47 protein-coding genes, 1 tRNA gene, 2 pseudogenes and 1 riboswitch (2 of these 51 cut by a window edge) are annotated in these 57,302 nt (G+C 63.0%); of the genes and pseudogenes, 22 read left to right on the forward strand and 28 right to left on the reverse strand.

Going from position 1 to position 57,302, the window contains the following annotated elements; genetic code table 11:
* On the forward strand, nucleotides 1-660 hold the final stretch of the coding sequence (locus tag C9427_RS27985) for a PAS domain-containing hybrid sensor histidine kinase/response regulator (protein WP_107652275.1). 2,829 nt of this gene lie to the left of the window's left edge; 660 of the gene's 3,489 nt are visible here — the last part of the coding sequence; its start codon lies beyond the left edge, outside the window; its stop codon occupies nucleotides 658-660.
* An 11-nt stretch (nucleotides 661-671) separates the two neighbouring features.
* Here the strand turns inward: C9427_RS27985 and C9427_RS27990 are convergent, their stop codons facing one another.
* Nucleotides 672-1,331, reverse strand: coding sequence for a response regulator transcription factor (locus tag C9427_RS27990; RefSeq protein WP_097572930.1), 660 nt, complete (start codon nucleotides 1,329-1,331; stop codon nucleotides 672-674).
* Nucleotides 1,332-1,458: 127 nt separating this feature from the next.
* Nucleotides 1,459-1,896 carry a hypothetical protein gene (locus C9427_RS27995; RefSeq protein ID WP_107652328.1) on the reverse strand — a complete coding sequence of 146 codons (438 nt, stop codon included), beginning with the start codon at nucleotides 1,894-1,896 and terminating at the stop codon, nucleotides 1,459-1,461.
* A 103-nt stretch (nucleotides 1,897-1,999) separates the two neighbouring features.
* Here C9427_RS27995 and C9427_RS28000 point away from each other — a divergent pair, with 103 nt between their 5' ends.
* Nucleotides 2,000-2,350: a DUF952 domain-containing protein gene (locus tag C9427_RS28000; RefSeq protein WP_107652276.1), complete on the forward strand. Its 351-nt coding sequence runs from the start codon at nucleotides 2,000-2,002 to the stop codon at nucleotides 2,348-2,350.
* A complete protein-coding gene (locus tag C9427_RS28005; protein WP_107652277.1) occupies nucleotides 2,347-3,423 on the forward strand; it encodes a quinone-dependent dihydroorotate dehydrogenase in 1,077 nt (358 codons plus the stop codon). The genes C9427_RS28000 and C9427_RS28005 overlap by 4 nt, the downstream gene beginning before the upstream one ends.
* A 281-nt stretch (nucleotides 3,424-3,704) precedes the next feature.
* Here the strand turns inward: C9427_RS28005 and C9427_RS28010 are convergent.
* Nucleotides 3,705-5,041 (reverse strand): annotated as a pseudogene (locus C9427_RS28010) (MATE family efflux transporter).
* Between the two features lie 125 nt (nucleotides 5,042-5,166).
* Here C9427_RS28010 and C9427_RS28015 point away from each other — a divergent pair.
* A complete protein-coding gene (locus C9427_RS28015) occupies nucleotides 5,167-6,069 on the forward strand; it encodes a histone deacetylase family protein (protein ID WP_107652278.1) in 903 nt (300 codons plus the stop codon).
* Between the two features lie 97 nt (nucleotides 6,070-6,166).
* Here C9427_RS28015 and C9427_RS28020 read toward each other — a convergent pair whose 3' ends face one another.
* Nucleotides 6,167-6,430: a DUF6460 domain-containing protein gene (locus C9427_RS28020; protein WP_107652279.1), complete on the reverse strand. Its 264-nt coding sequence runs from the start codon at nucleotides 6,428-6,430 to the stop codon at nucleotides 6,167-6,169.
* A 281-nt stretch (nucleotides 6,431-6,711) separates the two neighbouring features.
* Here C9427_RS28020 and C9427_RS28030 point away from each other — a divergent pair, with 281 nt between their 5' ends.
* The 3 genes from C9427_RS28030 (at nucleotide 6,712) to C9427_RS28040 (ending at nucleotide 9,731) form a co-directional block, all read left to right on the forward strand.
* Nucleotides 6,712-8,583 carry an acyltransferase family protein gene (locus C9427_RS28030; protein ID WP_107652281.1) on the forward strand — a complete coding sequence of 624 codons (1,872 nt, stop codon included), beginning with the start codon at nucleotides 6,712-6,714 and terminating at the stop codon, nucleotides 8,581-8,583.
* 77 nt (nucleotides 8,584-8,660) lie between these two features.
* A tRNA-Gly gene (locus C9427_RS28035) sits at nucleotides 8,661-8,734 on the forward strand.
* Between the two features lie 169 nt (nucleotides 8,735-8,903).
* Nucleotides 8,904-9,731 (forward strand): MBL fold metallo-hydrolase, encoded by an 828-nt coding sequence (locus tag C9427_RS28040; RefSeq protein ID WP_107652282.1) that lies wholly within the window; start codon nucleotides 8,904-8,906, stop codon nucleotides 9,729-9,731.
* Nucleotides 9,732-9,829: 98 nt separating this feature from the next.
* Here the strand turns inward: C9427_RS28040 and C9427_RS28045 are convergent, their stop codons facing one another.
* The gene (locus C9427_RS28045) at nucleotides 9,830-10,819 is read right to left on the reverse strand and encodes a LysR family transcriptional regulator (protein WP_107652283.1); all 990 of its coding nucleotides are present in this window, start codon (nucleotides 10,817-10,819) and stop codon (nucleotides 9,830-9,832) included.
* Nucleotides 10,820-11,110: 291 nt separating this feature from the next.
* Here C9427_RS28045 and chvE point away from each other — a divergent pair, with 291 nt between their 5' ends.
* From chvE to araD1, 4 genes are all read left to right on the forward strand, one after another.
* On the forward strand, nucleotides 11,111-12,175 hold the full coding sequence (chvE, locus tag C9427_RS28050; protein WP_107652284.1) for a multiple monosaccharide ABC transporter substrate-binding protein: 1,065 nt from the start codon (nucleotides 11,111-11,113) through the stop codon (nucleotides 12,173-12,175).
* Nucleotides 12,176-12,274: 99 nt separating this feature from the next.
* On the forward strand, nucleotides 12,275-13,807 hold the full coding sequence (mmsA, locus tag C9427_RS28055) for a multiple monosaccharide ABC transporter ATP-binding protein (RefSeq protein WP_107652285.1): 1,533 nt from the start codon (nucleotides 12,275-12,277) through the stop codon (nucleotides 13,805-13,807).
* Nucleotides 13,804-15,096, forward strand: coding sequence for a multiple monosaccharide ABC transporter permease (gene mmsB, locus C9427_RS28060; RefSeq protein WP_107652286.1), 1,293 nt, complete (start codon nucleotides 13,804-13,806; stop codon nucleotides 15,094-15,096). Before mmsA ends, mmsB begins: the two co-directional genes overlap by 4 nt.
* Before the next feature lie 211 nt (nucleotides 15,097-15,307).
* Nucleotides 15,308-16,300 carry an AraD1 family protein gene (araD1, locus tag C9427_RS28065; protein ID WP_107652287.1) on the forward strand — a complete coding sequence of 331 codons (993 nt, stop codon included), beginning with the start codon at nucleotides 15,308-15,310 and terminating at the stop codon, nucleotides 16,298-16,300.
* 44 nt (nucleotides 16,301-16,344) lie between these two features.
* Here araD1 and C9427_RS28070 read toward each other — a convergent pair whose 3' ends face one another.
* Entirely contained in the window at nucleotides 16,345-17,118 is a 774-nt protein-coding gene (locus C9427_RS28070) for an ABC transporter substrate-binding protein (protein WP_107652329.1), read from the reverse strand.
* 109 nt (nucleotides 17,119-17,227) lie between these two features.
* Entirely contained in the window at nucleotides 17,228-18,319 is a 1,092-nt protein-coding gene (locus tag C9427_RS28075) for a 2'-deoxycytidine 5'-triphosphate deaminase (RefSeq protein ID WP_097572924.1), read from the reverse strand.
* A 79-nt stretch (nucleotides 18,320-18,398) separates the two neighbouring features.
* Nucleotides 18,399-18,476, forward strand: a riboswitch (SAM riboswitch).
* Between the two features lie 57 nt (nucleotides 18,477-18,533).
* On the opposite strand from C9427_RS28075, the gene C9427_RS28080 reads away from it, so the two are divergent.
* Nucleotides 18,534-19,724, forward strand: a complete 1,191-nt coding sequence (locus C9427_RS28080; protein WP_107652288.1) for an O-succinylhomoserine sulfhydrylase — start codon at nucleotides 18,534-18,536, stop codon at nucleotides 19,722-19,724.
* A gap of 26 nt (nucleotides 19,725-19,750) precedes the next feature.
* Here C9427_RS28080 and C9427_RS28085 read toward each other — a convergent pair.
* Nucleotides 19,751-20,904: pseudogene (locus C9427_RS28085) on the reverse strand (ceramide glucosyltransferase).
* Between the two features lie 182 nt (nucleotides 20,905-21,086).
* Here C9427_RS28085 and apaG point away from each other — a divergent pair.
* Nucleotides 21,087-21,479, forward strand: coding sequence for a Co2+/Mg2+ efflux protein ApaG (gene apaG, locus C9427_RS28090; RefSeq protein ID WP_107652289.1), 393 nt, complete (start codon nucleotides 21,087-21,089; stop codon nucleotides 21,477-21,479).
* A 5-nt stretch (nucleotides 21,480-21,484) separates the two neighbouring features.
* On the opposite strand, the gene C9427_RS28095 is transcribed toward apaG, so the two are convergent.
* The 3 genes from C9427_RS28095 to C9427_RS28105 form a co-directional block, all read right to left on the reverse strand.
* Nucleotides 21,485-22,519, reverse strand: a complete 1,035-nt coding sequence (locus C9427_RS28095) for an Hsp33 family molecular chaperone (protein WP_107652290.1) — start codon at nucleotides 22,517-22,519, stop codon at nucleotides 21,485-21,487.
* A 138-nt stretch (nucleotides 22,520-22,657) separates the two neighbouring features.
* A complete protein-coding gene (argF, locus tag C9427_RS28100) occupies nucleotides 22,658-23,569 on the reverse strand; it encodes an ornithine carbamoyltransferase (protein ID WP_107652291.1) in 912 nt (303 codons plus the stop codon).
* A gap of 17 nt (nucleotides 23,570-23,586) precedes the next feature.
* Nucleotides 23,587-24,786 carry an aspartate aminotransferase family protein gene (locus C9427_RS28105; RefSeq protein ID WP_107652330.1) on the reverse strand — a complete coding sequence of 400 codons (1,200 nt, stop codon included), beginning with the start codon at nucleotides 24,784-24,786 and terminating at the stop codon, nucleotides 23,587-23,589.
* A 357-nt stretch (nucleotides 24,787-25,143) separates the two neighbouring features.
* Here C9427_RS28105 and C9427_RS28110 point away from each other — a divergent pair, with 357 nt between their 5' ends.
* Nucleotides 25,144-25,662 carry a GcrA family cell cycle regulator gene (locus C9427_RS28110; protein WP_107652292.1) on the forward strand — a complete coding sequence of 173 codons (519 nt, stop codon included), beginning with the start codon at nucleotides 25,144-25,146 and terminating at the stop codon, nucleotides 25,660-25,662.
* 63 nt (nucleotides 25,663-25,725) lie between these two features.
* Here the strand turns inward: C9427_RS28110 and C9427_RS28115 are convergent, their stop codons facing one another.
* From C9427_RS28115 to C9427_RS28125, 3 genes are all read right to left on the reverse strand, one after another.
* Nucleotides 25,726-26,736: a magnesium and cobalt transport protein CorA gene (locus C9427_RS28115; protein WP_107652293.1), complete on the reverse strand. Its 1,011-nt coding sequence runs from the start codon at nucleotides 26,734-26,736 to the stop codon at nucleotides 25,726-25,728.
* A 193-nt stretch (nucleotides 26,737-26,929) separates the two neighbouring features.
* Nucleotides 26,930-27,655, reverse strand: a complete 726-nt coding sequence (gene phoU, locus C9427_RS28120) for a phosphate signaling complex protein PhoU (RefSeq protein ID WP_107652331.1) — start codon at nucleotides 27,653-27,655, stop codon at nucleotides 26,930-26,932.
* A gap of 209 nt (nucleotides 27,656-27,864) precedes the next feature.
* Nucleotides 27,865-29,130, reverse strand: a complete 1,266-nt coding sequence (locus C9427_RS28125; RefSeq protein ID WP_107652294.1) for an ATP-binding protein — start codon at nucleotides 29,128-29,130, stop codon at nucleotides 27,865-27,867.
* Nucleotides 29,131-29,359: 229 nt separating this feature from the next.
* Between C9427_RS28125 and ppk2 the strand changes: the two genes are divergently transcribed.
* Nucleotides 29,360-30,268, forward strand: a complete 909-nt coding sequence (gene ppk2, locus C9427_RS28130; RefSeq protein ID WP_107652295.1) for a polyphosphate kinase 2 — start codon at nucleotides 29,360-29,362, stop codon at nucleotides 30,266-30,268.
* Between the two features lie 70 nt (nucleotides 30,269-30,338).
* Here the strand turns inward: ppk2 and C9427_RS28135 are convergent, their stop codons facing one another.
* The 3 genes from C9427_RS28135 to C9427_RS28145 all read right to left on the reverse strand — a co-directional run bounded on the left by C9427_RS28135 (nucleotide 30,339) and on the right by C9427_RS28145 (nucleotide 32,569).
* Nucleotides 30,339-31,100: an enoyl-CoA hydratase-related protein gene (locus C9427_RS28135; RefSeq protein ID WP_107652296.1), complete on the reverse strand. Its 762-nt coding sequence runs from the start codon at nucleotides 31,098-31,100 to the stop codon at nucleotides 30,339-30,341.
* Between the two features lies 1 nt (nucleotide 31,101).
* A complete protein-coding gene (locus C9427_RS28140; RefSeq protein WP_097572863.1) occupies nucleotides 31,102-31,740 on the reverse strand; it encodes an acyl-homoserine-lactone synthase in 639 nt (212 codons plus the stop codon).
* A 97-nt stretch (nucleotides 31,741-31,837) separates the two neighbouring features.
* Nucleotides 31,838-32,569 (reverse strand): helix-turn-helix transcriptional regulator, encoded by a 732-nt coding sequence (locus tag C9427_RS28145; protein ID WP_097572862.1) that lies wholly within the window; start codon nucleotides 32,567-32,569, stop codon nucleotides 31,838-31,840.
* A gap of 241 nt (nucleotides 32,570-32,810) precedes the next feature.
* On the opposite strand from C9427_RS28145, the gene C9427_RS28150 reads away from it, so the two are divergent.
* Nucleotides 32,811-33,656, forward strand: coding sequence for an ABC transporter substrate-binding protein (locus tag C9427_RS28150; protein WP_107652297.1), 846 nt, complete (start codon nucleotides 32,811-32,813; stop codon nucleotides 33,654-33,656).
* Between the two features lie 34 nt (nucleotides 33,657-33,690).
* On the opposite strand, the gene C9427_RS28155 is transcribed toward C9427_RS28150, so the two are convergent.
* Nucleotides 33,691-34,104: a tellurite resistance TerB family protein gene (locus tag C9427_RS28155; protein WP_167434512.1), complete on the reverse strand. Its 414-nt coding sequence runs from the start codon at nucleotides 34,102-34,104 to the stop codon at nucleotides 33,691-33,693.
* Nucleotides 34,105-34,257: 153 nt separating this feature from the next.
* Here C9427_RS28155 and C9427_RS28160 point away from each other — a divergent pair, with 153 nt between their 5' ends.
* The gene (locus tag C9427_RS28160) at nucleotides 34,258-35,907 is read left to right on the forward strand and encodes a lysine--tRNA ligase (RefSeq protein WP_107652298.1); all 1,650 of its coding nucleotides are present in this window, start codon (nucleotides 34,258-34,260) and stop codon (nucleotides 35,905-35,907) included.
* Here the strand turns inward: C9427_RS28160 and C9427_RS28165 are convergent.
* The 9 genes from C9427_RS28165 to C9427_RS28200 form a co-directional block, all read right to left on the reverse strand.
* Nucleotides 35,870-36,730 carry a thermonuclease family protein gene (locus C9427_RS28165; RefSeq protein ID WP_107652333.1) on the reverse strand — a complete coding sequence of 287 codons (861 nt, stop codon included), beginning with the start codon at nucleotides 36,728-36,730 and terminating at the stop codon, nucleotides 35,870-35,872. The two genes, C9427_RS28160 and C9427_RS28165, sit on opposite strands and share 38 nt — an antisense overlap.
* A gap of 10 nt (nucleotides 36,731-36,740) precedes the next feature.
* The gene (locus C9427_RS28170; RefSeq protein WP_107652334.1) at nucleotides 36,741-37,391 is read right to left on the reverse strand and encodes a S24 family peptidase; all 651 of its coding nucleotides are present in this window, start codon (nucleotides 37,389-37,391) and stop codon (nucleotides 36,741-36,743) included.
* Between the two features lie 142 nt (nucleotides 37,392-37,533).
* Entirely contained in the window at nucleotides 37,534-37,722 is a 189-nt protein-coding gene (locus C9427_RS34970; protein ID WP_245437193.1) for a methyltransferase family protein, read from the reverse strand.
* Nucleotides 37,716-38,204 carry a hypothetical protein gene (locus tag C9427_RS34975; RefSeq protein ID WP_245437194.1) on the reverse strand — a complete coding sequence of 163 codons (489 nt, stop codon included), beginning with the start codon at nucleotides 38,202-38,204 and terminating at the stop codon, nucleotides 37,716-37,718. The genes C9427_RS34970 and C9427_RS34975 overlap by 7 nt, the downstream gene beginning before the upstream one ends.
* 73 nt (nucleotides 38,205-38,277) lie before the next feature.
* Nucleotides 38,278-40,497, reverse strand: a complete 2,220-nt coding sequence (locus C9427_RS28180; RefSeq protein ID WP_107652299.1) for a 3-hydroxyacyl-CoA dehydrogenase NAD-binding domain-containing protein — start codon at nucleotides 40,495-40,497, stop codon at nucleotides 38,278-38,280.
* A 14-nt stretch (nucleotides 40,498-40,511) separates the two neighbouring features.
* Entirely contained in the window at nucleotides 40,512-41,720 is a 1,209-nt protein-coding gene (locus tag C9427_RS28185) for an acetyl-CoA C-acetyltransferase (protein WP_107652300.1), read from the reverse strand.
* A gap of 30 nt (nucleotides 41,721-41,750) precedes the next feature.
* The gene (locus C9427_RS28190) at nucleotides 41,751-42,923 is read right to left on the reverse strand and encodes an acyl-CoA dehydrogenase family protein (RefSeq protein ID WP_107652301.1); all 1,173 of its coding nucleotides are present in this window, start codon (nucleotides 42,921-42,923) and stop codon (nucleotides 41,751-41,753) included.
* A gap of 52 nt (nucleotides 42,924-42,975) precedes the next feature.
* The gene (locus C9427_RS28195) at nucleotides 42,976-44,772 is read right to left on the reverse strand and encodes an acyl-CoA dehydrogenase (RefSeq protein ID WP_107652302.1); all 1,797 of its coding nucleotides are present in this window, start codon (nucleotides 44,770-44,772) and stop codon (nucleotides 42,976-42,978) included.
* Between the two features lie 296 nt (nucleotides 44,773-45,068).
* A complete protein-coding gene (locus C9427_RS28200; RefSeq protein ID WP_097572854.1) occupies nucleotides 45,069-45,530 on the reverse strand; it encodes a MerR family transcriptional regulator in 462 nt (153 codons plus the stop codon).
* Between the two features lie 475 nt (nucleotides 45,531-46,005).
* On the opposite strand from C9427_RS28200, the gene C9427_RS28205 reads away from it, so the two are divergent.
* The 4 genes from C9427_RS28205 (at nucleotide 46,006) to C9427_RS28220 (ending at nucleotide 53,330) form a co-directional block, all read left to right on the forward strand.
* A complete protein-coding gene (locus C9427_RS28205; protein ID WP_107652303.1) occupies nucleotides 46,006-49,968 on the forward strand; it encodes a peptidoglycan-binding protein in 3,963 nt (1,320 codons plus the stop codon).
* Between the two features lie 192 nt (nucleotides 49,969-50,160).
* The gene (locus C9427_RS28210; RefSeq protein WP_107652304.1) at nucleotides 50,161-51,084 is read left to right on the forward strand and encodes a sulfite exporter TauE/SafE family protein; all 924 of its coding nucleotides are present in this window, start codon (nucleotides 50,161-50,163) and stop codon (nucleotides 51,082-51,084) included.
* The gene (locus C9427_RS28215; protein ID WP_107652305.1) at nucleotides 51,084-51,878 is read left to right on the forward strand and encodes a TIGR02186 family protein; all 795 of its coding nucleotides are present in this window, start codon (nucleotides 51,084-51,086) and stop codon (nucleotides 51,876-51,878) included. Before C9427_RS28210 ends, C9427_RS28215 begins: the two co-directional genes overlap by 1 nt.
* A gap of 195 nt (nucleotides 51,879-52,073) precedes the next feature.
* Entirely contained in the window at nucleotides 52,074-53,330 is a 1,257-nt protein-coding gene (locus C9427_RS28220) for an Hsp70 family protein (protein WP_107652306.1), read from the forward strand.
* 5 nt (nucleotides 53,331-53,335) lie between these two features.
* Here C9427_RS28220 and C9427_RS28225 read toward each other — a convergent pair whose 3' ends face one another.
* Nucleotides 53,336-54,226: a LysR family transcriptional regulator gene (locus C9427_RS28225; RefSeq protein WP_107652307.1), complete on the reverse strand. Its 891-nt coding sequence runs from the start codon at nucleotides 54,224-54,226 to the stop codon at nucleotides 53,336-53,338.
* A 275-nt stretch (nucleotides 54,227-54,501) separates the two neighbouring features.
* Here C9427_RS28225 and C9427_RS28230 point away from each other — a divergent pair, with 275 nt between their 5' ends.
* Nucleotides 54,502-57,302: the 5' portion of a molybdopterin oxidoreductase family protein gene (locus C9427_RS28230; protein ID WP_107652308.1), read on the forward strand. The gene runs 130 nt beyond the window's last position; the window shows 2,801 of its 2,931 coding nt (coding positions 1-2,801); the start codon lies at nucleotides 54,502-54,504; its stop codon lies beyond the right edge, outside the window.

The raw sequence follows: 57,302 nt of genomic DNA on the forward strand, positions 1-57,302 counted from the left end.
GCCGAGATCCAGGTGATCGATACCGGCATCGGCATCGCCGGCGACAAATTGAACACGGTCTTCCATGAATTCACCCGGCTCGACGAAGGCATGCGCGAGGCCGAAGGCCTGGGTCTCGGCCTCTCGATCGTCGACCGCATCGCCCGCGTTCTGCGCCTTGAAATCCGGATCTTCTCCAATCCGGGCAAGGGCACGCGCTTTTCCGTCATCCTGCCGGTCGCGGAGGTCGAGGCGCCGCGCCCAGCCGTCGAGGCCAAGGCGCCAGTCCGGGCCGCGGCTTCCCTTGCCGGGCTCCATGTGTTCTGCATCGACAATGACGCCCGCATTCTCGATGGCATGCGGCTGCTGCTCGAAGGCTGGGGCTGCGACGTCGACCTTTTTTCCGGCTCGGAGGATTTCGAGGGATCGGGGCTGCGACGGCCCGACATCGTGCTTGCCGACTACCATCTCGACGGCGGGACCGGCCTCGATGTGGTCGCAAGATTGCGCGCGATCCATGGCGCGGACATGCCCGCTGTGCTGGTCACCGCCGACCGCTCCAGCGAGGTTCGCGCCGCCGCCGCCAGGCTGGACGTGCCGGTGGTCAACAAGCCGCTGAAACCGGCGGTGCTGCGTTCGATGATGGCCAGGGTCAGGCCGCTGGCGCCAGCGGCGGAGTAAGAGTTAGCCGGTCAATCAGCCGCCTGCAGCGGGTCGCTGCCGATCTTGGAGAGCTGGATCACCGCCTGGGTGCGGCTGTCGACGCCAAGCTTCTGCAGGATCGCCGAGACATGCGCCTTGATCGTTGCTTCCGAGACGCCGAGTACGTAGGCGATCTGCTTGTTGAGCAGCCCTTCGGCCAGCATACCGAGCACGCGCGTCTGCTGCGGAGTCAGCGCCTGCAGGCGCTTGATCAGGTCAGAGATCTCGGGATCGCGCTCGACGCCGAGATCGATGCCGACGGGAGCCGCGATATCGCCGGCCAACACCGACTGCACGGCGCCGCGGATCTCCTCCATGCTGGCCGATTTGGAGATGAAGCCCGAGGCGCCGAGATCGAGCGCACGGCGGATCGTCACCGGGTCGTCATGCGCCGACACCACCACCAACGGCACCGCCGGATGAATGCCGCGCAGCGAGATCAGGCCGGAAAGGCCGCTGGCACCCGGCATCGACAGGTCGAGCAGCACCAGATCGACGTCCTCATTGGCCACGACCAGCGCCTTGGCGCTTTCGAAATCGCCGGCCTCGTGAATGGCCGCGACATTGCCGATGCCGGCCAGCGCCTCCCGAAGGGCGCCGCGGAACAGCGGATGATCGTCGGCGATGACGAACGTGTAGCCCGACGGCAAATGTTCCTCCCCGAATCCCATCGATGATTTTGCGCTTTTTCGGGACCAGTCGAACAATTATGCGGTGATGTCAGCTGTTTTCAAGCGGCAAAGACCCCGCGCTGACTTTTCCCCGAACTAACTGCGTTCAGGTCTTTTGCGAATTGAGCTTGGCGCCGTCGTCGCCATTGTCCTTGTCCATATCCTTGACGATGCCCATGAAGCCGCGCAGGAAACGCTCCATATAGCTCATCGTCTTGTTGAAATCCTCCTCGCTGGGCAGTTGCGATTCGAGGCGGGCTGACAACGAATTCTCGAGCTTGGCCACGCGCTCGTCCAGCGCCTTCACCGAGCCTTGCAGCCGGTCGATCTCGTCCTCGAAGGCGGCGCGTTCGTCGGCCGCCACCTTGCAGACGAGTTGGCCGGTGCGTTCCTCGCAGATCGACATCGCGCCGGTCTGTGTGTCCATACGGACATAGCCATTGGCCGACTTTTCCAGCTTGTAGCGATCGGTTTCCTCGGAAAAGGCCGATGCCGCGACGAGCGAGACGAGAGCTGCCGGGATCAAGACGTGTTGCAGACGCATGTTGTCCTCCATGGGCCAATCGGCGCAACCTATCACATGTTTGCGCCGGAAATGGGGAAGATGCGCCCTTCCCCGCCTGGTCTGTTCGGACTATAGCGCAACCATGTCTCAGATTATCTACAAGATAGTGCCTGAAGCGCTTTGGCGCGAGGCCGAAGGAAACCGAAGCTTCACCGGCGCGCCGGTCGATCTCGCCGACGGCTTCATACATTTTTCCACCGCCGGGCAGGCCAGGGAAACGGCGGCAAAGCACTTTGCCGGCCAGACCGGGCTGCTGCTGATTGCCATCGACGCGTCGCGCCTGGGTGAAGCGCTGAGATACGAGGTCTCGCGCGGTGGCGCGCTGTTCCCGCATCTCTACGGTCCGCTCGACCTCAAGGCCGTGCTTTGGGTGCGGCCCCTGCCGCTCGGCGCCGACGGCCTGCACCAGTTCCCGGCGCTGGAGGGCGAATGAGCCTGTTCGACCGCGTCGGCCAGAAGCTGCTGTTCGGATTCGATCCGGAAGCCGCGCATGGGCTTTCGATAGCGGCGCTGAAATGCGGCCTGCCGGTTGGCGGCCGCCCTGTGCGCGACGACAGGCTGAAGATCAGCCTTTGCGGCATCGATTTTCCCAATCCGCTCGGCATGGCCGCCGGCTATGACAAGAATGCCGAGGTGCCGGACGCGCTGCTTGGCCTCGGTTTCGGCTTCGCCGAGGTCGGTACCGTCACGCCGCTGCCGCAGGCGGGCAATCCGAAGCCGCGCATTTTCCGGCTGACAGCGGACGAAGCGGTGATCAATCGGCTGGGCTTCAACAATGAGGGACATGCGGCAGCCGAAAAACGCCTTGCCGCCCGCAGGGGTCGCGCCGGCATCGTCGGCGTCAACATCGGCGCCAACAAGGACAGCGCCGACCGCGTCAGCGATTATGAGCGCGGCGTCACCAGGTTTGCGCCTTACGCCAGCTATCTGACGGTCAACATCTCCTCGCCGAACACACCTGGCCTGCGCAATATGCAAGCGCGCGAGCAGCTCGGCGAGCTTTTGTCCCGCGTCATCGCAGCGCGCTCGGCAGCAGCAGTGCGGCCGCCCGTCTTCCTCAAGATAGCGCCTGATCTGGTCGAGGCCGAGCTGGAGGACGTTGCCGCCGAGGTCATCGAAAAGGCAGTTGACGGCGTCATCGTCTCCAACACCACGATTTCGCGGCCGGCGCTGCGCAGCGCCGGTGTTGCCGGAGAGACCGGCGGGCTCTCGGGAAAGCCCTTGTTCGAGCGCTCGACCATCGTGCTGGCAAGGATGCGCAAACTGCTTGGCCCGGACCGCGCCATCATCGGTGTCGGCGGTGTCTCTGCCGCTGAGACGGCACTGGAAAAGATCCGCGCCGGCGCCGATCTCGTCCAGCTCTACACCGGCATGATCTATGCCGGGCCTGCGCTGCCGGGCCGCATTCTTTCGGGAATGATCCGTTTCGTGGAAAAAGAGCGGCTCAAATCCATCCGCGACCTACGTGACAGCCGGCTCGACTTCTGGGCGTCGAAGCAACTCTAAACTGCGCTAAAAAGCCTAGTGTCAATTGCGACTGACGGTCCGCTCGCAGATGGCGCCGCCGATGGCAGGCAACAAACCAAAAAGAAGCAACTGGGGCGTCCCGCCGACGCTAAGAATTGCGGAAACAATGAACGCAACGAGCAGTCCCAGCGCCGCGCCCAGCACATATGGCAGGTAACCTCGCACAAGCTTCCCCAGAACAATTGGTCGATCAGGCTGCTGGAAAACCTAACCAAATCGACCCGAAGTGCAAGCGCATCCGATGATGCCGAGGACACCGCCTAAAACGCAGTCCGCACCCGCAGCCGCAGAATGGCGAGCAGGCTGAAGCCGCGTACCAGCAGGAAGACATGCAGCGCCGCCCACAAGCCGTGATTGCCGAAGGCCGGCGCCAAGGTGAGCAGCGCGGCGCTGAAGACGAGGAAGGACAAGAGCATCATGTTGCGCATGTCGCGCGACCAGGTCGCTCCTATGAAGACGCCGTCCATCTGGAACGCCAGCACGCCGCTTAGCGCGGTGAAGGCGGCCCAGGGCAGATAGATGTCGGCAACGGCGCGAACGTCCTCCGACGTCGTGATCAGCGCGACCAGATCGGCGCCGCCCAGCAACAGCACGAGCGTCGCCGCCCCGGCCAGCCCAAAACCCCAGAACAGGGTCAGCCGCACCGCTTGCCGGAAGGGCGTCGCGGCACCAGCGCCGATGGCGCGGCCGGCAAGCTGCTCGGCGGCAGTGGCGAAACCATCGAGGAAATAGCCGGCGATAAGGAAGAAATTCATCAGCACGGCGTTGGCGGCCAGCATCACCGTGCCGAATTGCGCGCCCTGGCGGGTGAACAGCGCGAAAGCGGCGAGCAGCGAGAACGAGCGGATCATGATGTCGCGGTTGAGCGACAGCATGCGCAGGAAGGCAGACATGTCGAGCAGACGATGACGCGGCAAAGCCGGGGCTGCGCGGAAGCGCCTGATGACGATCGCGAGACCAAGCAGCATGGCGACGAATTCGCCGGTGACGGTCGCCCAGGCAACGCCTGCGACGCCCCAGCCTAGCTCCAGGCCAAGCAGAATGCAGAGCGCGATGTTGATGCCGTTGAGCACCAGTTGCAGCATCAGTCCAAGCCCGCCCTCGCCGCGGCCCACACATAGCCGAGGATGGCGTAGTTGATCAGCGAGAAGGGCGCGGCGAGCAATCTGATCCTGATGTAGAGGCCCATCGCCTCGCTGACGCGCGGGTCGGCGGCCATGAACCATTGCCCGGCAATGGCAACCAATGGCGCGAGCGCGGCAAACACGATACCGGCGACGATCGCAATCAGCACGGCGCGCCAGAACACTGCCTGCTCTTCCAGTTCATCACCGCGCCCGAAAGCCTGGGCGACGAGGCCTGTGGTGCCGGAGCGCAGGAAATTGAAGGTGGTGAAGACGACATCGAAGATCAGCGCACCCGCCGCGAGGCCACCGAGAAGGGCGGCGTCACCGAACTGGCCAATCACCGCTGTGTCGACGATGCCGAGCAGCGGCGTCGTCAGATAGGCAAGCGTCATCGGCACCGCGATGGCGAGCACCGAGCGATTGGTGACGACGAAGGTTCTGACGGTGGCTTGGTTGGCACCCTTGTCCAAGGATTGCTGCCTTGCTGATTGCGGCTTGATCAAACAGCCGATGTGCCCCAGTTTCGCGATGCCGCGCAATCGCCAACCAATGGCGGCCAACCGAATTCCAGAGCTGGCGCAGGCTGCCTTACATCATGCCGCTGCAGATCGTCCATCACCCCGACTATGACGCCGGCTTCGCCGTCAACCACCGGTTCCCGATGAGCAAGTATCCGCTGCTGATGGAAGCCCTGAGCGCGCGTGGATTGGCCGAGCCTGCCGCGCTCAACGTGCCGGACGCAGCGCCGGGGTCATGGCTGAAGCTTGCCCATGCCGCCTCCTATGTCGACCAGGTGCTGGCCTGCGAAGTGCCTGCAAAAATCGAGCGCGAGATCGGCTTTCCGGTCGGACCGCGCGTTTCGCTGAGGGCACAGCTCGCAACCGGCGGCACGGTGCTGGCGGCGCGGCTGGCATTGCTGAACGGCATCGCCTGCAACACCGCCGGCGGCAGCCATCACGCGCGGCGCGCGCAAGGCGCCGGCTTCTGCACCTTCAACGATGTCGCCGTCGCCTCGCTGGTGCTGCTTGCCGAAGGTGCCGCCCAAAACATCCTGATCGTCGATCTCGACGTGCATCAAGGCGACGGCACGGCTGACATTCTGGGCGACGAGCCAGGCGCATTCACCTTTTCCATGCATGGCGAGCGCAACTACCCGGTGCGCAAGATCGCCTCCCACCTCGATGTCGCCCTGCCCGACGGCACTGGCGATGCGGCCTATCTCGAACGGCTGAACAGCCTCCTGCCGGAATTGTCCGCCAGGGCGCGCTGGGACATCGTCTTCTACAATGCCGGAGTCGATGTCCATGCCGAGGACCGGCTGGGCAGGCTGTCGCTGTCGAACGAGGGCCTACGCGCCCGCGACGACATGGTGATCCGCCATTTCCGGGCGCTCGATATCCCGGTGTGCGGCGTCATTGGCGGTGGCTATGCGACGGACGTGGCGGCACTCGCCGCGCGCCACGCCATCCTGTTCGAGGTAGCTTCAGGCTACGCCTGACTGCCTTGTCGTTGCATGATCATTTCCGAACCGCAGGTCAGCGAAGCAAAACCGGTTTCCACTTTCGCTGCGCGGACCTTCGATTCGGGATCATGCTCTATTTCTTATAGTTGGCGATCCTGAGCAGGATGAAGGCCGGAACGACGATCGCCGCGCCCAGCAGGATATAGCCGAGGAAACGGTCGACGGCGTGGAAACCCAGGTTCCACAGATCGAGGAAGAATTTCCGGATGCCGTAGAGCACATCCATCGGCGACCAGCCGAAGGCGTTCATGACGAGGCCAACGAGAAACGACACCACCAGCAGCTTCAGGAGCACCCGGAGCGGCGTATCGCCGAGAAAACGGTTCAATGCGGACAAGGCCCGGCTCCACAATAGGTTGCGCCGATTCGGTGCAAGCCCAGAAATACGCACTTGTCGACCCTCTATCAAGCCAGTCGCGGAATCCAGGCCGCTTACGATTGCCCGAACGGGGGCTTGCACGATTGCCTGCTCGCCAGCCTTGACACCTATGTTGCAGTGCAGCAAAATCAGGTGACAGAGGGTACCCAGTTGATGTCGATCAGCCAGACTCACTCGTATCGCCCGGTTATGGACGGACTGCGCTGTCTCGCCGTGGTCAGCCAACACAGCGAGTGCACATGAAGTACAGGCGCGATATCGATGGCCTCCGGGCTGTTGCGGTCCTGCCGGTCGTACTCTTCCACTTCGGAATCACGGCAATTCCCGGCGGCTTTACCGGCGTCGATATCTTCTTCGTCATTTCCGGCTACCTGATCAGCGGAAGCCTCCTGGACGACCTCGAACGCGGTCAGTTTTCGATCGTCAGCTTCTACTGGCGCCGCGCCCGTCGCATTCTGCCGGCTCTGGTCTTTGTCACGCTTCTCACATGCATAGCGGCGCTGTTCATTCTCCTGCCGTCGGACCTGCATGAATTCAGTCTCAGCGTGATAGCGGCATCGACGTTCTGGTCGAACATCTATTTCTGGAAAACGACGAATTACTTCTCCATCGATGCCCAACTGCGACCGATGTTGCATACATGGTCGCTTTCGGTCGAGGAGCAATACTATATCTTCGCTCCGATCCTTATGTTCCTGATCTATCGCTATTTCGGGAAGCGCTGGCTGACGATACTCCTGCCGATCATTCTTGGCAGCTTCGTGCTGGCGATCATGGCGACATCGATGGCGCCGACCGCGGGCTTCTACCTGTTGCCGACACGTATCTGGGAACTTATGCTGGGCGCCGTGCTCATGCTGAAACGGCCCCCGGCCCTGGGCAACCGGCTTGTCATGGAACTGGCCGGCCTGGCAGGGGTTGGCCTTCTCGCCATCGGATTCCTGACGATTTCGGAGAGTGATCCGTTCCCGGGTTACAACGCCTTGTATCCGTGCCTTGGAACAGCGCTGCTTATCTACGCTGGCCAGGGTACCCCATCGACGATCGTTACCCGCATACTCGAAACCCGGCCGCTGGTCTGGATCGGTCTCATCTCGTATTCGCTGTATCTCGTTCACTGGCCAATCAATTCGTTCGCTCACTATCTTTCACTGCAAAAACTCGACCCGTCGATGATCGTTGTGATGACGGTTGCAAGCTTCGCTCTGGCTGCATTCTCCTGGAAATATGTCGAGCAGCCGTTTCGGCAGAAAAGGACTTTTACCGCCCCATTGCCCATCTTCGCCTTTTCAGCGGGCGCGATCGCTCTGCTTTGTGTTGGCGGCGCGGCCGGGGCACTGGGCAACGGTTTTCCGCAACGGTTTCCGGACTATGCCCAACAGCGGATTCCTGTCGGCGACTGGCGCAATGGCACCTGTTTCAACGAGGGCTCCAGCCAGATAGAGAACTGGAATCTCGGGGATTGCACACGCACCCACGGTTTCAAGACGAATGTCTTGTTGTGGGGAGACTCGTTCGCCGCCCACTATGTTTCAGGCCTGGACGCCAACGCAAATCAGATTCAAGCCAATGTCGTGGAATACACTTATGCGGGCTGTCCGCCGATTCTCTCCTATTTCTCCTATGCACGTCCAAATTGCACGCGATTCAATCAGCAAGCCCTGAAAATCATTGGGGATGCCGGTATCCGGACGGTCATACTCAGCGGCCGGTGGACCGACTACGCGGCGAGAAGTTTCGACGGTCTCCAGCAAACGATCGATACGCTTCATGGCCTGGGCGTGCGGGTGTTCGTCATCGGCCAGTCTCCGGAGTTCATAGCCGACGTCCGGAAAATCGCGTTCTTCGCAAAGCGCAGAAATCTGGATGATACATCCTGGCCAATGGCCATGGATCCCGGCATCAACGACCGTGTGCGCGCATTCACCAAAGGCGCCACTTTCATCGATCCGCTGAAATTCCTGTGCAGCGCGGGACGCTGTTCCTTCGCCGACGCAGGCCAGTTTCTCTATTTCGATTATGGGCATTTCTCGACAATTGGGGCCACGCTGGCAATTTCGAAATACTGGCCGAACTTTGCCGCCAACAACGCCCTCGCCACGGCGAAGTAACAGTCGGCGGCTGGCAAGGCACAAGCGTGCGCATAACGATTGCCCGAATGCCGGCTTGCATGGTAACGAGGGCTCGTGCGGGTATGATGTAATGGTAGCTTGTCAGCTTCCCAAGCTGAACGCGCGGGTTCGATTCCCGCTACCCGCTCCAGCTATGCCATAGGCGCCGGCCAGGCGGTACTCCGATCCGCCGCGCCTTAGCGATAATTGACAGTCAGCCCCTCCGGCGCTCGCGAAAACGTGACTGTCGCGCCGATAGCCATCATAATCGCTGGCGTTATCGTGGCATGAGCGCGCCAGTCCTGCCACGGGAGACAGCCATGCTCCGCCTATCCGCAGCCGCCCTGCTGACCCTGGCTTTGTGGCCGCTCGCCGCTTCGGCCCAGGAAGAGCCGACGCCATCGCGATGCGTTGCGATCGCGCAAGCGCTGCCGTCAGCCACCTATGCCAGCTTCACGGCGCCGAAGGGGCAGACGCCCCTGCTGGCCCAGGCCTTCGTCGACGGCGACGTCACGATCACCTATGCCGGCCATTCGACCTACATCATCGAGACGCCCGCCGGCGTCAGGATCGCCACCGACTTTTCCGGCGTCTACGGCGCTGACCCGCTGCCGCGCGTGGTGACCATGAACAAGGCCCACCGCACCCATTATTCGGACCATCCGGACCCCGCCATCGAATATGTGCTGCGCGGCTGGAATCCGGACGGCGGTCCGGCGCGCCACGCCCTTGTCGTGGACGATGTCTACATTCGCAACGTGCCAACGGATATCCGCAATGGCGGCGATCTCGGCAAGGACGGCAATTCCATCTTCATCTTCGAAGTGGCGGGGCTCTGCATCGGCCATCTCGGCCATCTGCACCACCGGCTGGAGGACGCGCATTACGGCGCTATCGGCCGGCTCGACATCCTGATGGTGCCTATCGACGGCGGCATGACGCTGTCGCTCGACCGGATGACCGAAATCACCACGCGGCTCTATTCCTCGATGATCCTGCCGATGCATCGCCATGCGACTCCGATCGGCGAATTCACAGGCAGGATGGGAGGCGATTTCGCCGTGGAATTCCGCTCCGGCCGGTCGCTGTCGGTTTCGCTGAAGTCCCTGCCTGACCGGCCGACGATCGTCATCCTCGAAGGAGTTTGACGCCTTCAGCCGGTTTTGCAGCCAAGTCATTGGACTTAAATCGAAAGGACCAGCTTCCCAAGCTGAAGGCGCGGATTCGCTCCGATTTAATTTGCGCTTCAGCCCACCTCCCGCAAAATGAAATCGTGCAGCATCTTGGCGGCCGGCGACAGCACGCGGTTCTTCACGGTGATCAGGCTGTAGGGCCTGACCTCGATGTCGAACTCGGTCTGGACGACGTCGATGGCGCCGGAGAGCCCCTCGGGGTTCTGGATGAATTTCGCCACCTGGATCGACACCGGCGCGATAGCGTCGGACTGGGCGACCATGACCAGGGTGAGCAACAGCGAGCTGGTGTTGAGGATGCGGTCCGGCAGGGCGATGTTGCGGTTCAGGAAATTGCTCTCCATCGCCTGGCGCAGCGGCGAGCCGCCCGACTGGAAAACCCAATCATAGGCGGCGGTCTCTTCAAGGCGCACCGCCTTGCCCTTGCTTAGCGGATGGCCGCGGCGCACGATCAGGCAGGCCTTTTCGACGCCGATGACGCGCGATTCGAACAGCCGCGGATTGAGGTCGTCGGGGATGCGCGCGATGATGAAATCGTGACGCGTGGCGATCAGCTCGCGCGCCAGCACATTGGAGGTCTCGACCTGCATGTTGATCTCGATGCGCGGATAGATGCGGCGGATTTCGCGGATCGCCGGCACGGCCAGTTCGATCGCCGGCGCCGTCACCGCGCCGAGGAACACAGAGCCGCCCTTGCCGGCCTTGAGTTCTGAAATTTCGCGGTCGACCTCGCGCATTTCGAGCAGGATCGAGCGAGCGCGCCTCGCCAATGCCTTGCCGTAGGGCGTCAGCGTGATGCCGCGCGGCAGCCTTTCGCACAGCTTGACGTTGAGCACCGCCTCCATCTCGGCGATCATGCGCGAGGCGGCGGGTTGCGAGATGTTCAACACCTGCGCCGCGGCACTCACCCGGCCGTGATCGTCGAGCGCGGCGATCATGCGCATGTGGCGCAGGCTCAAGCCGCTGCGCAACAAGGTTTCGCCGGCGCCCGGAACGTCGTCGTAACCGCTTGAAATTCCCTGGGGATTCCGCAATGCCGCCATGATCTTCGCCAGCTCCCGCCTATGTTTCGGACTGCTTCATTGATATACCAGTTTCGATATAGCAACCATCAGAGATCGCATTTGACAGTTATGTCAAAGGGACACACCCTCCGCGCGTCCCGAGACGTGTCAGTCGATGACGAGAAAAATCGTATCGATTGAAACAAGCGTACCGGGGCCGATTGGGAGGATACCGGAGATCGATAGACGACAGCGGCGCTCGCGCTTCTGCTCGACTGCGCGGCCCGCGAAGCCCCGAGGTGTCGCGTCCATCAACCAGGGAGAGTTACTGTGAAAATCATCAAGACACTGGCCGCCATGGCGGCCCTTGGCATCGCGGCCATGACGCTGCCTGCGCAGGCAGGCGAAGGCCTGGTCGGCGTGCTGATGCCGACCAAGACCTCGCAGCGCTGGATCAATGACGGCGACGCCGTCAAGTCCCAGCTGGAGGCGCTCGGCTACACCGTCGACCTGCAATATGCGCAGGACGACATTCCAAACCAGCTCAGCCAGTTGGAAAACGAAATCACCAAGGGCCCGAAGGCGCTGATCATCGCCTCGATCGATGGCACGACCATGTCGGACGCGCTGCAGAAGGCCGCTGACGCCGGCGTCGTCGTCGTCGCCTATGACCGCCTGATCAAGAAGACCGCCAATGTCGACTACTACACCACCTTCGACAATTTCGGCGTCGGCGTCATCCAGGCCAAATCGCTGCTCAAGGGCCTCGGCTATCCGGAAAAGAAGGGCCCGTTCAATATCGAGCTGTTCGGCGGTTCGCCGGACGATAACAACGCCTTCTTCTTCTACAACGGTGCCATGTCGGTGCTGCAGCCGCTGATCGATGACAAGACGCTGGTCGTGAAGTCCGGCCAGATGGGCATGGACAAGGTCGGCACGCTGCGCTGGCTGGCCGCCACCGCCCAGGCCCGCATGGACAATCTGCTCTCCGCCAACTACTCGGACGGCAGCCGCGTCGACGGCGTTCTCTCGCCTTATGACGGCCTGTCGCGCGGCATCATCGCCTCGCTGCGCGCTGTCGGCTACGGCACCGCCGACCAGCCGTGGCCCATCGTGACCGGCCAGGACGCCGAGACCGCCTCGGTCAAGGCGATCATCGCCGGCGAGCAGTATTCGACCGTGTTCAAGGACACCCGGGAACTCGCCAAGGCCACCGTCGAACTCGTCGACAAGGTGCTCACGGGCGGCAAGCCGGACGGCCTCGACACCACGACCTACAACAACGACGTCAAGGTCGTCCCCTCGATCCTGTTGACGCCGCATGATGTCGACAAGTCGAACTACCAGGCGCTGGTGGTCGACTCCGGCTACATCAAGGCCGACGAACTGAAGTAATCCCGGTTGCAAAGTCTGGGGTCCTGCGCAACGCAGGGCCCCTTTTCGTTAACCAGCGAGCCCGGTATGTTTGCCGATCTCGGAGGAGCTTAATTCCTGATGACCTCGACGATTTTGGAGATGCGCGACATCACCAAGACGTTCCCCGGCGTGAAGGCGCTGTCCAACGTCAATCTCAGCGTCGAAGAGGGCGAGATCCACGCCGTGGTCGGGGAGAACGGCGCTGGCAAGTCGACGCTGATGAAGGTGCTGTCGGGCGTTTATGCGTCCGGCACCTATGACGGCGCGATCGTCTACCGGGGCGAGGAATGCCATTTCAAAGGCATCCACGACAGTGAACACAAGGGCATCGTCATCATCCACCAGGAACTTGCACTGGTGCCGATGCTGTCGATCACGGAAAACATTTTCCTTGGCAACGAGCACGCCAGGTACGGTGTCATCGACTGGGATGCCAACGAGACACGCACCAGCGCCCTGCTCAAGAAGGTGGGCCTCAAGGAGGACCCCAAGACGCTGATCACCAATATCGGCGTCGGCAAGCAGCAGCTGGTGGAGATCGCCAAGGCGCTGAGCAAGGAAGTGAAGCTGCTGATCCTCGACGAGCCGACGGCGAGCCTGTCCGAAAAGGACAGCCAGGCGCTGCTCGATCTGTTGCTCGAATTCAAGCGGCAAGGAATCACCTCGATCCTGATCTCGCACAAGCTCAACGAGGTCAACCGGGTCGCAGACAAGGTGACCATCATCCGTGACGGGCGGACGATCGAAACGCTTGCCAAGAAAGACATTTCGGAAGACCGCATCATCACCTCGATGGTCGGCCGCTCGCTCGACGACCGCTATCCGCCGCGCGAGCCGGACATCGGCGAGATCGTGCTCCAGGTGAAGAACTGGTCGGTCTATCACCCGATCCATGCCGATCGGCAAGTGATCAAGGGCATCGACATCAATGTCCGCAAGGGCGAAGTGGTCGGCATCGCCGGGCTGATGGGCGCCGGACGCACCGAATTCGCCATGAGCCTGTTTGGCCGCTCCTACGGCCGCCGCATCAGCGGCGAGGTGCTGCTCAAGGGCAAGCCGATCGATGTCTCCTCGGTGAGCAAGGCGGTGGCACACGGCATCGCCTACGTCACCGAGGACCGCAAGACCTACGGCCTCAACCTGATCGACCATATCAAGCACAACATCACGCTGGCCAATCTGGGCGGTGTGTCGCGTCACAGCGTGATCGACGATCTGCGCGAACTCGCCGTCGCCAATGAATACAAGGCCAAGACCAACATCCGCTCGTCCAGCGTCTATCAGATGACGGGCAATCTGTCGGGCGGCAATCAACAGAAGGTGGTGCTGTCGAAGTGGCTGTTCGCCAATCCCGAAGTGCTGATCCTCGACGAGCCGACGCGCGGCATCGACGTCGGCGCCAAATATGAAATCTATACGATCATCGCCCGTCTCGCCTCCGAAGGCAGGGCGATCATCGTCATTTCGTCGGAAATGCCCGAACTGCTCGGCATCACGGACCGCATCTATGTCATGAATGAAGGACGCATCGTGGGGGAAATGGCCGCAAGCGACGCAAGTCAGGAAAAAATCATGCGCGCCATCGTCCGCGGAGAAGGAAAAGCATCATGAGCACCGAAAGCGCTCCCGGGCCGCAGAGCGGCGTCGCCCAAGACCTACAGCAGACACCTCGCGTTGCCGTCTCGGCGCTGGTCACCAATCTGCGCGAATACGGCCTGATCCTGGCGCTGATCGCCATCATGGTGTTTTTCCAGTTCACGACATCCGGAACGCTGTTCAAGCCGGTGAACCTGAGCAATCTGGTGCAGCAGAACAGCTTTATCATCGTGATGGCGCTGGGCATGCTCCTGGTTATCGTCTCCGGCCATATCGATCTCAGCGTCGGCTCCGTCGCCGGTTTCATCGGCGCGCTGGCGGCGATGATGATGGTCATCTGGCCGCTCGGCCCCTTGAGCAATCCGCTGGTGGTGTCGGTCATCTGCCTGATCGTGGGTGGCGCGATCGGCGCGGCACAAGGCTACTGGATCGCCTATCACCGAATACCGAGCTTCATCGTCACGCTGGCGGGGATGCTGATCTTCCGCGGCATCTGCCAGGCGCTGCTGGGTGGCGGCTCTTCCGTGGGGCCGCTTCCACCCGGCTTCAAGGCGCTCAGCTCCGGCTTCATTCCCGACGTGATCGGCTCGTTGACGCTGATCCCGCCGGTGGTGAACGCCGCCGGCAAGACCATCGTCGGCAGCGGGCTGACGCTGCACATGACGACGATCGTGATCGGCCTCGCCGCCGTGCTTGCCTATGCCTATTTCGGGCTCAGGGCGAGGCGCAGCCGCGAGCGGCATGGCTATGAGGCCGAACCCTTCACGCTGTTCGTCGTCAAGACCCTGGTGACCAGCGCGCTGGCGCTGTTCCTGGTCTACCAGTTCGCCACCTACAGAGGCCTGCCGATCGTCCTCATGGTGATGGGCGTGCTGATTGCGCTGTTCGTCTTCGTCACCAAAAGGATGACGATCGGCCGCCGCATCTACGCGATGGGCGGCAACGCCAAGGCGGCGCAGTTGTCGGGCATCAAGACCGAACGGCTGACCCTGATGGTGTTCATCAATATGGGCGTGCTGTCGGCGCTTGGCGGCCTGATCATCGCGGCGCGGCTGGGGCAGGCCGTGCCGGCGGCGGGGCTCGGCAGCGAGCTCGACGTCATCGCCGCCGTGTTCATCGGCGGCGCTTCGGCCATGGGCGGCGTCGGCCAGGTCATCGGCGCCGTGGTCGGCGGGTTCATCATGGGCGTCATGAACAACGGCATGTCGATCATGGGCGTCAATGTCGACTGGCAGCAGGTTGTGAAGGGCCTGGTGCTGCTCGGCGCCGTGGTCTTTGACGTCTACAACAAGAACAAGGGTTGAGCCGGGAACAACCTGGCCGGACGAGGAAACCATACGGGTCACATCGCGGCTGCCGGCAAGAGGCCGGTGCGAAGAAGTCTCCTGAGAGACCAGGCCAGCGAGCGCAATCCGGACGAAGAATTTCACCCGTGGCGCGGACCTGGTCCGGGTCGCGCTTGGAAGGGTTTGCCACACCGGCAGGCCGCCAAGGCAATTCTAGAGAGGGTACATCATGCTGATCTCCCAGATACTCGACGACGCCGAGACGATCCGTGTCGTTGCCCGCAACGGCGGCAAGACCCGGATCATCAACGGCGCCCGCAGCGTCTATTCGCTGGCGATGGAGGCCGCCCGCACCGGCACGGGCCTCGAAGCGCTCATCGAACGCAAGGGCTACGGCGAGACGGTCGATCTCGATGCCATCTATAAGAAGGGGCGGCTGGTATCGCCGATCAACCATCCCGATCCCGCGCATCTCCATCTCACCGGCACGGGCTTGACACATCTCGGCTCCGCGGCGACCCGCGATTCCATGCATAAGAAGCTCAACACCGACGGCGAGGAACAGCTCACCGATTCCATGAAGATGTTCCGCATGGGACTGGAGGGCGGCAAGCCGGCCAAGGGCCAGATGGGCGTGCAGCCGGAATGGTTCTACAAGGGCAATGGCACGATGGCGGTGGCGCCGGGCGCGGCACTGATGTCGCCCGCTTTCGCGCAGGACGCCGGCGAGGAACCGGAGATCGCCGGCATCTACGTCATCGGCGACGACGGCGCGCCGTTCCGCGTCGGCTTCACGCTGTCGAACGAGTTTTCAGACCATGTCACCGAGCGCGTGAACTATCTGTTCCTCGCGCATTCCAAGCTGCGCAACGCCTCGTTCGGACCGGAGATCCTGATCGGCGACCTGCCGTCCGACATCAAGGGCTCCTCGCGCATCCTGCGCGACGGCAAGCTGCTTTGGGAAAAGCCGTTCCTGTCGGGCGAAGCGAACATGTCGCACACCATCGCCAATCTCGAGCACCACCATTTCAAATATTCGGCCTTCCGCCAGCCGGGCGACGTGCATGTGCACATGTTCGGCACGGCGACACTGTCTTTTGCCGACGGCATCCGGACCGAGGCCGGCGACGTCTTCGAGATCGAGGCCGGGGATTTCGGCCTGCCGCTGCGCAATCCGCTCGAAATCGAGAAGCCGGTGAAGGTGGCGGTGAAGGCGCTTTGAGCGGGTGATCTCCCCCCATGAGGGGGAGATTGGCAGTTCCAACCTCAATAAATATCGAAGTCGAAATATTTGGCCTGGATCTTCTTGTAGGTGCCGTCGGCGACGATGGCGTCTATGGCCGCGTTGAGCTTTTCGCGCAGTTCATTGTCTTCCTGGCGCACGGCGATGCCGGCTTGCGTCTCGGTGCCCTTGACGTCGCCGACCATCTTGCAGCAGCCGTCGCTGGCCTTCTTCATCCAGTCCATCAGCACGAACTTGTCGGAGAGGACGGCATCGAGACGGCCGTTCATGAGGTCGGTGATCGCCTCTTCCTGGGTCGGATAGAGCTTCGCCTCGGCGCCGGCCTTGCCATAGACGTTCTGGGCATAGTCGGCCTGGGTTGTGGAGGCCTGCGCCCCCACCGTCTTGCCGGCAAGCGCCTCAGCTTCGGTCGAAGTGATCTCCGTGTCGTTCAGCGCCACCAGCGAAAGCGGCGTCGTATAGTATTTGTTGGTGAAGGAGACCTGCTTCTTGCGCTCCTCGGTGATGCTCATCGAGGCGACGATGGCGTCGAACTTCTTGGCCTGGAGCGCCGGGATCATGCCGTCCCAGTCCTGGGTGACGAGCTCGCATTCGACCTTCATCTGAGCGCAAAGCGCATCGGCGATGTCGATGTCGAAGCCGACCAGCTTGCCGTCCGCGGTGATGGTGTTGAACGGCGGATAGGCACCCTCGGTGCCGATCTTCAGTTTTTCCTGTGCCTGTGCCAACGAGAAACCAGGGCCGGCCACCAGCATGGCAGCAGCCGCTGCCGATATGATCCATCTCGAAATCCGCATTTTTTTGTTCCCCTTGCGGTTGCTCATTTGAAGGTCGGCATAGCCAAGCATGGTGCGCCCGGTCAGGCAAGCACAGTGTGAGGCAAGCAAAGTGAGACTGGCGGAACGATCAGCGCGCGGCGCGGAAATGCTTGGACAGTTTCAGGCCCTGCGCCTGGTAGTTCGAGCCGAGATCGGTGCCGTAGAGCGCCTGCGGCCGCTTCAGCATGTGCTCGTAGACCAGGCGGCCGACGATCTGGCCGTGATCGAGGATGAACGGCACTTCATGGCTGCGCACTTCGAGCACCGCCCGGCTGCCGGTGCCGCCGGCCGCCGAATGGCCGAAACCCGGATCGAAGAAGCCGGCATAGTGGACACGGAATTCGCCGACCAGCGGATCGAAGGGCGTCATCTCGGCGGCGTAGAGCGGCGGCACATGCACCGCCTCCTGGCTGACCAGGATATAGAATTCGTCGGGATCGAGCACCAGCTCACCGGCGCCGCTCTTGTAGAGCGGCTCCCAGAAGTCGACGACATCCTGCGCGGCGCGCTTGTCGACATCGACCAGCCCGGTGTGATGCTTGCCGCGGTAGCCGACCAGCCCGTCCTTGTCGCCATCGAGGTCGATCGACAGTGCGATACCGCCACCGGAAATGTTCGGCGGCTCGGTGGCGACCAGCGTCTCGGCGCGGTGCAGTTCGCTAAGCTCGCGTTCCGACAGAAGCGCGTTGCCGGTGCGGAACCGGATCTGCGACAGCCGCGAGCCGGTGCGGACCACTATCGGGAAGGTGCGCGGGCTGACCTCCAGATAGAGCGGCCCGGTGTAGCCGGCGGCGATCTTGTCGAACTCGTGGCCGCGATCAGTCATCACGCGGGTGAAGATGTCGAGCCGCCCGGTCGAGCTCTTCGGGTTGGCCGAAGCCGAAATGTTTTCAGGCAGCGCCAGGCTTTCGAGCAGCGGCACGATGTAGACGCAGCCGGTTTCGAGCACCGCGCCCTCCGCCAGATTGATCTCATGCAGCTTCAGCCGATCGAGCTTTTCGGCGACCTTGTGGTTCGGACCGGGCAGGAAGGAGGCGCGCACGCGCCAGGCCTTGTCGCCGAGCCTGAGGTCGAGGCTGGCCGGCTGGATCTGATCGGCATCAAGCGCAGGCGCCTTCAGCGCGCCGGACTGGAACAGCGCGGAAATGTCGTGATCGGGAAGAATGCCTGTCTGCCGCAAAGGCTGCTCCAAGAGGCCGCTGGTACAAACCTCTTAATCAAGCCGGCAATTGACGCAAGCGCGGCGCGGGTCTAAAGGGTCGTTATCCCGTGGTGATTTGGCCGGTCGGCTTGCAGCCACGTTAAACAAGTCGCTAAAGGACCGTCGGGCCGCAAGGCCGTATGGACCGGTTGCGACTTTCGCGGCCGGTTTTTTTGTGTCTGGAACAAAAGCGATGAGCACCAAGAAGCGCAACTGGAAGCCTCAGACCACACTCGTGCATGGCGGGACGCTGCGTTCCGGCTTCGGCGAAACCTCCGAGGCGATGTACCTCACCCAGGGCTACGTCTACGAGACGGCACAGGCGGCGGAAGCCCGCTTCAAGGGCGAGGAACCGGGCTTCATCTATTCGCGCTACGCCAATCCCACGGTCGACATGTTCGAAAAACGCATGTGCGCGCTGGAAGGCGCGGAAGACGCGCGCGCAACCGCATCAGGCATGGCGGCGGTGACCGCCGCACTTCTGTGCAGCGCCAGGGCCGGTGACCATATCGTGGCGGCGCGCGCGCTGTTCGGCTCCTGCCGCTGGGTGGTCGAGACGCTGGCGCCGAAATACGGCATCGAGGCGACGCTGGTCGACGGCACCGACATCGCCAACTGGGAGAAGGCGGTCCAGCCAAACACCAAGCTGTTCTTCCTGGAAAGCCCGACCAATCCGACGCTGGAAGTGGTCGACATCGCCGCCGTCGCAACGCTTGCCAATTCGATCGGGGCGCGGCTGATCGTTGACAACGTCTTTGCCACCCCCTTGCAGCAGAAGCCCTTGCAGCTCGGCGCCCACATCGTCGTCTATTCGGCGACCAAGCACATCGATGGCCAGGGGCGGTGCCTGGGCGGCGTCATCCTGTCGGACAAGAAGTGGATCGACGAGAATTTGCACGACTATTTCCGCCATACCGGCCCCAGCCTGTCGCCGTTCAATGCCTGGACGCTGCTCAAGGGCCTGGAGACGTTGCCGCTGCGCGTGCGCCAGCAGACGGAAAGTGCCGGCAAGATCGCGGATTTCCTCGCCGAGCGGCCTGAGATTGCCCGCGTCATCTATCCCGGCCGTGCCGATCACCCGCAGGCGGCTGTCGTCAAGAAGCAGATGACGGGCGGCTCGACGCTGATCTGCCTCGACGTCAAGGGCGGCAAGCAGGCGGCTTTCGCCTTCCAGAACGCTCTCGACATCGTGCTGATCTCCAACAATCTTGGTGACGCCAAGAGCCTGATCACCCATCCGGCGACGACGACGCACAAGAATCTCAGCGACGAGGCCCGCGCCGAACTCGGCATCGGACCGGGCACGCTGAGGCTGTCCGTCGGCCTGGAAGACACGGACGATCTGCTCGGGGATGTCGAGCAGGCGCTGAAAGCCGCCAAATAGGGATAAGGTATTGGTCGGCCCGATGGTCAGGCGCCCGACGGAGTCTCTTCCAGGTCGGCGACGGCTTTGGTGTGGATGGTCATCGTGTTGCCGCGCCAGTCTACGGCGCCGCTGAGCCAACCGCGCGCCCAGATCGCCGGAAGCATGATGTCACGCGCGATCATCGCCGGGATCGTGCGCAGCGACAGGTGCCAGCCCTTGGCCGCGGCCAAGACGCATTCCGGAAGATAGGCGAGCGCCAGCACGCCGATGGCCGTGACCGCAGGCTGATGCCGAAGCCTGCCGCCGCCACCAGTGCAAGCACCAGCGGCGCCGCCACGCCGGTCAATATTTCGGGCGCGAAGAACAGCGGGAAGGTGACGCGGCGCAAGCGCGCCCAGCGGGCCTGGCGTGACCAGATTTCGCCAAATGTGCGCTGGCCGAGCGGCTGCTCGAATGGCGAGGCGACGAGATTGACGCGCAAGCCGAGTCCATTGACCAGCTTGGTCGCGGCGGCGTCCTCGGCGATCTCGGCGGCAAGCGCGCGAATGCCGCCATTGGCATCAAGCATCGGCTTGTTCCACAGCATGCTCTTGCCCTGGGCAAAGCCGAGGCCAAGCGCCTCGCCGGCATATTGCCAGCGCGCCTGCAGCGGGTTGAGGAAGGCGCATTCGACTTCGGCCCAGAACCCATCCGGCCGCGAGCCGATCGGCGTCGAGCAGACGAGGCCTGTGTCCGACCGCCATGCCGCCATCAGATGCTGGACATAATCCTTCGGCATCAGGACGTTGGAATCGGCAAGGATGACCCAGTGGTGACGGGCGGCTTCCCAGCCCTTGACGCAGTTGTTGAGTTTCGGATTGCCGCTGATGCGATCGTCGCCGACCAGCAGCCGCGCCGGCACCTTGGGAAACCGGGCAACCGCCCTGTTTATCAGTTTGACCACCGGATCATCGGCATTAGCGACACAGAAGATGAGCTCGTAACGCGGCCAGTCGAGCGAGAAGGCACGCGCGAGCGTCTCTTCGGTAAATGGCTCGACGCCTCGCGAGGGGATGACGATCGACACCGGCGGCGCCTTGCCGGAGGGCGGCGCGATGGTGCCTCGCCGTTTCAGCCCCATTGAGGCAAGCACGATGCTGGCGAGATTTGAAAGGAGCAGAGCTGTCGAGAGCAGGGCGACTATGACTGTCAGTACCATCGGATCTGGTCACTCCGGAAAACCGGCTCGAGTCGCCCGGTACAAGCCCGTGCACACCATCATTGTCATGTGTCACTTAAATGACATTGTTTGCCGGCACCTGCCCTAGATCAAAAGACACGCTGCGTTGACCAAGCCACGATGCGGGTCGAAAGTTCTGTTCGTATTGTTTGGAGTGATCAATGTACCGCGCCGTTACGCGCAACATCGAAGTGCTGGTCAGGCCGTTCTACCTGGAAGATCGCTCGGATCCGTCGGAGAACCGCTATGTCTGGGGTTACCATGTGACCATCGACAATCAGTCGGACGAGTTCGTGCAGCTGCTGTCGCGCTATTGGCACATCACGGACGGCGCCGGCCGCGTCGAGGAAGTGCGCGGCGCAGGCGTCGTCGGCGACCAGCCCGAGCTCAACCCCGGCGACAGCTATCAATATACGTCTGGCTGCCCGTTGCCGACGCCGTCCGGCATCATGGTCGGCCACTACACGATGCTCAACGCGCGGGGCGAGACGTTCAACATCGCCATCCCCGCCTTCTCGCTCGACCTGCCAGACACGCGACGCACGGTGAATTAACGGCTTCAGTTAGCCGCGCCAAACTCCGCTGGGTCGAAGTCATATTGCTTCGAGCAGAATTCGCAGGCGACATGGATGCCGCCCTCCTCGGTGCTGTCCCTGATCTCGTCGGCGGAGAAGCCTTCGAGAATGCCGCGAATCTTGTCCCTCGAGCATGAGCACTGGTCGGCGACCGGCACGCCGCCGAAGACGCGCACGCCATGCTCGTGGAACAGCCGGTACAGCAGCCGCTCGGCGCCGATCGTCGGATCGATCAGTTCAGTCGGCTCGATGGTGCCTAGCAGCGCCAGCAGTTCCTGCCAGGAATTGTCGTCCGGATCGTGGATCTCCTCGCGCGGATCGCCGTCGCCGCCCGGCAGATCGGGCACGCGCATGCGTTCTGGCGACTGCGGCAGGAACTGCGCCAGGATGCCACCGGCGCGCCATTGCTCGCGAGCGCCGCCGATGCCGGGCGTCAGAAGCTTGGCCACCGAAAGCCGGAGATCGGTCGGGATCTGCTCCGACTGGCGGAAATAGGTGCGCGCCGCCTCCTCCAGCGTCTCGCCGTCGAGCTGGACAATGCCCTGGTAGCGCTGCGTGTGGGCGCCCTGGTCGATGGTCAGCGCCAGCACGCCGCTGCCGAGCAGCGTCTGCTGCGACGTCTCGCCGGCGGCCGTCAGCGCCTCCAACCGGTCGGCATCGAAACGCGCATAGGCCCGCAATGCGGACGGCGTGGAAAAATCCGCGACCAGCATGTCGACCGGCCCGTCAGTGCGGGTCTGCAGGATGAACTTGCCTTCGAACTTGAGCGAGGTGCCAAGCAGCACCGTCAGCACGCAGGCTTCCGCCAGCAGGCGGGCGACCGGCTCGGGATAGTCGTGACGGGAAAGGATGGCGTCGAGCATCGGCCCGAGCTGGACGGTGCGGCCGCGCACATCGAGCGGCCCGACCTCGAAGGGGACGACATGGTCGTCGCCGGCGTAGCCGAATTCGCCGAGTTTGGGTTGATGTTCAGCCAATTGACGGGTTTCCAACATGACAAAGCTCCGGGGCGCGGCCATGCCGCCCTCCGGGGCGCATGCGTCTAAACGCGCTCATTTTGCGTGATGGGCCTGAGATAGGCACCACGCATTGCCCGATCAAGGTGGGCCCGATCAAGTTGGGCCCGATCAAGTTGGGCCGGATCAAGGTGGCCCGGATCAAGCGCCCAGACACCAGGCCAGGACCGCCTTCTGGGCATGAAGCCGGTTCTCGGCCTCGTCGAACACCACCGAATGCGGCCCGTCGATGACCTCGTCGGTGACCTCCTCGCCGCGATGCGCCGGCAGGCAGTGCATGAAGAGCGCGTCGGGCTTGGCCTTGGCCATCAGCGCCGCATTGACCTGATAGGGCAGGAAAACGTTATGGCCACGGGCGCGGTGTTCCTGGCCCATCGACACCCAGCAGTCGGTGACGACGCAGTCGGCCTCGTGGACAGCCTCCTCGGGCGAGCGCGTGAAGTTCAGCTTGCCGCCATGCCGCTTCGACCAGTCGACATGCTTCTCGCCCGGCTCACTGCCTTCGGGCACCGCGACATTCAGGTTGAAGGCAAACCGCGCCGAAGCTTCCAGCAGGGAATGCAGCACGTTGTTGCCATCGCCGGTCCAGGCGATGGTCTTGCCGGCCACCGGACCGCGATGTTCCTCGAAGGTCATGATGTCGGCCATCAACTGGCAGGGATGGGTGTCGTCGGTCAGCCCGTTGATGACAGGTATGGTGGCATTCTCGGTCAGCTCCAGCAGCCGCTCATGCGAGGTGGTGCGGATCATGATCGCATCGACATAGCGCGACAGCACCTTGGCGGTGTCGGCGATGGTTTCGGAGCGGCCGAGCTGCATCTCGGTGCCGGTCAGCATGATGGTTTCGCCGCCGAGCTGGCGCATGCCAACGTCGAAGGAGACGCGCGTGCGCGTCGACGGCTTGTCGAAGATCATCGCCAGCACCTTGCCTTCGAGCGGCTTCGTCCGCTCGCCGGCCTTGAGGCGCGCCTTTCGCACCACCGCGTCGTCCAGCATGAAGCGCAGGTCGCCCGCGGAAACGGCGGAGAGATCGGTGAAATGGCGAAGTGACATCAGGACTGGTTCCGGGATTACTTCGCGGCAGCCGCGGCGATGGCGTCAGCCAGGCCCCGGGCACCGGCGCGAATGCGGTCGAGCGCCTCATGGATCTCGGCATCGGTGACGGTGAGCGGCGGCAGCAGGCGGATGACGTTGTCGCCCGCCGGAACCGCCAGCAGATGCTGGTCGCGCAGCGCCATGTTCACCTTGGTGTTGGGCATGACGCATTTGAGGCCGAGCATCAGGCCAGTGCCCCGGATGCCTTCAATGACGTCGGGAAACTCATCGGCGACACCCGCCAGGCCTTGCTTCAGCAACAACGCCTTGCGCTGGACATCCTCCAGGAAGCCGTCTTCCAGCACCACGTCAAGCACGGCGTTGCCGACCGCCATCGCCAGCGGATTGCCGCCGAAGGTGGTGCCATGCACGCCAGCGGTCATGCCGACCGCTGCCTCGTCAGTGGCAAGGCAGGCACCCATCGGAAAGCCTCCGCCGATGCCCTTGGCGATCGCCATGATGTCAGGCGTGACACCGGACCATTCATGCGCGAACAGTTTTCCGGTGCGGCCGATGCCGCACTGGACCTCGTCATAGATCAACAGCAGGCCATGCTGGTCGCAGAGCTGCCGGAGCCGCTTCAGCGACTGCGTCGGCACCGGGCGGATGCCGCCTTCGCCCTGTACAGGCTCGATCAGGATCGCCGCGGTCTCCGGCGTGATCGCCTTTTCGGCGGCGTCGATGTCATCGAAACCGACCTGATCGAAGCCTTCGACCTTGGGTCCGAACCCTTCGAGATATTTGTATTGGCCGCCTGCCGCTATCGTCGCCAGGGTGCGGCCATGGAAAGCGCCTTCGAAGGTAATGATGCGAAAGCGCTCGTGATGGCCCTTGACGAAGTGGTAGCGCCGCGCTGTCTTGATCGCGCATTCCAATGCCTCGGCGCCGGAATTGGTGAAGAACACCTTGTCGGCGAAGGTGGCTTCGGCCAGCCGCTCACCCAGGCGGCTCTGCCCCGGAATCTCGTAGAGATTGGAGACATGCCAGAGCTTGGCAGCCTGGTCGGTGAGCGCGGCGACCAGATGCGGATGGCCGTGGCCCAGCGAGTTCACGGCGATGCCGCCGGCGAAATCGAGATATCGCTCGCCCTTGTCGGTAACCAGCCAAGTGCCTTCCCCATGGTCGAAAGCCAGGGGTGCGCGGGCAAAGGTCTCGAAAAGCGCCGAACCGCTCATTATATGCTTCTCCGGAACCGGAAAATCAAAAAAGCCGCCAAAGCGGCGGCCTTTGCGGCTTATCGTGTTTTTCGGCCATGAAGTCAACGAAAACGTCGCGCAAGGACGCGCGGCAAGCCCCTCAGCGAGGCGCCGGCTCATAAGCGACCGGGCAAGTTGGGGAAAACCGAAAAAACCGATTCGTGTTGCCCTTGGGACTCTTGTCACTGAGTCAACGCATAGGTATTTGTAGTCGAGAAATAACTAGATTTCGTGCGGCGGACCTAATCACCCGGTATATGTGGTGTTGTTTGCCCGGCGAGAGCCGGGTCGGGAAAGGATTCCGATCGCCGCACGTCTCAGCAGGAGCGCGGTCTCATGAACTGGACTGACGAGCGGGTCGAACTTCTTAGAAAATTGTGGTCGGAAGGACTGAGCGCAAGCCAGATCGCCGCACAGCTCGGGGGCGTCAGCCGCAATGCGGTCATCGGCAAGGTACACCGGCTGAAATTGTCGGGCCGCGGCCGATCGACGGCCACGCCGGCACGCCAGAAGAAGAGCGTGCAGGGATCGAGCGTGCAGAAATCGGTGTCACGGGCGGCAAGCGCGGCGCGGCATATGACCACGTCGATCGGCGCGACTGCGTTGCAGACGCAATTCGACGCCGAACCGGTGGCGCGTCACTACATCCGCCCGGTCGAGAACGTCGTTGTGCCGATCTCGCGGCATCTGCAGCTCGTCGAATTGAACGAGCGGACCTGCAAATGGCCGAATGGCGATCCGCTTTCGGAAGACTTCCATTTCTGCGGCAATGACGCCGCCGAAACCGGGCCTTATTGCAAATACCATTCCCGCATCGCGTTCCAGCCGGCTTCGGAGCGGCGGCGCAGCAGGTAGTTAGGGGAGTAAGGCAGTAGGGCAGTATGTTTGGGCTGCGCTTGAGCCCTACTGCCCTCTCTTTCACAGCCAACCATTGGTGCGAAACCGCCAGTACAGGAAAGAGCAGATCGCAGCGATCGCAGCCAGCACGACCGGGTAGCCGTATTCCATCCTCAGTTCCGGCATATCGCTGAAATTCATGCCGTAGATGCCGGCGAGCGCCGTCGGTACCGCCAAGATGGCAGCCCATGAGGCGAGTTTCTTGGTGTTCGCAGTTTCCTGGCTCTGGCCCACCAGAAGGCTGGCCTCGAAAGCAAAGGCGAGAACCTCCCGCAAGCTGTCTATCTTTTCCTGGACGGTGCGGATGTGATCTGTGACGTCGCGAAACAGCGGGTGCATGGCCGCATGGATCTGCGGCAGGTCGGCGCTGGTCAGCCGGCGGCAGACTTCCACCAGCGGCAGCGCCGCATTGCGCAAGCGCAACAGATCGCGGCGCAGCATATAGAGCCGCTCGATGTCGGGGCCGGTCATCGGCTTCAGTAGGACCTTGTCCTCGATCGCCTCGACCTCGTCCTCGATCTGCTCGAGCACCGGCATGTAGTTGTCGACAATGAAATCGAGAATGGCATAGAGGACGAAATCCTCGCCCTTGGCCAGCGAATGCGGGCAGCTTTCCCAATGCTGGCGAACGGCGGCATAAGACGTCGATGGACCATGCCTGACGCTGACGATGTAGCCGGCCCCGACGAACAGATGCGTCTCGCCGAAGGTGACGCGGCCGTCGATCAGCTGGGCCGTACGGGCAACGATGAACAAGGCATCGCCATATTGCTCGATCTTCGGCCGCTGGTGCGGATGCTCGGCATCCTCGATCGCCAGTTCGTGCAGATGGAATTGCGCCTGGACACGAAGCAGCAGGTTGCGATCGGGTTCCAGCAAGCCGATCCAGACGACGTGGCCCGGCTTGCCAGCCCATTCGCCAGCTTCCTCTACCGGAATGTCGGCGATGCGCCGGCCGGCGGTATAGACGCTGGAAGCGATGATGCCCGATGTCGGCGGCGGGGCCGCGGTCAGGTTCCGAACGTTTTCCATCGCTACCTCCTTGAGGCATGGCCTGGGGCCGGGATCAGGAACGTTCGGGGCAGCTTAGCTAAAGCGCATCGCTTTTGAAAGGATTCATGCGACGCATTCTAAGTTCTTGTTTTTATTTACGTCGTTATCGCAAAACCGCTGCACACTTGCGCGACATGCATCAAATTAGCAATGGGTTCGAGAGGTGGTGCGTTCACTTCACCGGCTGCGCAGCGGGAAGGACAATCTTGTCCGTCTTGTCGCCTTTTGGCCGGTCGGCCGGCATCTGGTCGCCGGTGACGATGTAATAGATCGTCTCGGCGATATTGGTGGCGTGATCGCCGATCCGTTCGATGTTCTTGGCGCAGAACAGGAGATGCGTGCACGGCGTGATGTTGCGCGGATCCTCCATCATATAGGTCAGCAATTCGCGAAACAGCGAGGTGTACATGGCGTCGATCTGATCGTCGCGGTCGCGTACGAAGCCGATGTTCTCCACCGAGCGCGACGCGTAGACGTCGAGCACTTCCTTGAGCTGCGTCAAGGCGAGGTCGGCCAGTGCCTCCAGGCCACGAAACAGGCTGGTCGGCTGGCGTCCTTCGATGACGGCAACCACCCGCTTGGCGACATTCTTGCCGAGGTCGCCGACCCGTTCGAGATCGGCCGAGATGCGGATCGCCCCGACGATCTCGCGCAAATCCGTCGCCATCGGCTGACGCTTGGCGATGATGACGATCGCCTTGTCGTCGATCTCGCGCTGTCCCTCGTCCAGAACCAGGTCGTCACGGATGACCTTCTGGGCGAGGCCGGGATCTGCGTTGACCAGGGCCGCGATCGCCTGTTCGACCATGCGCTCGGCATGCCCGCCCATCGCGGCGATGCGCTTCGACAGGTATTGCAGCTCCTCGTCATAGGCGCTGACGATGTGCACGGACTGCATGGATGAATGCCCTTCCATGGTCTTCTCACCGAGTCGTCTTCTCGAATCCTCCACTGATACGCTAGCGGGATGACAGAAAAAAGAAACAGTTAGAGCGACCTGCGTCCGATTAGACACACAAAGTACGCTCTAACCCTATATCTACGCATCGTGCTTTTCCGAAAACCGATTCCGATTTTCGGGCCCATGCGTTAGCACATAGTGCGACGTCAGTGCCTCGGCAAATGGACCGAGAAGGCTGCGCCCTTGCCGACCTCGGACTTGATCGAAAGTCTGGCGTTGTGGCGCGTAAGTATATGCTTGACGATGGACAGGCCGAGGCCCGTGCCTTTCTGGGTCCGGCTGTTCTCGACGTCGACGCGGTAGAAGCGCTCGGTGATGCGCGGGATATGCTCCTCGGCTATGCCGGGACCAAAATCCCTGATGGTGACGTCGATGCCCGGTTCGGGACCGGCATCGCCAGGGGCGATCGACACCACGACGCGTCCGCCCGACTGTCCGTATTTGCAGGCGTTTTCCAGCAGGTTTTCGAAGACCTGGAAGAGTTCGTCCCGGTCTCCCGGCACATCAAGCGGCCCTTCCGCGAAATCCCGCTCGATGGCGACGCCGTTTTCCCTGGCAAGCGGCCCAAGCGAATCGATGACGCTGTCAACGGTCTGGCGGAGATCGACCTCGTTTCCCGGCTTCAGATAGGGTTTCATCTCCAGCCGCGACAGCGACAAGAGATCGTCGATCAGGCGCGCCATGCGGCCGGTCTGGTTCTGCATGATCTGCAGGAACTGCTCGCGCGCCGCCGGATCGTTGCGGGCCGGCCCCCGCAGCGTCTCGATGAAGCCTGATATCGAAGCCAGCGGAGTACGCAGTTCGTGGCTGGCATTGGCGATGAAATCGGCGCGCATCCGGTCGATCCGGCGCGCCTCGCTTTGGTCCTTGAACACCAGCACATAGAGATCGGTGCCGTGGCCGACCGAAGAGGCGCTCACCCGGTAGGCCCGTTCGACCGGCAGCTTTTCGGTGTAGTCGACGACATCGGAGGCGACATTTCCCGACAAGATGCTGTCCAGCAGGGCCTGCATTTCCGGCGCGCGGAATTTGAGCGACAGCGACAGGCCTGGCGCGATGCCGCCAAAGGCGGCGAAGGCGGCAGCGTTGGCATGGACGATCATGGCCGTGCGGTCGAAGATGATCAGCGGATCGGCAACGGCCGCCGCCAGATATTCGCCCGACAGCCGCTGCAGCCCGCTGGCCTCGATCGCCGCGCCGCCCTCGGCGGACTGGCGCGCAACGTCGGTCTGCAGCATCGCGGCGGCAAGCAGTACGGCACAGGCCAGCAGCACGACATAGCCGGACATGCCGGCGAACCAATAAACCGCCAGAACCGCGCCGATGCCGGCGGCAAGCAGCCTGCGGCTGTTCCACAGCCGGATAGCGACCGTCTGCGCCGCGCCTTCATGCTCCGCGCCCATCTCAGCCATTGTCAGCCATTCGCGCGCACCTCGTGCCCGGCATCCTGTCGGTCAGCGGGCTGGAAAACTTCCCGCTGGACCGGTCTAGCGCACGACCCCGAAAAATCGGAATCGATTTTCGGAGAGGATCATGCGCAAAATCAAAGTGCTACAGCATCCTTTGCGCGTCCAAACGGACGCGCGGCACTGCAGAGCGCCCCCAATAGCATGAGTCCGGAAGCTGGAAAGGTTCGTCTCGATGAAAAACACCAAGGAAAATCCCGCAGCACCTGCGTCAGGTCCGCTGAAGATCAGGATCGACGGCAAGGAGCGGGAGTTCGACATCGAGAACCCCGAGCTTCCCGACTGGGTAGAGGACAACAAGCTGACCTCGGGCGGCTATCCCTACGACAAGAAAATGAAGAGCGAGGATTATGACGAGCCGCTCGAGCGGTTGCAGATCGAACTGGTCAAGGCACAGGCCTGGTTGCAGTCGACGGGCAAGCGGGTGATGGCGCTGTTCGAGGGACGCGACGCCGCCGGCAAGGGCGGCACGATCTTCGTGTTGCACCAGTACATGAACCCGCGCACCGCGCGCAATGTGGCGCTTACCAAGCCGACCGAAACCGAACGCGGACAGTGGTATTTCCAGCGCTATGTCGATCATTTCCCGACGGCGGGAGAATTCGTCACCTTCGACCGTTCCTGGTACAACCGCGCCGGGGTCGAACCGGTGATGGGTTTCTGCACGCCGCAGCAGCATGAGAAGTTTCTCGACGAGACGCCGCATTTCGAACGGATGATCTGCAACGATAGCATCCATTTCTTCAAGATCTGGCTCAATATCGGCCGGGAAGCCCAGCTCGAGCGGTTCCACGATCGCCGCTGGAGCCCGCTCAAGAACTGGAAATTCTCGCCGATCGACGTCGCCGGCATCACGAAATGGGATGACTACACCAAGGCGCGCGACCTGATGGTGGAGCGCACGCACAAGGAGTTCGCGCCGTGGATCATCGTGCGGGCCAACGACAAGCGGCGCGCGCGACTGGCCGTCATCCGGCGCATCCTGCTGTCGCTGCCCTATGAGGGCCGCGACCTCGACGCCATCGGCAAGGAGGACAAGAAGATCATCGGCGAAGGGTCGTCATTCCTGGGAAAACAGGACTGACGCCTCCAGCGCCGCGCGGCCTCTGCCGCGCGGCGCTCGATTCATCGATCGCTCTCTTCGGCGTGACCGTTCAAGCCGCCAGCCTGGCGATCCGTTGCAGCCGCTTTAGCGTGACGTCGTCCTGCAAAGCCTGCTGGAAGAGCGAGATCTCCTGGTCGATGCGGTCACAGAGCACACCGGTGTCGCCCCTCAGCAGGTCGCGTGTCTGCAACAGTGCGGCGACCGGCTTCTTGGCGAGTTGCCTGGCCCTGCCAAGCACCGCTTCCTCGACACTGCCGCCCGCCACGATCTCCGTGACCAGGCCGAGCGCCTTGGCATCCTCCGCGCGGAGCGTGTCGCCCAGGCAGAAGAAGCGGAAAGCGCCGGCATAACCGAGCTTCCGTGGCGCCAGAATGCTGGTCGCCGCGTCCGGCACGAGGCCGAAATCGACGAACGGCACCCGGAACGTGCTTTCATCAGAGGCGATCACCATGTCGCAATGGAACAGGATGGTGCAGCCGACACCGACAGCGTCGCCATCGACACAGGCAAGGACCGGCTTCGGAAACGTCGCCAAAGTGCGGAACATGTCGGTGACGGCGGCGATCAACCGCTGATGCTTGGTGGCATCGAGGAATTCGGAAAAGTCGCCGCCGAGGCAGAAGCAGCCGGCCAGGCCTCGCAGCACCACGACCCGTATTTCATCGTCGACGGCAGCTTCGTGGAAGGTCCTCGCCAGGCTTTCATAGGCTCGCCTGTCCAGCACCGGCCGGCCATCGTCCGACGACACCGTGACAATCAGCGTATGATTGCGGAACTCCGTTTGCGCGGGGATGTTCATGACCGTCTCCATCTCACGATGCCCGCCTCATCCCGAGCATGTCGGGATATCCCCTGGCCAATACCGGCGCATGATGGTTGCGGCGCGAACGCACCACGTCCAGCGTATGGTCGTTGAAGGTAAGCAGCGTAGCGACGACCTGCTGGTTGCCGTAAGTACGCTGGTAGCCGAGCGGCGTGGCCAGGAAGTGCAGTTGCAACGCACGCAGGACCCACATCGGTTCGAATTCGATGATCACCTGGTTGACGTTGCGCTTCAGCCCCCACTCGACGAAGCCGGCAATCAGCTCGGTGCCGACCGTCGAGACGCCGCGCTTGCCGTCACGAAAGCCTGGCGCCACCGCATAGCGGGTCAGTTCCCAGACATTCGGCCCCGAGGGAGGCGTACCTTCATAGAGGTCTGCCAGCACGTCGGTCAGAAGATGCGCCCGCGTCGTCGGCAACATCCTCTGATAACCGGCCAGTTCGCCATTGCGGATGACAAGCTGATGTACCGCTTCGTCGTGGTCGAACTGGTCGATCTCAAGGCCGTCGGGGCGCTTCAGATCGGTCCAACCCATCTCCTCGACAAAGATCTTGTAGCGTAAGCGATGAACCGCCTCCCAAAGGTCGGGTCGTTCCATCAATTCCTGAGTGTTTAGGGAAAAAAGCATTCGCCGTCTCCTGGTTTTAAGAGGAAGATACGGCCGAGCTTTCCCGAGAAAATTACGCGATCGCGTAGGCAAGAATTTCTAGGCCGGCGCGGCCGACCTAGCTAATATAGCCGCGCCTTATCGCTTCCGCGACCGCCTGCACCCGGTTGACGGCACCGAGTTTGCTCTTGGCGTTAAGAAGGTGTTTCTCCGAGGTGTGTTCCGAGATGCCGAGGATTTGCGAAATCTCCCACTCGGACTTGCCGACAGCCGCCCATTGCATGCATTCGCGCTCGCGCGGCGTCAGTTCGATGTGATCGATGGTCTTGTTGGCCATCGTGTGGAGTTGCATGGCGCGGCCGACGGCATAGGTCGACACCAGCGACACCAGCCCGAACTCGGCCCCCGACAGTTCGACGGCCTCGCCACCCAGCGATACCATGACGATCTGGCCGTCCAATGTGATCAGCGGGAAGGCCAGTCCGTCGCGCAGCTTGAACTCGCCGGCATCGCCCATCACTTCGCCGCTGCTCTTGTCGATGCGAATGCCTTGCGCGGCTTCCCGCCACTGGAACGGCGCCTGAAGCTGCTTCATATGGCTGACGACGGGGTCATGGTCGACATAGTTGCGCGACACATAGCGCTCCAGCCATTCAACCGGCCACTCGCAAAGCAGCACATGCTCCTTTTGCTGGCCTTTTGGCGTGCCTGGCTGCGGAACCGTCCCGGCCATAAGCGCCGTCAGGCCGAATTCCGAGGTTATGCCAAGCAGCTTTTCGCAGACCGCCGCCGCCGTGTTGGCGTGCTGCAGATCATCGATGAATTCCAGTGTGCGATCGAAATGGCCCATCGCAACATCTACCCCATGTTGCCTTCCGCATTGAGACCGGCAGTCCGGCGCTTGCACCTTGCCATCGATCCCGGGTGCAAATTTGTTGCCTGCACTACCCACGGCCACCCCAGCCGAGGCAATGCAATCATTTGCAAGCTTACCAATCATATCCCTAAATCAGCTTGATGAAATCAAAAACTTGCGCCTTTGCTCCTTTGGTACAAAAAGCGAATTGGAACAGGATGGGGAGGAGCGCAGGATGGCAATTCGGTGGATAGCCATTGTCATGATGCTGGCTTTGTTGGGAGCGCAGTCGCTGACGGTACGCGCCGCGGAGCCACAAGTGCCGGTCTTGTGGGATGCCAAGGAGCGGCTGCCGAAGCCGGACCTGTCCAAATTGCCCCGGTTGCGTTTCCTGACCACCACCGATTTCCCACCCTTCAACTTCCTCGACGGTGCAGGCCGGTTGTCCGGTTTCCACGTCGATCTGGCGCGGGCCATCTGCGCGGAACTCGGCATCGTCGACAAATGTCAGATCCAGGCGCTGCCCTGGGCCGAGCTGGAAGGCGCGCTGAAGAAGGGCGAAGGCGAAGCGATCATCGCCGGCATCGCCGCCACCCCTCAGGCGCGGTCGAAATATGCCTTCTCGCGCTCCTATTTGCAGTTTCCGGCACGCTTCATCGTGCCGAAGACAAAAGCTCTGACGGAACCGATCTTCGACAAATTGCGCGGCAAGCGCGTCGGCGTGGTCGCCGGCTCCGCGCATGAGCGGATGCTGCGCGACTATTTCAACGCCGTTGAGGCCATCCCGTTCGGGCGGCCGGAAGACCTCTACGCCGAGCTCAAGGCCGGCAAGATCGACGCGGCCTTCGGCGACGGCATGCGCTTCGCCTTCTGGCTGGGCGGCTCCGATGCCGCGGGCTGCTGCCGCTTTGCCGGAGGCCCCTATCTGGCCCCGGAATATCTGGGCTCCGGCATGGCCATCGCCACCAGGGCCGACGATCCGATGCTGGCCGCGGCATTCGACTACGCGTTGCAGGAGATTTCGGTGAAGGGCATCTTCGCCGAATTCTATCTGCGCTATTTCCCGGTCAGCTTTTTCTGATCCGGCCCGGTCAGTTTCTTCTGACGATCCTGCTTTAGGTCAGCGTCCGAAGCCGGGCCTTCGCCGCGCGGCCGATGGCGGCTACAGTCAGAGTGTCGAGATCGAGCTCGCGGCGGATGAGCTGCAGCACCCGCACCTCCTCCAGCCGCATTTCGAGGTCGATGGCCGCCACTTCGAAGGCGGCGGCATAGGCCGTGTCGTGCAATCGTTCTGGCAAGACCTCGGCGACATTGGCCAAAACGCCTTCCAGGCCGTCCTTTTCATGCAGCATCTTCTGGCAGGCCTGAGCAACCTCGACCAGCCGATCATGGTTGAAATCCTCGAACACCGGCCATGAGCGGACGACGTCGCCGATCCGCGCCAGCTCGACATCGGTCATGTCGCGATCGGACGCCGAGGTGATGACCATCAGGTAGATCAGGGCTTCATGCGGCGTCGGCAACGGCATTTTCTTACTCCTTGAACGGCTTCCGAACTTAGGAACGCGGCATCTGTGCCGCAAGGAAAAAGCGCTCCACGCGTTGACGCCCAAGACAGGCACGCCTAGAGACCGGTTGAAAAATCTTGCGGCTTTGCCGGATGAACGACCTGGAACAGTGACATGGCGGGATCAAACATCATCGATCTCAACCCCGAGGTGCTTGCGGCAGCGGCCGAAAGCAAGGCATGGCCGTTCGAGGAAGCCAAAAAGATCGTAGAGCGCTACAAGGGCACCGACTTTCCCGAGACCATACTGTTCGAAACCGGCTATGGTCCGTCGGGCCTGCCGCATATCGGCACGTTCGGCGAGGTCGCGCGCACCTCGATGGTGCGCCACGCCTTCCGCGTCCTGACCGGGGACACGGTCAAGACCAAGCTGCTCTGCTTTTCCGACGATATGGACGGCATGCGCAAGATTCCCGACAACGTGCCGGATCGCGCCGCGCTCGAACCGCATCTGCACAAGCCGCTGTCGTCGGTGCCCAATCCGTTTGGCGGCGACTATGCGAGCTTCGCCGACCACAACAATGCGATGCTTTGCCGCTTCCTGGACACGTTCGGCTTCGACTACGAGTTCGCCAGCGCAACCGAATATTACAAGGCTGGCCGTTTCGACGCAGTCCTGCTGCGCGCCGCCGAACGCTATGACCAGATCATGGCGGTGATGCTGCCGACGCTTGGGCCGGAGCGGCAGGCCACCTACAGCCCGTTCCTGCCGATTTCACCGAAGAGCGGCCGGGTGCTCTATGTCCCGATGAAGCATGTCGACGCCAAGGCCGGCACCGTCACCTTCGACGACGACGGCACCGAAACCACGCTTTCGATCAAGGGCGGCAAGGTGAAGCTGCAGTGGAAGCCGGATTTCGGCATGCGCTGGGCAGCGCTTGGCGTCGATTTCGAAATGTTTGGCAAGGACCACCAGACCAACGCAGTGATTTACGACCGGATCTGCAATATTCTGGGTGGGCGGGCGCCGGAGCATTTCGTCTATGAGCTGTTTCTCGACGAGAATGGTCAGAAGATCTCGAAGTCGAAGGGCAACGGACTGACCATCGATGAGTGGCTGACCTATGCGCCAACCGAAAGCCTCGGCCTCTATATGTACCAACGACCACGCCAGGCCAAGAAGCTCTACTTCGACGTCATCCCAAGGGCAGTGGACGAATATTACACCTTCCTCGCCGCCTACCCCAGGCAGGATTGGAAAGAGCGGCTCGGCAATCCGGTCTGGCATATGCATGACGGCAACCCGCCTGCTATCGACCTGCCGGTGCCTTTCTCGCTGCTGCTCAATCTCGTCAGTGCCTCCAACGCCCAGAACAAGGATGTGCTGTGGGGCTTCATCTCGCGCCATGTACCTGGCGTAACGCCCAGGACGCATCCCGAGCTCGACAGGCTGACGGGCTATGCAATCCGCTATTTCGACGATTTCGTGAAGCCGACGAAAACCTTTCGCGCGGCCGACAATGTCGAGAGCGAGGCACTGGCGGAGCTGTCGCAAGCGCTTGCCTCGCTTCCCGCCGGAGCTACGGGCGAAGCGATCCAGAACGCCGCGCTCAACGTCGCGCGCAGGATCGAGCGGTATCAGGACCATTCGAAGCAGAGCCCCGAAGGCGGGCCTGGCGTCTCCGTCGCGTTCTTCCAGATGATCTACCAGGTGCTGATCGGACAGGAGCGTGGTCCGCGCTTCGGTTCCTTTGTCGCGCTCTATGGCATCGAGGAGACGCGCGCGCTCATTCGGAAGGCTCTGGCTGGTCAACTGGCGGCGTAGCAGTCGTTTCGGTCGACGGCGTAGCCGTCGTCGCCGACGGGTCGAGTATCGGCTGCGTGGCTGCCGGTGCTGTCACGACAGCCGGCGCCGGCGGCAGGCCGGAGAGCTTTGGCGCCGGTCCGAAAATGCCTTTCTTGGCCTCACGCGCCTTCTCGCCGGCCTCGACGTAAGGGCTGCCCTTGGCGGCGCGGGCCCAGCCGTTCTCGATCAGCCATTGGCCGATATCCTGCTTGCCGACGCGGCATTCGGCGGCGATCAGGTCGCGACCACCCTCGGGCGGCACCGTGCAGACCACCGCCCGGCCACGCAGAAAGGCGCGGAACGCGGTGCGCGCCCGAACACCGCAGGCCCACGACTTGCCGCCATCGGTGCAGGTTTCGTCCTGCTGGACGATGTCGATGCCAGAAACCGCGACCGAATAGCCCTTGGCCTCGATCACGCCGGCGGCCGTCGCGACCGGCTGGAACAGTTTCGTCCCGTTCCAGTCGTCGGGCATTTTCGTCTTGGGCGGCTTGGGCGGGCCGGCCAGCGCCAATTCGCTCAACGGGGCGCGCGGCTCGACCCGCTGGAGTTCCTCGGTTTGAAGCTGCGGCTGCGCGACGATCTCGGGATCGATGGTCCTGGAGTGCGCTTCCGGCTTTGCCGCCTGGTGTTTCGGAATTGCGGTGGCGGCAGGCATGTCGGATCGGGCTTCGAGGCCGGCCTGCACCTGATCACCGGAGCTGGCGTTCTCGTCACGACGAATGACGCGGCCGCCGGCGACAATCGCCGTCCCCATCGCCAGGACAATCAACACAGCAACGGCAGCTTGAAGCGGGCGCATCGGCGGCACCCTACTGGCTTGCCCAGACGATCCGCGCCACCCATTCGACGTCCTGCATGGGGATATCGCGGTCCGGATGGTCGGGATTGAGCGAGACCAGCACGATCGACTTCACCGTCTGGCGGTCGAGCACCTTGGCCATGACCTCGCCGGCGTTGGTCTTGACGACGACGCGGTCTCCCCGGCGGGTGGCGGCGCTAGGCTCGACGATCAGCACGTCGCCGTTGCGGTAAAGCGGCAGCATGGAATCGCCCTGGACCTGCAGCGCATAGGAGGTTTCCGTCGCCCGCGCCGGAAGCTCGATCAGGTCCCAGCCCTGCCCCGCCGGAAAGCCGGCATCGTCGAAGAAGCCGCCGGCGCCAGCCTGGGCGAAGCCGAGCAGCGGCACCGAAGACTTCTGCGCCGGCAGGAATCCGGGGCCGGGCTTGCCCCGGCCTTCGACCAGCCCGATGAATTCGTCGAGCGAGGCGCCGGTCGCCTCGATGATCTTGGCCAGCGATTCGGTCGAGGGCCAACGCGGGCGTCCATCCGAGGACAGCCGCTTCGACTTGTTGAAAGCGGTCGAATCAAGGCCCGCGCGCTTCGCCAGTCCCGAGGCCGAGAGCGAATAACGCTCGGCCAGAGCGTCGATGGCGGCCCATACCCGATCATGCGAGAGCACTTTGCTCTGCCTCTTTATTTGAGCACCGGACGTTTCCGAAAGCCGCTGCACGCTTTTCGGTCCGGCGCTCTGCAACAGGAAAAAATACCTTCTCTGTTCTAGTCTTCGATCGCCGGTTTGTCCACTGACGGGCATGTGTCCATCACCACAGGCCGGGGACGAGCCGGTAGCGCACCCTTCGCGCATACTCCGTATAGCCGTCGAGTTCCGATCCCAGCATTTTTTCTTCGTCCAGGATGCGCAGCACCAGGATCGGCACGTTGAGCAGCATGAAGAGCAGCCCCCACCAAGACCCCAGTGCCAGTGGCACGCCGATGACAAGGATCAGCACGCCGACATACATGGGATGCCGCACCAGTGCGTAGGGGCCGGTGGAGATGACGGTCTGGCCTCGTGGCACTCGGCCTGATGATCGATCTCCTGGTCTTCCGCGAGAACAGCTACGGCGCTTCCACGATCGAGAAGATGGAAATTGCCGAACACCGAGATCCAGGCCGGGACATGCGACCAGCCGAAGCGGTAATCGAGCACCGAGACTATCACCAGCGCGATCGCGCCGGCGAAGGCGAGCGTGATGATGACCTTCTGCGCCGGCCGGGTTTCCGCGCCGGGGCCGGCCTTGATGCGCCGTTCCAGCAGCGCCGGGTTCCTGAGCGCGAGGTAGATGCCGATGATGTTGGTCGAAAGCGTGAAGACAACAAGAAAGGCCCAGCCCTGCCAATAGGCCAGCGTTCCCGCCGGCACGAAGATGACGGCAGCGAGCACGAGCAGACCGACAATGGCCGACTTCAGGGTTCGGATGGCGAGGTCCATCGCTTTCTCCCGGGTTGACGGCGCTGGCCGTCAACCCGCTCTTGGCATCGCCTCCCCCGAAGGTCAGGCGGCGTCAGGCCGCCTTCTTCACCTCGCCCTTCGCGTAGGGGTCGAAGCGCTGGTAGAAGGTCTCGTCCTTGTCGACCATGTCGAGCAGCAGCTTCGGCGCTTTGAACTCGGCGCCGTATTTCTTCTGCAAGCCCTTGGCGATCTTGACAAACTTCCTGGCGCCGATGCCATCGATATAGGACAGTACGCCGCCGGTGAAAGGCGCGAAGCCGAAGGCGAGGATCGAGCCGACATCGGCCTCGCGCGGATCGGTGACGATACCCTCTTCCATCACCCGCGCCGCTTCCAGCGCGATGGTGACCAGCAGCCGCTGCTTCAGCTCCTCATAGTCGACCTTTTCCGGCGCAAGCTGCGGATAGAGATCCTTGAGGCCCGGCCACAGCTTCTTCTTGGCCGGCTTTTGCGGATAGTCGTAAAAGCCCTTGCCGTTCTTGCGGCCGAAGCGGCCATGCGTGTCGACCAGCGTGTTGATCAGCGCTATCTGCTTGGGATCTACCGCCTTGTCGCCGAGATCCCTGATAGTCTGCTTCATGATCTTCTGAGCAAGGTCGATCGCCGTTTCGTCGGTCAACGCCAAGGGACCGACCGGCATGCCGGCGGCCTTCGCCGCATTCTCGATCATCGGCGCCGGGACGCCCTCGATCAGCATCTTGTAGGCTTCCGACATGTAACGCAGCACGCAGCGGTTGACGTAGAAGCCGCGCGTGTCGTTGACGACGATCGGCGTCTTCTTGATGGCGCGGACGAAGTCGATCGCCGTGGCCAGCGCCTTGTCGCCGGTCTTCTTGCCGAGGATGATCTCGACCAGCATCATCTTGTCGACAGGCGAGAAGAAATGGATGCCGATGAAATTCTTCGCCCGCGCCGAATTCTTGGCCAGCGCGGTGATCGGGATGGTGGAGGTATTCGAGGCGAAGATCGCCGACGGTTTCAGCGCGGCTTCCGCCTGTTCGGTGGCTGCCTTCTTGACGGCCGAATCCTCGAACACCGCCTCGACGACAAGGTCGCAGCCGGCAAGATCGGCGTAGTCGGCCGTCGGCGTGATCAGCGACAGGAGCTTGTCCTTTTCCTCCGGCTTGGCGCGGCCCTTCTTCACCTGATCCGAGACCAGGCTGTCCGAATGCGCCTTGCCCTTGGCGGCGGACTCCATGTCGCGGTCGAGCAGCACCACCGGGATGCCGGCCTTGGCCGTGACGTAGGCGATGCCGGCGCCCATGAAGCCGGCGCCGAGAATGCCGATCTTCTTGAACTTCGTTTCCGGCACCCCGGCCGGGCGGCGCGCGCCCTTGTTGAGTTCCTGCAGCGACACAAACAGCGAGCGGATCATCGCCGCCGCTTCCCTGGTCTGCATGATCTCGGTGAAATAGCGTTGCTCGATGCGCAAGCCGGTGTCGAACGGCACCAGCAAGCCCTCATAGACACATTTCAGGATCGCGGCGGCGGCAGGATAGTTGCCATAGGTCTCGCGGCGCAGGATGGCGATGGCCGGTGGCCACAGATTGGCGCCGGCCACCGAATAGATCGGGCCGCCGGGAAGCTTGAAGCCTTTCTCGTCCCATGGCTGGACGGCTTTCAGGCCATTCCTGATCATCGCCTTGGCCGTCTCGACCAGCTTCCTGGGCTCGGCGATCTCATGGATCAGGCCCATCGACTTGGCCTTCTGCGGCGACAGCGTCTGACCGGAAGTCAGCATCTGCAGCGCCTGCTGCTGGTCGGTCAGCCGCGGCACGCGCTGGGTACCGCCGGCGCCTGGGAAGATGCCGATCTTCACTTCAGGAAGCGCCATCCTGACCTTGTCGGAATCGGCCGCGACGCGGCCGTGGCAAGCGAGCGACAATTCGAACGCACCGCCCATGCAGGTGCCGTTGATCGCCGACACAAAAGGCTTTCCGCAAGTCTCCAGCTTGCGGAACAGTCCGGTCATCTTGCCGGCATTGTCGAACAGCGCCTTGGTCGCTTGCCCGGCGTCCTTGGCCTTGTCGGCGGCAAAGGTGGTCAGCATCTTCTGCAGCAAGGTGATGTCGGCGCCGCCCGAGAAGGTGTCCTTGCCGGAGGTGATCACCGCGCCCTTGACGGCGGCGTCGCCCGCCACCTTGTCGACAATGGCATTGAGTTCGAGCATCGCTTCTTCGGTGAAGACATTCATCGAGCGACCAGGCATGTCCCAGGTGATCAGCGCGATGCCGTCAGCGTCGATGTCGAGGGTGAAATTGGTGTAGCTCATCGTCTTTCTCCCGGTCAGACGCGTTCGATGATCGTGGCGGTGCCCATGCCGGCGCCGATGCAGAGCGTCACCAGCGCGGTGTTCAAGTCGCGGCGCTCCAGCTCGTCCAGCACGGTGCCGAAGATCATCGCGCCGGTGGCGCCGAGCGGATGGCCCATGGCAATCGCCCCGCCATTGACGTTGATCCTGTCGTGCGGAATGTCGAAGGCCTGCATGTAGCGCAGCACCACCGAAGCGAAAGCCTCGTTGAGCTCGAACAGGTCGATGTCGGACAGCTTCATCCTGGCGCGCTTCAGCAGCTTCTCGGTGACGTCGACCGGGCCGGTCAGCATCAGCACCGGTTCCGAGCCGATATTGGCGAAGGCGCGGATGCGTGCGCGTGGCTTCAGGCCGAGCGTCTTGCCAGCCTTCTTCGAGCCGAGCAGAACGGCGGCCGCGCCGTCGACGATGCCTGACGAATTGCCGGCATGGTGGACGTGGTTGACCTCTTCGACCTCTGGATGCTTCTGCACCGCGACGGCGTCGAAGCCACCCATTTCGCCCGGCATGACGAAGGACGGATTGAGCGCCGCCAGCGACTGCATGTCGGTCGAGGGCCGCATGTGCTCGTCATGGTCGAGGATGGTCAGGCCGTTCTGGTCCTTGATCGAGATCACCGAATTCTTGAAGCGGCCCTCTCCCCAGGCCTTGGCGGCGCGCTTCTGGCTCTCGACGGCATAGGCGTCGACGTCGTCGCGCGAAAAACCGTATTTGGTGGCGATCAGGTCGGCCGAGATGCCTTGCGGCACAAACCAGCCGGGCAGGCCGACCGAAGGGTCCATGAACCAGGCGCCGCCGGATGCACCCATGCCGACGCGCGACATCGATTCGACGCCACCGGCAATGACGATCTCGTCGGCGCCTTGCGCGATTTTGGCGGCGCCGAAATTGATGGCGTCGAGGCCCGACGCACAGAAGCGTGAGATCTGCATGCCGGGCGCCGAGGTCGCGTAACCGGCTTCAAAGGCAGCCGCGCGCGGAATGACGGAACCCGCCTCGCCGACTGGGTCGACGCAGCCGAAGATGATGTCGTCGACGGCGCCGGTGTCGAGCTCGTTGCGGTCGCGGATCGCCTCGAGCACCTTGGCGCCGAGCCTTACCGCCGGCACTTCATGCAGCGAGCCATCCTTCTTGCCTCTGCCGCGCGGCGTGCGCACGGCATCATAGACATAAGCTTCGGCCATTTTTCTGCTCCTTGGGTTTGCTGAGCTCGCTCAGAGAGAGCGCCCGATCAGCAATTTCATGATCTCGTTGGTGCCGCCGTAGATGCGCTGGACGCGGGCGTCGCGGAACATGCGGGCGATCGGATATTCATTCATGTAGCCATAGCCGCCGTGCAATTGAAGGCATTCGTCGACGACTTTTCCCTGCAGGTCGCTGAGCCAGTATTTGGCCATCGAGGCCGTGACCGGGTCGAGGCCGCCATTGATGTGGCGGGCGACGCAATCATTGTAGAAGACGCGGCCGATGGTCGCTTCGGTCTTCAATTCGGCGAGCTTGAACTGGGTGTTCTGGAAATCGATGATCGCCTTGCCGAAGGCTTTGCGCTCCTTGACGTATTCGATGGTCAGCGCCAATGCGCGCTCGATCATGGCGATGGCCCCGGTGCCGATCTGCAGCCGCTCCTGCGGCAATTGCTGCATGAGCTGGATAAAGCCCTGGCCTTCCTCATGGCCAAGCAGGTTGGAGGTCGGCACACGCACGTCGTTGAAGAACAGTTCCGAAGTGTCGTTGGCTTTCAAGCCGATCTTGTCGAGGTTGCGGCCGCGCTCGAAGCCGTCCAACTCGTCGGTCTCGACGACGATCAGCGAGGTGCCCTTGGCGCCCTTGTCCGGATCGGTCTTGGTGACGACAATGATAAAATTGGCGAGTTGGCCGTTGGTGATGAAGGTCTTGGAGCCGTTGAGCTTGTACTGGTTGCCGTCCTTCTCGGCGCGCGTCTTGACGCCCTGCAGGTCTGAACCCGCGCCGGGCTCGGTCATGGCAATGGCGCCGATCAACTCGCCAGTGGCGAGTTTCGGCAGCCACTTCTTCTTCTGCTCCTCCGAGCCGTAGTGGAGGATGTAGGGGGCGACGATAGAATTGTGCAGGCTGATGCCGAAACCGTCGACGCCGACATGGCCGATCGCCTCGATGATGGCGCTCTCATGCGCGAAGGTGCCGCCCGAGCCGCCATATTGCTCCGGCATCGAAGCGCAGAGCAGGCCGGCGGCGCCCGCCTTCAGCCAGCTTTCGCGGTCGACCATCTCGTTCTTCTCGAACTCGTCGTAGCGCGGCGCGATCTCTTCCGACATGAAGCGGGACGCCATGTCGTAGAGCATACCGACCTCGTCCGCCGCCCAGGCGGGCTTCGGCAGGCCAAGAACTTCGGCTGGATTTGTGGCCACGATTTCCTCCGCGTTCCGACAATTATGGGCCGGCTGTGCCGGCCCACCAAACCTAGAACGCTTCCGCCGGCAGCGCCATTAGCGTATCCGCGCCACTGGAGATGCGGGCGAGGTGCGCCGATGTCTCGGGCATGATCCGCTCCATGAAGAAGCGCGCCGTCACCAGCTTGTTGTCGTAGAAGGACGAAGCACCGTTGGCGCCGTTCGCCAGCTTCGCGCCGGCGGCCTTGGCCATCTGCGCCCACATGTAGCCCAGCGCCACCAGGCCGAAGAGATGCATATAGTCGGTCGAGGCCGCACCGGCATTGTCGGGCTTGGCCATGCCGTTCTGCACCAGCCACATGGTCGCTGCCTGCAGATCGTTGAGGCCCTTCTTCAGCGCCTTTGTGAAGGGCGCCATCTTCTCATCGGAGCGGTTCTCCTCGCAGAACTCGCCGACCTCCTTGAAGAAGGCCTGCACGGCCCGGCCGCCGTTCAGGCCGAGCTTGCGGCCGACGAGATCGAGCGCCTGGATGCCGTTGGCGCCTTCATAGATCATGGCGATGCGCGCATCGCGCACGAACTGGCTCATGCCGTGCTCTTCGATATAGCCATGGCCGCCGAACACCTGCTGCGCCATGACAGCGTGGTCGAAGCCCTTGTCGGTGAGCACGCCCTTGACCACCGGCGTCATCAGCCCGGTGTAGTCGTCGGCGGCCTGGCGGTCCTTGTCGTCAGCGGAGCGGTGAGCGATATCGGATTTGATCGCCGTCCACAGCGCCAGCGCGCGACCGGCCTCGTTATATGCCTTCATGGTCATCAGGCCGCGGCGGATGTCGGGATGGACGATGATCGGGTCGGCCTTCTTGTCCGGCGCCTTGGCCCCGGACAGCGAGCGGCCCTGCAGGCGATCCTTGGCGTAGGAGACGGCGTTCTGATAGGCGACCTCCGACAGAGAAAGCCCCTGCAGGCCGACGCCGAGGCGGGCCTCGTTCATCATCGTGAACATCGCCTTCAGCCCGCCATTCGCCTCGCCGAGCAACGTGGCCTCGGCCTCGTCATAGTTCATGACGCAGGTCGAGTTGCCATGGATGCCCATCTTCTCCTCGATCGAGCCGCAGGAGACGGTGTTCCTCTCGCCGGGATTGCCTGATGCATCGAGCTTGAGCTTCGGCACGATGAACAGCGAAATGCCCTTCACGCCTTCCGGCGCGCCCTCGATGCGGGCCAGCACCAGATGGACGATATTGTCCGACATGTCGTGCTCGCCGGCCGAGATGAATATCTTCTGGCCCGAGATCTTGTAGGTGCCGTCGCCGTTGGGAACGGCCTTGGTGCGCAGCAGGCCAAGATCGGTGCCGCAATGCGGTTCCGTCAGGTTCATGGTGCCGGTCCAGGCGCCCTCGACCAGCTTCGGCAGCCAGGTCGCCTTCTGCGCGTCGGTGCCATGGGTGATGATGGCCGCGATCGCGCCCTGCGTCAGGCCGGGATACATCATCAGCGACATGTTGGCCGACACCATATATTCGGCGACCGCGGTATGAACCGCGTAGGGCAGGCCCTGCCCACCGAACTCCACAGGCGCGGCCAGCCCCATCCAGCCGCCCTCGCGATACTGGTCGAAGGCCTCCTTGAAGCCTTTCGGGGTCGTCACCGAGCCATCGTCATGGCGCACGCAGCCTTCCATATCGCCGACGCGGTTCAGCGGCTGCATGACGTTTTCGGCGAGCTTGGCGCCTTCGGCGAGGATCGCCTCGACCACATCCGGCGTCGCATCGGAGAAGCCCGGAAGATTGGAATAGCGCTGGTAGCCCAGCACCTCGTTCAGCACGAACAGCGTATCCTGGACCGGCGCCCTGTAGATCGGCATGCTTTTCCCTCCACCATGCGGACTTGGTCCCGGAATCAAGCCCTGCACGGCGGGCGGACCAATGTTGAGGTCGGGATAGCAAAAATTGACGTTTGCGTAAACGTCAATTTTTTGATGCGACAAAATTTCCCGATGCCTCTCACGTAGCGTAGCGGCGTGACACCTCGTAAGCCAGCACGGAACGTGGAATGTCTTCGTGTGAGATGCCCTCGAAGCAACGCGAAAAGCCGCGCGGCGAAGGCCACGCGGCTCTTGTTCGTTGGTTGGAAGGCCGTTCGCCGAAGCGGCGAATGGATTTAGCTGGCGACGCTGGCCTGCGGCGCCGAACGCTCGATCAGCATCTGGCGCACCGCCGCCATCGAATTGCTCAACTCGCCGATGGCGTCCTCAATCAGCGCCCGCTGCTTCTGCAGGCGGGCAAGCTGCTTCTCCGACTTGTCGAGCGCCAGCCGCAACTGCTTGGTGTTGGAGCCGGTCGGATCGTAGAGATCCATCATCTGCTTGACGTCGCGCAGCGAGAAACCGACCTTGCGACCGAGCAGGATCAGTTTCAGCCTCGCCTTGTCGCGGCGCGTATAGAGGCGGGTCGAGCCGTCGCGCTGCGGATTGAGAAGGCCTTTGTCCTCGTAGAAACGCAACGTGCGCAGCGTTACTCCGTAGTTCTTGGCCATCTCGCCGATGCGGGCAAGGTCCTCGCCGGCTTCGACAGACATATTATTGGTATTGGCCGCGGCTTCGCCGGGCGAAACAAGTTTCATGGTCACTGGCTTTCCCCGTCTGGTGGCATCGCGGTCCGGGACCTTGCGTCGCCTGAGTGGAAGCGGGGGCGTGCTTCCAGTCGTGGTTTCAACAAACAAATCGCAAAAGACGCGGTCTGTGCACCTTTTACGTTTACGTCAATTCTATACCGATAGCCGCCTCACGACGCAAGGGCATTGTGTGGGCGGAACGTTATGCCGCATCCCCTGGCGCACGGACACCTGGCGCGGCGGCAATCTCAACAACGTTGCAACTTCTTAAGTTTGGTTAACGCGTTGTTTACCACGTTGGGCGAAATGTGCGCATGTCGGTACCCCGTGTTTATCCTGTAGCGAATTTTTCACGGTTTTTCGAAGCGCGGGTGAGATCCCGGGAAGTTCGCCTTCCACCGCAGCAAAACCGCTCGGTCGCCTCGTTCCCGGCAGGACTTTGGGAAACTGGCCATAAGCCAGCAATTCTGAAACGGGCGCATTGATGAACAGCAAGCGGTCCTATCTCGATACACTCAACGCCGGCAGGCAGCGCCGGCCGCATACCACGCTTGAGGAGCTCAACCGTTCCCTGGAAACGCTGGAGCAGCGGCTGGAGCGCACGCGCGAGGACGCAAATGTGCGTCCCGATCCACGCCGGCCGGCCGCGGAGCCGCGCTATGCCAGCGCCGAACCCTATGGCCAGCAGCGCTGGCATGAGGAGCCGCGCCCCGCGCAGCAGCGGCCGAAAGATCCGGCGCCGGCCGCCTTCGACCAGAATTACCAGGCGATCGCCCGAGATATCGACCGCGTGCGCGGCCAGGAGGACGGCGTCGCCGTGGTCGGCAAGATCGCCGGCGAATTGCGCGGCTTGCGTGAAGAACTGCGCCACCAGATGACCGTCGGCTTGCAACGTGAGTTCGAGGCGCTGCGCAAGGATATCGAGCGGGCCTTCCAGGCAAGCGCTCAGCCGGGCGGCCGGTCGGGAGGCGGCAAAGGCAGCGCCGAACTCGGCGTCGAGTTCGAGCGGCTTTCCGGCGCCATCCAGACGCTGGCCGAAAAGAGCGACGACAGAAGCGTCAACATGCTTCGTCTTGAACTGGAGCAGGTCAAGGCCGCGCTCGATACGCTGGCGCGCGAGGAGAGCGTTCAGGCGGTCGGCCGCCGCTGGGACGAATTCGACCGCCGCTGGAGCGCTTTCGAAGATCGTGTCGATGCCGATCAGCAGAAGCGATCGGATGCGCCCGGCCTTGCAATGCTGACCGACCGGCTCGAACAGATCAGCAATGCCGTCAACAATCTGCCGGAATCGCTGTCGCTGCGTTCGCTCGAAGACAAAGTCCGCACGCTTGCCGGCGCCGTCGATCATTTCGCCAGCCAGCAGGACAATCGCAGCACCGGCACATTCGGCATGATCGACGAGCGGCTGGACGAGATTTCCCGCGCCATCGTCGCCTCGACCGTTGCAGCGCAGGCCAATTCATTCGATCCGGAACCCTTCGAACGCATCGAGAAGCGGATCGCCTCGCTTGCCCAGCAGATCGAGGAAGTCGCGCAGGACCGGCCTGGCAATCAGGTGATCGACCAGCTCAACATGCTGTCGAGCCGGGTCGACGATCTCGCCGGCCGCGCCAATCTGCCGGAGCAGGCGATGGAGCGTCTCGGCAATCAGATCGCGCTCATTGCCGACAAGATCGACCGGGCGCCGGCCATGCCGGACGCCGAATATATTTTCCAGGGCCTCGAACAGCGCTTCGATGTGCTGTCGGGCATGATGGAGCGGCGCCAGGGCGACGCCATCGAACAGGGAAACATGCTGTTTCGCGATCTTGAGCGCCGGCTGGACGAAGTCGCCGACCGGCTGGACCAGCGCACGTCGCAGGTCGACAGTGCCGGCATCATGGACGCCATCGACGCCCGCTTCACCGCGCTCGTCAAGCGCATGGAAACGCGCGCTCCCGATCCCGCCGGCGAGGCAGCGATCCGTGGCCTGGAAAGCCGGCTGGAAGATATCTCTCACCGGCTGGATTCGTCGGCGGCGCAAGTCGCCGGCATCGACCCGGCGCTGATCCGCAGCCTGGAAGCGCAGGTCGCGGGCCTGTCGGCCCATCTTTCGAAACCCGGCACACCACTGCCGGAATTCGAGGACATCAGCCCGCGCCTCAACGAAATCGAGAAGTCGCTGGCTGGAACCCGCGATTCCATCCTCACCGCGGCGCGCGAGGCAGCCGAGAACGCCGTCAGTTCGCTGGCCGGCTCCAGCGCCAACACCGCGGCCGTTTCAGGGCTCGCCCAGGATCTGAAGACGCTCGAAGCACTGACGCGCCGTTCCGACGAGCGCAATTCGCGAACCTTCGAGGCCATCCACGACACGCTGCTCAAGATCGTCGACCGGCTGGGGTCGCTGGAAACCAGTGAGCCGACCGACGCGGTCAGCGAACTTCTGAATGTACAACCGGCCGATCAGGACAGCTGGCGCGGCGGGCGGCGGGCGAAGATGACCGTTCAGGCCGCGCCGTCCATGGATATCGACCAGCCACTGCCGCTGATGGGTGACATGGCCGAACTCGAGAGCCGTGCCGCTGCCATCATGCGCAACGGACCAAACCAGCGCACACCGGCCGAAGCCGCGGCCGCGGCGGCCATGGCCGCGCTTGGCTCCGACACACTGCCGGAGACGGACGAACCGGCCGGCGGCCGCAAGTCGATGTTCGGTGGACTGGCGCGCGCCTTCAAGGGCAAGAAGGAGGCGGACATTCCGCCGCTTGCCGGATCGGAGCCTGGTGTCGAGATACCAAGCGTCGACCTTGACGAGCCGCTCGACCCCAAGCTTGCCAACCGGCCGCTGGAGCCAGGCTCCGGCGCACCCGACCTCAATGCCATCATGAAGCGCGTTCGTGATGAGCGCGGACCGGCGGCCAGGACCGGCGACACCGATACGGCGAAGTCGGATTTCATCGCGGCGGCCAGACGAGCGGCACAGGCCGCCGCCGCCGAGGCTGAGGTTCTCAAGCGGCAGTCGACGAAGAGCGGCCCGGTCAAGGCGCTCAGAATCGGCGACCTGCTCAAGAAGCGGCGCAAGCCGCTCTTGATGGGGACAACCGCCATCTTGCTGGCGATTTCCGGACAGCAGTTGGGCAAGGCCTTTTTCTCCGACCCCGTCGAAGTGGCCAGCAACGATGCGGCGCCGATCGTGGCGGCGCAGCCGGTGGAAACCGCGTCGGTCGGCGCCACCAGCGAGCCGAAGACGGCTGCGCAAATCGCAGATCGGGACAGCGAGCCGGACCGTACTGTCAGGCAGGCAGAGCCATCCGCATCCCTGACCAAGGACGATATGACGGCGCAGACCGCTCTCTACGCGCCGACCAAAGCCGAAACCCCGATGGACTCCGTGTCCGCAGAGCCCGCCCCTGCTCCCACGGCTCCTGCTCCAATGGCATCGGCGGCGTCGCCTGATCCGATGGCCGCGTCGCCAGAAGCGATTGCCTCGGCATCCGCGGAACCCACCACTGCCGAGCCAATGGCCACTGCGCCGGCGAACACGCCGAGCGCCCAGGACATGACCGGCGCGGTTGCGCCCGCGGATGCTTCGACGACGCCAGCCATTGCCAAGATCGACATACCGGCCGATGCCGGCCCGGCGGCGTTGCGCGACGCGGCGGCCGGCGGCGATGCCAAGGCGTTGTTCGAGATCGGCTCGCGCTATGCCGAATCGCGCGGCGTCAAGGAAGACATGGCCGCGGCCGCCAAATGGTACGAGAAATCAGCCGAACTCGGCTTCGCCCCGGCGGAGTACCGCATCGGCAATTTCTACGAGAAGGGCGTGGGCGTCGCGCGCGACGTCAAGAAGTCGAAGACCTGGTACCAGCTGGCCGCGGAACAGGGCAACGCCAGCGCCATGCATAATCTGGCCGTGCTCTTCGCCATGGCGGCGGACGGCGTGACCGACAATGAATCGGCTGCCAAGTGGTTCCAGGCCGCCGCCGATCTCGGCGTCAAGGACAGCCAGTTCAATCTCGGCATCCTGGCGGCGAAAGGCGTCGGGATGAAGCAGAACCTCGAAGAATCGTACAAATGGTTCGCGCTCGTCGCCAAGACCGGCGACAAGGACGCGGCGGCAAAGCGCGACGAGATCGCCAACGCGCTCAGGCCCGAGCAGTTGGAACGCGCACGCGCCGCCGCCGAACTGTGGAAGGCAAAGCCGCTCGATCCGGCGGCGAATTCGGCCGACATTCCAGAATCCTGGCAGGACGGCACGCCCCAGACCACCGCCAGCGTCGACATGAAAAAGGCGGTTCAGAACATCCAGCGCATCCTCAACAAGAACGGCTATGAGGCTGGCAACGCCGACGGCGTGATGGGCGGGAAAACCAAGACCGCGATCATGGCTTTCCAGACCGACAACAAGATGAAGGCGACCGGTACGGTCGACGAAAAGCTGGTCAAGGCGCTGCTGGCGCGCAAATAACGGCAGATGCGTCGTTTACACGATGCCCTTGCCACACATTTGCCTGTTAACTGATTGAGTTGTTTTTTGTTTCGGCGGCGCGGCGAGGTTTGACTTCGCCGTCCGGCCGGCGCAAGAACAATTTAGCTTTTTTGGCGCAAGATGCCCGCAACGGTTGCATTCGCCGACAGGCATATTGATCGAGACTGACGGGTGGGCATCTATCTCCCGATCGCGGAAATTTCCGTCAACGTCTTCGTGCTGCTGGCCATGGGCGCGGCGGTGGGTTTCCTGTCGGGCATGTTCGGGGTGGGCGGCGGCTTCCTCATCACGCCGCTGCTGATCTTCTACAACATTCCGCCTGCGATCGCGGTCGCCACCGGCGCCAACCAGGTCATTGCCTCCTCCTTCTCCGGCGCATTGTCGCATGTGAAACGCGGGACGCTCGACTTCAAGCTCGGCGGGGTGCTGTTGGCGGGCGGCATCGTCGGCTCCACCGCCGGCATCTTCGTCTTCGGGTTCCTGCGCCGGCTCGGCCAGCTCGACCTGTTCATCTCGCTGCTCTATGTCGTGCTGCTCGGCACTGTCGGCGGGCTGATGCTGGTCGAGAGCGTCAATGCACTGCGCGCCACCCGCGGTGGCGCCGCCCCGTTGCTGAAGAAACCCGGCCAGCACAACTGGATCCACCGCTTGCCGCTGAAGATGCGCTTCAGGGCCTCGAAGCTGTTCGTCAGCGTCATCCCGGTGCTTGGACTGGGCGCCGGCATCGGCTTCCTGTCGTCGATCATGGGCGTCGGCGGCGGCTTCATCATGGTGCCGGCGCTGATCTACCTCTTGAAAGTGCCGACCAACGTCGTCATCGGCACCTCGCTGTTCCAGATCATTTTCACCTCGGCCTACACCACGCTGGTCCATGCCACCACCAACCAGACGGTCGACGTCATGCTCGCCTTCCTGTTGATGGCGGGCGGCGTCGCCGGCGCGCAATATGGCGCCAAGGCCGGCCAGAGGCTGCGTGGCGAACAGCTCCGGGCGCTGCTGGCGCTGCTGGTGCTGGCGGTAGCGATCCGGCTTGCCATCGACCTGTTCGTGACGCCGCCCAACCGCTATTCGCTCACCGGCGTGGATCTGGGCTGATGGCAGGCGCGAGGGGGTTCGTTGCCGCTGTCTGGCTGACGCTCTCGGTCGTCGCCGCGTTGCCGGCGTTGGCGCAGACGCCACCGACCGAAAACATCCAGATCGGCCTGTCCACCGACAATGTCTCGATCACCGCTGGCTTTTCCGGCGCCGACCTCACCATTTTCGGCTCGCTGGAAAACGCCGACCCGCTTGTCGCGCGCCAGGGGCGCTACGATGTCATCGTCGTTCTGGAAGGCCCGGCCCGGCCCGTCGTGGTGCGCCGCAAGGACCGGGTGCTGGGCATCTGGATCAATCTGGAATCCGAGACCTTCGAGAACGTGCCGGTGTCCTATTCGGTGGCGACGACGCGGCCGCTGCAGGACGTCACCGACCCGAACAGCTACAAGCAATTGTCGCTCGGCGCCTCCAACCTCTACATGCAGCCGGCCGACGCCGGCGACAGTCCGGCGACGATCCAGGAGTTCACCGCGGCGCTGCGTGAACGCAAGACGGCGACCGGCCTCTACAGCGAGAATGTCGGCGGCGTGCAGTTTCTGTCGCAGAACCTGTTTCGCGCCACCGTCAGGCTTGCTCCCAACGTTCCGGTCGGCACCCACAAGGCCCGCGCCTTCCTGTTCAAGAGCGGCCTGTTCGTCAAGGAAAGCTCTGCCCAGCTCGAAATCCGCAAGTCCGGCTTCGAACAGTCGATCTTCCGCGTCGCGCACGACTATTCCTTCCTCTACGGCGTCTTCGCCGTATCGCTGGCCATGCTGACGGGTTGGCTCGGAAGGCTCGTCTTCCGCAAGGATTGACGCCTCGGGAAAATGGAAAACCATTTTCCCGGGGAGAGGGGTTTCCCTTTCCGCGATCTTGCGATAGACCGCCGCCTCCCAGCCCACGGGTAAACACGCACAAATCAGTTCGGCAGAACGGTCCGGTCCTCCGGACCACGGCGCGTCTTCCGACGCCGCTGGTTCTTTGCCGAGAAGCCATGACAGGGAGCGACCATGCGACCGGCATTCGGCGGTATCGACTTCGGCACGTCCAATTCCACCGTCGGGGTCATCCACGACGGCCGGCCACGGCTGGTGCCCCTCGAGGGCGGACAGCCCACCTTGCCAAGTGCCGTGTTTTTCAACTTCGAGGACGGTTACACTTATTTCGGCCGCCGCGCGATTGCCGACTACACCGACAGTATCGAGGGCCGGCTGATGCGCTCGTTGAAGAGCGTGCTCGGCAGTTCGCTTGCTCACGAAAAGACGCGCATCAAGGCGCGGTCGATCGGCTTCATGGAGATCGTCGGACTGTTCGTCAGCCATCTGAAGAAGCGGCTGGAGGAGGATGCCGGCGAGACGGTCGAGAGTGTGGTGCTCGGCCGTCCGGTGCAGTTCGTCGACGACGATCCGCAAGCCGATGCGAAGGCGCAGGGCGAACTTGAAAACGCCGCCCGCGCCCAAGGCTTTACGCATATCGCCTTCCAATTCGAGCCGATCGCCGCGGCGCTTGACTATGAGCAGAAGGTGACGCGGGAAGAACTGGCGCTGATTGTCGACATGGGTGGCGGCACGTCCGACTTCTCGATCGTGCGGGTCTCGCCGCAGCGCGCCCGCTCGCTCGACCGCAAGGACGATATCCTGGCCAGCCGCGGCATCCATATCGGCGGCACCGACTTCGACCGGCTGCTGAGCATCGCCCATGTTATGCCCGAGCTCGGCTATTTGACGCCAACCAAGGACGGCAAGCGCAATCTGCCGGCCAGTTACTTCATCGACCTGGCGACATGGCAGCGCATCAACCTCGTCTACACCGCCAGGGCGATGTCGCATCTCAGGCAGATCCGCTACGAGGCGGAACGCGCCGACCTGGTCGACCGCTTCATTCATGTCGTCGAGCACCGCTACGGGCACGCGCTGGCCGCTTTGGTCGAACGGGCCAAGATCGAGCTGACCGAGCAATTGTCGGCGCAGGTCGCGGTTGGGCTGCCGGGCGTGGAATTCGCGGCCGAAATCACGCGCGCCGGGCTGGAGGCAACCATCGCGCGAGATATCGGGCAGGTGACGGCCACGGTCGAACAGACCATCAGGGATGCCCGGGTGAAGCCGTCCGACATCACCGCGGTGTTCCTGACCGGCGGCTCGACGGCGATCCCGCTGGCGAGACAGAATATCCTGGCGCTGGTGCCGCAGGCGTCCGTCATCGAGGGCGACATGTTCGGTTCGGTGGGGCTTGGGTTGGCGTTGGACGCCCAGCGGAAATTTGGCTGATCCGCTTACGCCTTGGGCTTCGCAACAAGATGCGTCCTGAGCGCCATCTGGGCGAGGCTTGCCTGCCGGTCGCGATGGGTGATGATGGCGAAGTCGCGCCGCGGCAGGTCGATCGGCACCGAGCGCAGGCTGCCTTCGGCTATTGCGCCGGCGACGACAAGCTCCGAGATGATGGTCGCCCCGGCGCCGGCCTCGACCGCCTGGCGGATCGCCTCGTTGCTCGGCAGGACCAGGAATATCTGGAGGTCGGCGAGCGAGACCGCCTGGCGGCGCGCCAGATCCTCCAGCACCTCGCGCGTGCCTGAGCCGGCTTCGCGGATGATCCAGCGCAGTTCCCTGATATCAGGGGGGCCGTGCGGCGGCGCAGCGATCTTTGGATGGGATCGGGCCACGACCAGCAGCAGCCTGTCGACATCGACCTTGGCGCGCCGCAACACGTCGGATTCGGTGCGCCCCTCGACCAGGCCGAAATCCGCCGTGCCATCGAGAACGTGGGTCTCGACCTGTCTCGTATTACCGATGGTGACGCTAAGCCTGACGGCGGGATAGGCCTCATGGAAAGAGGCCAGCCGGCGCGGCAGCCAGTAGCTGGCGATGGTCTGGCTGGCGGCGATGGACAGGCTCCCAGTAATCGTCTGTGAGACATGTTCCAGCACGTTGCTTGCGGCGGCGGCGCGCTCGAGCACGGCCTTGGCCTCCGGCAGGAACCGGAGCCCGGTCTGGGCAAGCTCGATGTTGCGGCCGACGCGGTTGAACAGCCGGACGCCATGCTGCTGCTCGAGCGAGCGGATGGCGGCCGACGCCGCCGATTGGGAGATGCCCAAAAGCTCGGCCGCCTTGGTCACATGGCCACGCTCGGCGACGGCGACGAAGATGCGCAACTGGTCCAGGGTCATGCCCCTGATTAAGAAGCAAAATCGATTGGAATTACAAGAGCAAGTTATTAGACAGATCGATTGCTTTGTTCTAAATTTCTGGCCGAAGTTGGAAAAAAATCGCAGCCAAGCGGCAAGGGCTAGAAATTGATAGGGCGGTTCAAATCGCTGTTTGCCAGTTGGACCCGCAGCCTGCGGCGGCGGCTCGCGGGCGACGGCTATCACCCGGAAGAACATTACATGCGTGGACCCGGGCCAAAGACACGAGCCAAATACTCGGACGACAAAAGCAGATCATGACCCAAGGACCGCCGCGCGGCGCCAATTCCGCACCGTCCCAACGGCCGCTCGCCGACACGCGCGCGCCCGATGAGGGCGACGGCGTCAACACTTCGCCTGACGTCTCCGACCGCATCGCCAAGACCACCTGCTACATGTGCGCCTGCCGCTGCGGCATCGACGTCTACATCAAGGACGGCAAGGTCCGCTACATCAATGGCAACAAGGACCATCCGGTCAATCGCGGCGTGATCTGCGGCAAGGGCAGCTCCGGCATCATGCAGCACTACAGCCCGGCGCGACTGAAGAAGCCGCTGCTTCGCACCGGTGCACGTGGTTCGGGAGAGTTCCGCGAGATCGAGTGGGAGGAAGCCTTTTCGATCGCAACGGAGCGGCTGTCGGCCATCCGCCGGACCGATCCGAAGAAGCTCGCCTTCTTCACCGGACGCGACCAATCGCAATCTCTGACCGGCTGGTGGGCCAGCCAGTTCGGCACGCCGAATTTCGCCGCCCATGGCGGCTTCTGCTCGGTCAACATGGCGGCCGGTGGGCTCTACACGATCGGCGGCTCGTTCTGGGAGTTCGGCGAGCCCGACTGGGACAACACCAAATACTTCATGCTGTTTGGCGTCGCCGAGGACCATGATTCCAATCCGATCAAAATCGGCCTGGGCAAGCTCAAGGCGCGCGGCGCCAAGGTCGTTTCGATCAATCCCTGCCGCACCGGCTACAACGCCATCGCCGACGACTGGATCGGCATCCGGCCCGGCACCGACGGCCTGTTCGTGTTCGCCCTGATCCATGAATTGCTGAAGGCCGGCCGCGTCGATCTCGACTATTTGCTGCGCTACACCAATGCGCATCAGCTCGTCATTCAGGAGCCGGGCGCGGCCGACGACGGGCTGTTCGTGCGCGACGGCGCCGGTAGCTCGCTGGCCTGGGACAGGGTGGCGAAGACGCACGTCAAGGCAACCGATACCAATGCGAAGCCTGCGCTCACCGGCAGCTTCACGGTGGATGGGCGCCGCTGCGTTCCAGTGTTTCAGCTCATCGCCGACCGTTACCTCGACGAAAGCTATGCACCCGACGCGGTCGCGGAGCGCTGCGGCATTCCCACTGAGACGATCCGCCGGATTGCCGCCGAGCTGGCGCATGTCGCCTTCGAACAGACGATCGAATTGCCGGTGGCCTGGACCGACTGGGCCGGCCGCCGCCATGAAACGATCAAGGGGCGGCCGGTGTCGATGCATGCGATGCGCGGCATCTCGGCCCATTCGAACGGTTTTCACACCTGCCGCGCCATCCACCTGTTGCAGGTGCTGCTCGGCACGGTGGATGTACCTGGCGGGTTCCGCTTCAAGCCGCCCTATCCCCGGTCGGCGCCGCCGGGACCGAAGCCCGCGGGCAGGAATGTACAGCCGATGGCACCGCTCGAAGGCATGCCGCTCGGCTTCGTCTGCGGGCCGGACGATCTGCTGGTCGATGAGGCCGGCGCGCCGCTTCGCATCGACAAGGCCTATTCCTGGGACGCGCCGCTCGCCGCGCACGGCCTGATGCACACGGTGATCCGCAACGCCTGGGCGGGCGATCCCTACCCTATCGACACGCTGCTAATGTACATGTCGAACATGGCCTGGAACTCGTCGATGAACACCGTCGAGACCATCGCCATGCTGACCGACGCGGACGAGGCCGGCAACTACAAGATCCCGTTCATCATCTATTCCGATGCCTATTATTCCGAGACCGTGCCGTTCGCCGATCTGGTGCTTCCCGACACGACCTATCTCGAAAGGCACGACTGCATCAGCCTGCTCGACAGGCCGATCAGCCATGCCGACGGGCCGGGCGACGCCATCCGCCATCCCGTCGTCGAGCCTGACCGCGACGTCAGGCCGTTCCAGTCCGTGCTGATCGAGCTCGGCGCGCGGCTCGGCCTGCCCGGTTTCGTCGACGAGGATGGCTCGGCCAGATATCGCGACTATGCCGATTACATCGTCAACCACGAACGCGCACCGGGCGTCGGCCCGCTCGCCGGCTGGCGCGGCAAGGACGGTGTTTCGATCGGCAAGGGCAATCCCAATCCCGACCAGTTACAGCGCTACATCGACAATGGCGGCTTCTGGCACCACGACTTTGCCGCCGACCAGCGTTACTACAAGATGGCCAACCGCTCCTACCTCAGCTTCGCCGAGCAGATGGGCTTTATCCCGAAGGCCGAGCCCATCGTCTTCCAGCTTTATTCCGAACCGATGCAACGCTTCCGCCTTGCGGCGCGCGGCCATGGGCGGGTGCAGCCGCCGGCGAGCGAGCGCGGCCGCATCGAGACCTATATGGACCCGCTGCCGTTCTGGTACGCCCCGTTCGAGGAAGCCGTGGTCGACCTGCAGAAATACCCGCTGCACGCGCTGACGCAGCGACCTATGCACATGTATCATTCCTGGGGCTCGCAGAACGCTTGGCTCAGACAAATCACCAGCCAGAACCGGCTGTTCGTGCACGCGAAAACGGCTGCCAATCTGGGCCTCGTCGACGACGACTGGGTGTGGATCGAGAGCATCAACGGCCGGGTGAAGGGGCAGATCAAGCTGGTCGGCGGAGTCAATCCCGACACGGTGTGGACCTGGAACGCCATCGGCAAGCGGCGCGGCAGTTGGGGCCTCAAGGATGATGCGGCGGAATCCAACCGCGGCTTCCTGCTCAACCACATCATCGGCGACCAGACCTCTGCCGATGCGAACGGCAAGCGTTACTCGAATTCCGATCCGGTCACCGGCCAGGCGGCATGGTTCGACCTGCGCGTGCGCATCGTCAAATG

It is taken from the genome of Mesorhizobium helmanticense (assembly GCF_003034915.1).
Taxonomy (GTDB): domain Bacteria; phylum Pseudomonadota; class Alphaproteobacteria; order Rhizobiales; family Rhizobiaceae; genus Mesorhizobium; species Mesorhizobium helmanticense.

What these genes read in the sequence shown, in the direction of transcription:
- C9427_RS28205 (WP_107652303.1), top strand. Translation starts at nt 46,006, where the DNA reads ATGAACAGCAAGCGGTCCTATCTCGATACACTCAACGCCGGCAGGCAG.
- C9427_RS28095 (WP_107652290.1), bottom strand. Translation starts at nt 22,519, where the DNA reads ATGGCCGCGCCCCGGAGCTTTGTCATGTTGGAAACCCGTCAATTGGCT.
- C9427_RS28000 (WP_107652276.1), top strand. Translation starts at nt 2,000, where the DNA reads ATGTCTCAGATTATCTACAAGATAGTGCCTGAAGCGCTTTGGCGCGAG.
- C9427_RS34975 (WP_245437194.1), bottom strand. Translation starts at nt 38,204, where the DNA reads ATGGACCTCGCCATCCGAACCCTGAAGTCGGCCATTGTCGGTCTGCTC.
- C9427_RS28185 (WP_107652300.1), bottom strand. Translation starts at nt 41,720, where the DNA reads ATGGCCGAAGCTTATGTCTATGATGCCGTGCGCACGCCGCGCGGCAGA.
- C9427_RS28215 (WP_107652305.1), top strand. Translation starts at nt 51,084, where the DNA reads ATGGCAGGCGCGAGGGGGTTCGTTGCCGCTGTCTGGCTGACGCTCTCG.
- C9427_RS28015 (WP_107652278.1), top strand. Translation starts at nt 5,167, where the DNA reads ATGCCGCTGCAGATCGTCCATCACCCCGACTATGACGCCGGCTTCGCC.
- apaG (WP_107652289.1), top strand. Translation starts at nt 21,087, where the DNA reads ATGTACCGCGCCGTTACGCGCAACATCGAAGTGCTGGTCAGGCCGTTC.
- C9427_RS28080 (WP_107652288.1), top strand. Translation starts at nt 18,534, where the DNA reads ATGAGCACCAAGAAGCGCAACTGGAAGCCTCAGACCACACTCGTGCAT.
- C9427_RS28045 (WP_107652283.1), bottom strand. Translation starts at nt 10,819, where the DNA reads ATGGCGGCATTGCGGAATCCCCAGGGAATTTCAAGCGGTTACGACGAC.
- araD1 (WP_107652287.1), top strand. Translation starts at nt 15,308, where the DNA reads ATGCTGATCTCCCAGATACTCGACGACGCCGAGACGATCCGTGTCGTT.
- C9427_RS28165 (WP_107652333.1), bottom strand. Translation starts at nt 36,730, where the DNA reads ATGCGCCCGCTTCAAGCTGCCGTTGCTGTGTTGATTGTCCTGGCGATG.
- phoU (WP_107652331.1), bottom strand. Translation starts at nt 27,655, where the DNA reads ATGCAGTCCGTGCACATCGTCAGCGCCTATGACGAGGAGCTGCAATAC.
- argF (WP_107652291.1), bottom strand. Translation starts at nt 23,569, where the DNA reads ATGTCACTTCGCCATTTCACCGATCTCTCCGCCGTTTCCGCGGGCGAC.
- C9427_RS28070 (WP_107652329.1), bottom strand. Translation starts at nt 17,118, where the DNA reads ATGCGGATTTCGAGATGGATCATATCGGCAGCGGCTGCTGCCATGCTG.
- C9427_RS28115 (WP_107652293.1), bottom strand. Translation starts at nt 26,736, where the DNA reads ATGGAAAACGTTCGGAACCTGACCGCGGCCCCGCCGCCGACATCGGGC.
- C9427_RS28155 (WP_167434512.1), bottom strand. Translation starts at nt 34,104, where the DNA reads ATGCCGTTGCCGACGCCGCATGAAGCCCTGATCTACCTGATGGTCATC.
- C9427_RS28195 (WP_107652302.1), bottom strand. Translation starts at nt 44,772, where the DNA reads ATGCCGATCTACAGGGCGCCGGTCCAGGATACGCTGTTCGTGCTGAAC.
- C9427_RS28225 (WP_107652307.1), bottom strand. Translation starts at nt 54,226, where the DNA reads ATGACCCTGGACCAGTTGCGCATCTTCGTCGCCGTCGCCGAGCGTGGC.
- C9427_RS28140 (WP_097572863.1), bottom strand. Translation starts at nt 31,740, where the DNA reads ATGCTTTTTTCCCTAAACACTCAGGAATTGATGGAACGACCCGACCTT.
- ppk2 (WP_107652295.1), top strand. Translation starts at nt 29,360, where the DNA reads ATGAAAAACACCAAGGAAAATCCCGCAGCACCTGCGTCAGGTCCGCTG.
- C9427_RS28145 (WP_097572862.1), bottom strand. Translation starts at nt 32,569, where the DNA reads ATGGGCCATTTCGATCGCACACTGGAATTCATCGATGATCTGCAGCAC.
- C9427_RS28180 (WP_107652299.1), bottom strand. Translation starts at nt 40,497, where the DNA reads ATGAGCTACACCAATTTCACCCTCGACATCGACGCTGACGGCATCGCG.
- C9427_RS28160 (WP_107652298.1), top strand. Translation starts at nt 34,258, where the DNA reads ATGGCGGGATCAAACATCATCGATCTCAACCCCGAGGTGCTTGCGGCA.
- C9427_RS28135 (WP_107652296.1), bottom strand. Translation starts at nt 31,100, where the DNA reads ATGGAGACGGTCATGAACATCCCCGCGCAAACGGAGTTCCGCAATCAT.
- C9427_RS28150 (WP_107652297.1), top strand. Translation starts at nt 32,811, where the DNA reads ATGGCAATTCGGTGGATAGCCATTGTCATGATGCTGGCTTTGTTGGGA.
- C9427_RS28200 (WP_097572854.1), bottom strand. Translation starts at nt 45,530, where the DNA reads ATGAAACTTGTTTCGCCCGGCGAAGCCGCGGCCAATACCAATAATATG.
- mmsB (WP_107652286.1), top strand. Translation starts at nt 13,804, where the DNA reads ATGAGCACCGAAAGCGCTCCCGGGCCGCAGAGCGGCGTCGCCCAAGAC.
- C9427_RS28030 (WP_107652281.1), top strand. Translation starts at nt 6,712, where the DNA reads ATGAAGTACAGGCGCGATATCGATGGCCTCCGGGCTGTTGCGGTCCTG.
- C9427_RS28220 (WP_107652306.1), top strand. Translation starts at nt 52,074, where the DNA reads ATGCGACCGGCATTCGGCGGTATCGACTTCGGCACGTCCAATTCCACC.
- C9427_RS28005 (WP_107652277.1), top strand. Translation starts at nt 2,347, where the DNA reads ATGAGCCTGTTCGACCGCGTCGGCCAGAAGCTGCTGTTCGGATTCGAT.
- C9427_RS28110 (WP_107652292.1), top strand. Translation starts at nt 25,144, where the DNA reads ATGAACTGGACTGACGAGCGGGTCGAACTTCTTAGAAAATTGTGGTCG.
- C9427_RS28040 (WP_107652282.1), top strand. Translation starts at nt 8,904, where the DNA reads ATGCTCCGCCTATCCGCAGCCGCCCTGCTGACCCTGGCTTTGTGGCCG.
- C9427_RS28105 (WP_107652330.1), bottom strand. Translation starts at nt 24,786, where the DNA reads ATGAGCGGTTCGGCGCTTTTCGAGACCTTTGCCCGCGCACCCCTGGCT.
- C9427_RS28125 (WP_107652294.1), bottom strand. Translation starts at nt 29,130, where the DNA reads ATGGCTGAGATGGGCGCGGAGCATGAAGGCGCGGCGCAGACGGTCGCT.
- mmsA (WP_107652285.1), top strand. Translation starts at nt 12,275, where the DNA reads ATGACCTCGACGATTTTGGAGATGCGCGACATCACCAAGACGTTCCCC.
- C9427_RS27995 (WP_107652328.1), bottom strand. Translation starts at nt 1,896, where the DNA reads ATGCGTCTGCAACACGTCTTGATCCCGGCAGCTCTCGTCTCGCTCGTC.